General features: G+C 66.1%; 48 protein-coding genes and 3 tRNA genes (2 of these 51 only partly in view). 32 read left to right on the forward strand and 19 right to left on the reverse strand.

The features are described 5' to 3' along the window. The 4 genes from ABMQ42_RS03010 to ABMQ42_RS03025 all read left to right on the forward strand — a co-directional run. Positions 1-710, forward strand: partial view of a right-handed parallel beta-helix repeat-containing protein gene (locus ABMQ42_RS03010; RefSeq protein WP_349721288.1) — the 3' end only. 841 nt of this gene lie to the left of the window's left edge; only the last 710 of its 1,551 coding nucleotides appear in the window; its start codon lies off the left edge, out of view; the stop codon is at positions 708-710. 144 nt (positions 711-854) lie between these two features. After that, entirely contained in the window at positions 855-1,784 is a 930-nt protein-coding gene (locus tag ABMQ42_RS03015; RefSeq protein WP_349721290.1) for a glycosyltransferase family protein, read from the forward strand. Between the two features lie 1,217 nt (positions 1,785-3,001). Then, positions 3,002-3,388, forward strand: a complete 387-nt coding sequence (locus tag ABMQ42_RS03020; RefSeq protein WP_349721292.1) for a DUF4352 domain-containing protein — start codon at positions 3,002-3,004, stop codon at positions 3,386-3,388. 59 nt (positions 3,389-3,447) lie between these two features. After that, entirely contained in the window at positions 3,448-8,310 is a 4,863-nt protein-coding gene (locus ABMQ42_RS03025) for a PKD domain-containing protein (RefSeq protein WP_349721294.1), read from the forward strand. 36 nt (positions 8,311-8,346) lie between these two features. On the opposite strand, the gene ABMQ42_RS03030 is transcribed toward ABMQ42_RS03025, so the two are convergent. From ABMQ42_RS03030 to ABMQ42_RS03045, 5 genes are all read right to left on the reverse strand, one after another. Next, positions 8,347-9,240: a DUF6492 family protein gene (locus tag ABMQ42_RS03030; RefSeq protein ID WP_349721296.1), complete on the reverse strand. Its 894-nt coding sequence runs from the start codon at positions 9,238-9,240 to the stop codon at positions 8,347-8,349. A gap of 45 nt (positions 9,241-9,285) precedes the next feature. Next, on the reverse strand, positions 9,286-10,755 hold the full coding sequence (locus tag ABMQ42_RS03035; protein ID WP_349721298.1) for a lipopolysaccharide biosynthesis protein: 1,470 nt from the start codon (positions 10,753-10,755) through the stop codon (positions 9,286-9,288). Further along, entirely contained in the window at positions 10,752-11,960 is a 1,209-nt protein-coding gene (locus tag ABMQ42_RS18175; protein WP_502884583.1) for a Coenzyme F420 hydrogenase/dehydrogenase, beta subunit C-terminal domain, read from the reverse strand. The genes ABMQ42_RS03035 and ABMQ42_RS18175 overlap by 4 nt, the downstream gene beginning before the upstream one ends. Then, on the reverse strand, positions 11,957-13,024 hold the full coding sequence (locus ABMQ42_RS03040) for a polysaccharide pyruvyl transferase family protein (protein ID WP_349721512.1): 1,068 nt from the start codon (positions 13,022-13,024) through the stop codon (positions 11,957-11,959). The genes ABMQ42_RS18175 and ABMQ42_RS03040 overlap by 4 nt, the downstream gene beginning before the upstream one ends. Before the next feature lie 91 nt (positions 13,025-13,115). Beyond that, the gene (locus tag ABMQ42_RS03045) at positions 13,116-14,186 is read right to left on the reverse strand and encodes an acyltransferase family protein (RefSeq protein WP_349721300.1); all 1,071 of its coding nucleotides are present in this window, start codon (positions 14,184-14,186) and stop codon (positions 13,116-13,118) included. A gap of 160 nt (positions 14,187-14,346) precedes the next feature. Here ABMQ42_RS03045 and ABMQ42_RS03050 point away from each other — a divergent pair, with 160 nt between their 5' ends. Next, positions 14,347-15,627 (forward strand): hypothetical protein, encoded by a 1,281-nt coding sequence (locus ABMQ42_RS03050; RefSeq protein ID WP_349721302.1) that lies wholly within the window; start codon positions 14,347-14,349, stop codon positions 15,625-15,627. A 54-nt stretch (positions 15,628-15,681) separates the two neighbouring features. After that, positions 15,682-17,118: a tyrosine-protein kinase domain-containing protein gene (locus ABMQ42_RS03055; RefSeq protein ID WP_349721304.1), complete on the forward strand. Its 1,437-nt coding sequence runs from the start codon at positions 15,682-15,684 to the stop codon at positions 17,116-17,118. Between the two features lie 38 nt (positions 17,119-17,156). Here the strand turns inward: ABMQ42_RS03055 and ABMQ42_RS03060 are convergent, their stop codons facing one another. Beyond that, positions 17,157-18,311 (reverse strand): glycosyltransferase, encoded by a 1,155-nt coding sequence (locus ABMQ42_RS03060; RefSeq protein WP_349721306.1) that lies wholly within the window; start codon positions 18,309-18,311, stop codon positions 17,157-17,159. A 129-nt stretch (positions 18,312-18,440) separates the two neighbouring features. Here ABMQ42_RS03060 and ABMQ42_RS03065 point away from each other — a divergent pair, with 129 nt between their 5' ends. Continuing rightward, positions 18,441-19,055, forward strand: a complete 615-nt coding sequence (locus ABMQ42_RS03065) for an arsenate reductase/protein-tyrosine-phosphatase family protein (RefSeq protein WP_349721308.1) — start codon at positions 18,441-18,443, stop codon at positions 19,053-19,055. Here ABMQ42_RS03065 and ABMQ42_RS03070 read toward each other — a convergent pair whose 3' ends face one another. The 3 genes from ABMQ42_RS03070 to ABMQ42_RS03080 all read right to left on the reverse strand — a co-directional run bounded on the left by ABMQ42_RS03070 (position 19,056) and on the right by ABMQ42_RS03080 (position 23,887). Further along, on the reverse strand, positions 19,056-20,222 hold the full coding sequence (locus ABMQ42_RS03070) for a DUF1972 domain-containing protein (RefSeq protein WP_502884584.1): 1,167 nt from the start codon (positions 20,220-20,222) through the stop codon (positions 19,056-19,058). It lies immediately after the preceding gene. Between the two features lie 78 nt (positions 20,223-20,300). Continuing rightward, positions 20,301-21,914: a sugar transferase gene (locus ABMQ42_RS03075; protein ID WP_349721312.1), complete on the reverse strand. Its 1,614-nt coding sequence runs from the start codon at positions 21,912-21,914 to the stop codon at positions 20,301-20,303. Positions 21,915-22,126: 212 nt separating this feature from the next. Then, a complete protein-coding gene (locus tag ABMQ42_RS03080) occupies positions 22,127-23,887 on the reverse strand; it encodes a DUF4012 domain-containing protein (protein ID WP_349721314.1) in 1,761 nt (586 codons plus the stop codon). 1,043 nt (positions 23,888-24,930) lie between these two features. Here ABMQ42_RS03080 and ABMQ42_RS03085 point away from each other — a divergent pair. After that, positions 24,931-25,908, forward strand: coding sequence for a DUF2690 domain-containing protein (locus ABMQ42_RS03085; protein ID WP_349721316.1), 978 nt, complete (start codon positions 24,931-24,933; stop codon positions 25,906-25,908). 4 nt (positions 25,909-25,912) lie between these two features. Here ABMQ42_RS03085 and ABMQ42_RS03090 read toward each other — a convergent pair whose 3' ends face one another. The 4 genes from ABMQ42_RS03090 to ABMQ42_RS03105 form a co-directional block, all read right to left on the reverse strand. Continuing rightward, positions 25,913-26,431, reverse strand: a complete 519-nt coding sequence (locus ABMQ42_RS03090; RefSeq protein ID WP_349721318.1) for an AAA family ATPase — start codon at positions 26,429-26,431, stop codon at positions 25,913-25,915. A 386-nt stretch (positions 26,432-26,817) separates the two neighbouring features. After that, a tRNA-Phe gene (locus ABMQ42_RS03095) sits at positions 26,818-26,890 on the reverse strand. A 60-nt stretch (positions 26,891-26,950) separates the two neighbouring features. Continuing rightward, positions 26,951-27,024, reverse strand: a tRNA-Asp gene (locus tag ABMQ42_RS03100). A gap of 26 nt (positions 27,025-27,050) precedes the next feature. After that, a tRNA-Glu gene (locus ABMQ42_RS03105) sits at positions 27,051-27,123 on the reverse strand. 848 nt (positions 27,124-27,971) lie between these two features. Between ABMQ42_RS03105 and ABMQ42_RS03110 the strand changes: the two genes are divergently transcribed. Then, entirely contained in the window at positions 27,972-29,270 is a 1,299-nt protein-coding gene (locus tag ABMQ42_RS03110) for a peptidoglycan DD-metalloendopeptidase family protein (RefSeq protein WP_502884587.1), read from the forward strand. Positions 29,271-29,331: 61 nt separating this feature from the next. Here ABMQ42_RS03110 and ABMQ42_RS03115 read toward each other — a convergent pair whose 3' ends face one another. Next, positions 29,332-29,817, reverse strand: coding sequence for an inorganic diphosphatase (locus ABMQ42_RS03115; protein WP_349721322.1), 486 nt, complete (start codon positions 29,815-29,817; stop codon positions 29,332-29,334). A 135-nt stretch (positions 29,818-29,952) separates the two neighbouring features. Here ABMQ42_RS03115 and tilS point away from each other — a divergent pair, with 135 nt between their 5' ends. The 16 genes from tilS (at position 29,953) to ABMQ42_RS03195 (ending at position 45,884) form a co-directional block, all read left to right on the forward strand. Then, complete coding sequence (gene tilS / locus ABMQ42_RS03120) at positions 29,953-30,942, forward strand: tRNA lysidine(34) synthetase TilS (protein WP_349721324.1); 990 nt, start codon at positions 29,953-29,955, stop codon at positions 30,940-30,942. Positions 30,943-30,965: 23 nt separating this feature from the next. Next, on the forward strand, positions 30,966-31,517 hold the full coding sequence (hpt, locus tag ABMQ42_RS03125; protein ID WP_349721326.1) for a hypoxanthine phosphoribosyltransferase: 552 nt from the start codon (positions 30,966-30,968) through the stop codon (positions 31,515-31,517). Positions 31,518-31,963: 446 nt separating this feature from the next. Further along, on the forward strand, positions 31,964-33,961 hold the full coding sequence (ftsH, locus tag ABMQ42_RS03130; protein ID WP_349721328.1) for an ATP-dependent zinc metalloprotease FtsH: 1,998 nt from the start codon (positions 31,964-31,966) through the stop codon (positions 33,959-33,961). 10 nt (positions 33,962-33,971) lie between these two features. Beyond that, on the forward strand, positions 33,972-34,562 hold the full coding sequence (folE, locus tag ABMQ42_RS03135; protein WP_349721329.1) for a GTP cyclohydrolase I: 591 nt from the start codon (positions 33,972-33,974) through the stop codon (positions 34,560-34,562). Then, the gene (folP, locus tag ABMQ42_RS03140) at positions 34,559-35,362 is read left to right on the forward strand and encodes a dihydropteroate synthase (RefSeq protein ID WP_349721330.1); all 804 of its coding nucleotides are present in this window, start codon (positions 34,559-34,561) and stop codon (positions 35,360-35,362) included. The genes folE and folP overlap by 4 nt, the downstream gene beginning before the upstream one ends. Then, the gene (gene folB / locus ABMQ42_RS03145; protein ID WP_349721332.1) at positions 35,362-35,733 is read left to right on the forward strand and encodes a dihydroneopterin aldolase; all 372 of its coding nucleotides are present in this window, start codon (positions 35,362-35,364) and stop codon (positions 35,731-35,733) included. Before folP ends, folB begins: the two co-directional genes overlap by 1 nt. Further along, positions 35,730-36,242 carry a 2-amino-4-hydroxy-6-hydroxymethyldihydropteridine diphosphokinase gene (gene folK / locus ABMQ42_RS03150; RefSeq protein WP_349721334.1) on the forward strand — a complete coding sequence of 171 codons (513 nt, stop codon included), beginning with the start codon at positions 35,730-35,732 and terminating at the stop codon, positions 36,240-36,242. The genes folB and folK overlap by 4 nt, the downstream gene beginning before the upstream one ends. Then, on the forward strand, positions 36,239-36,766 hold the full coding sequence (locus ABMQ42_RS03155) for a DUF3180 domain-containing protein (RefSeq protein WP_349721335.1): 528 nt from the start codon (positions 36,239-36,241) through the stop codon (positions 36,764-36,766). Before folK ends, ABMQ42_RS03155 begins: the two co-directional genes overlap by 4 nt. Positions 36,767-36,971: 205 nt before the next feature. Beyond that, positions 36,972-37,472, forward strand: coding sequence for a PH domain-containing protein (locus ABMQ42_RS03160; RefSeq protein WP_349721514.1), 501 nt, complete (start codon positions 36,972-36,974; stop codon positions 37,470-37,472). Beyond that, positions 37,469-39,424: a PH domain-containing protein gene (locus tag ABMQ42_RS03165; RefSeq protein WP_349721336.1), complete on the forward strand. Its 1,956-nt coding sequence runs from the start codon at positions 37,469-37,471 to the stop codon at positions 39,422-39,424. The genes ABMQ42_RS03160 and ABMQ42_RS03165 overlap by 4 nt, the downstream gene beginning before the upstream one ends. After that, a complete protein-coding gene (locus ABMQ42_RS03170) occupies positions 39,421-40,119 on the forward strand; it encodes a DUF2520 domain-containing protein (RefSeq protein ID WP_349721337.1) in 699 nt (232 codons plus the stop codon). Before ABMQ42_RS03165 ends, ABMQ42_RS03170 begins: the two co-directional genes overlap by 4 nt. Before the next feature lie 220 nt (positions 40,120-40,339). After that, a complete protein-coding gene (locus tag ABMQ42_RS03175; protein ID WP_349721339.1) occupies positions 40,340-40,783 on the forward strand; it encodes a hypothetical protein in 444 nt (147 codons plus the stop codon). Positions 40,784-41,102: 319 nt separating this feature from the next. Beyond that, positions 41,103-42,626, forward strand: a complete 1,524-nt coding sequence (lysS, locus tag ABMQ42_RS03180) for a lysine--tRNA ligase (RefSeq protein ID WP_349721340.1) — start codon at positions 41,103-41,105, stop codon at positions 42,624-42,626. Between the two features lie 87 nt (positions 42,627-42,713). Continuing rightward, positions 42,714-42,902 carry a hypothetical protein gene (locus ABMQ42_RS03185; protein WP_349721342.1) on the forward strand — a complete coding sequence of 63 codons (189 nt, stop codon included), beginning with the start codon at positions 42,714-42,716 and terminating at the stop codon, positions 42,900-42,902. Between the two features lie 84 nt (positions 42,903-42,986). Further along, positions 42,987-44,444, forward strand: coding sequence for a cardiolipin synthase (gene cls, locus ABMQ42_RS03190; RefSeq protein ID WP_349721343.1), 1,458 nt, complete (start codon positions 42,987-42,989; stop codon positions 44,442-44,444). A gap of 582 nt (positions 44,445-45,026) precedes the next feature. Next, positions 45,027-45,884, forward strand: a complete 858-nt coding sequence (locus tag ABMQ42_RS03195) for an endonuclease domain-containing protein (protein WP_349721344.1) — start codon at positions 45,027-45,029, stop codon at positions 45,882-45,884. Positions 45,885-45,887: 3 nt separating this feature from the next. On the opposite strand, the gene ABMQ42_RS03200 is transcribed toward ABMQ42_RS03195, so the two are convergent. The 3 genes from ABMQ42_RS03200 to ABMQ42_RS03210 form a co-directional block, all read right to left on the reverse strand. Further along, positions 45,888-46,367 carry a hypothetical protein gene (locus ABMQ42_RS03200; RefSeq protein WP_349721346.1) on the reverse strand — a complete coding sequence of 160 codons (480 nt, stop codon included), beginning with the start codon at positions 46,365-46,367 and terminating at the stop codon, positions 45,888-45,890. 287 nt (positions 46,368-46,654) lie between these two features. Next, entirely contained in the window at positions 46,655-46,885 is a 231-nt protein-coding gene (locus ABMQ42_RS03205) for a helix-turn-helix domain-containing protein (protein ID WP_349721347.1), read from the reverse strand. Next, positions 46,882-47,622: a hypothetical protein gene (locus ABMQ42_RS03210; RefSeq protein WP_349721349.1), complete on the reverse strand. Its 741-nt coding sequence runs from the start codon at positions 47,620-47,622 to the stop codon at positions 46,882-46,884. The genes ABMQ42_RS03205 and ABMQ42_RS03210 overlap by 4 nt, the downstream gene beginning before the upstream one ends. 477 nt (positions 47,623-48,099) lie before the next feature. Between ABMQ42_RS03210 and ABMQ42_RS03215 the strand changes: the two genes are divergently transcribed. The 6 genes from ABMQ42_RS03215 to ABMQ42_RS03240 all read left to right on the forward strand — a co-directional run bounded on the left by ABMQ42_RS03215 (position 48,100) and on the right by ABMQ42_RS03240 (position 54,826). Further along, positions 48,100-50,622, forward strand: a complete 2,523-nt coding sequence (locus ABMQ42_RS03215; RefSeq protein WP_349721350.1) for an ATP-dependent Clp protease ATP-binding subunit — start codon at positions 48,100-48,102, stop codon at positions 50,620-50,622. Positions 50,623-50,688: 66 nt separating this feature from the next. Continuing rightward, a complete protein-coding gene (locus ABMQ42_RS03220) occupies positions 50,689-51,276 on the forward strand; it encodes a hypothetical protein (protein ID WP_349721352.1) in 588 nt (195 codons plus the stop codon). A gap of 114 nt (positions 51,277-51,390) precedes the next feature. Then, positions 51,391-52,767 carry an NADP-dependent succinic semialdehyde dehydrogenase gene (locus ABMQ42_RS03225; protein ID WP_349721354.1) on the forward strand — a complete coding sequence of 459 codons (1,377 nt, stop codon included), beginning with the start codon at positions 51,391-51,393 and terminating at the stop codon, positions 52,765-52,767. 75 nt (positions 52,768-52,842) lie between these two features. Next, complete coding sequence (locus tag ABMQ42_RS03230; RefSeq protein ID WP_502884600.1) at positions 52,843-53,349, forward strand: amino-acid N-acetyltransferase; 507 nt, start codon at positions 52,843-52,845, stop codon at positions 53,347-53,349. A 61-nt stretch (positions 53,350-53,410) separates the two neighbouring features. Next, a complete protein-coding gene (locus ABMQ42_RS03235) occupies positions 53,411-54,160 on the forward strand; it encodes a hypothetical protein (RefSeq protein ID WP_349721357.1) in 750 nt (249 codons plus the stop codon). Between the two features lie 258 nt (positions 54,161-54,418). Then, positions 54,419-54,826 carry a dehydrogenase gene (locus tag ABMQ42_RS03240; RefSeq protein WP_349721358.1) on the forward strand — a complete coding sequence of 136 codons (408 nt, stop codon included), beginning with the start codon at positions 54,419-54,421 and terminating at the stop codon, positions 54,824-54,826. Between the two features lie 48 nt (positions 54,827-54,874). On the opposite strand, the gene radA is transcribed toward ABMQ42_RS03240, so the two are convergent. Beyond that, positions 54,875-56,236: a DNA repair protein RadA gene (radA, locus tag ABMQ42_RS03245; protein ID WP_349721360.1), complete on the reverse strand. Its 1,362-nt coding sequence runs from the start codon at positions 56,234-56,236 to the stop codon at positions 54,875-54,877. Positions 56,237-56,398: 162 nt separating this feature from the next. Beyond that, entirely contained in the window at positions 56,399-57,349 is a 951-nt protein-coding gene (locus ABMQ42_RS03250) for an L-lactate dehydrogenase (RefSeq protein WP_349721361.1), read from the reverse strand. A 97-nt stretch (positions 57,350-57,446) separates the two neighbouring features. Between ABMQ42_RS03250 and ABMQ42_RS03255 the strand changes: the two genes are divergently transcribed. After that, on the forward strand, positions 57,447-57,671 hold the 5' portion of the coding sequence (locus tag ABMQ42_RS03255) for a hypothetical protein (RefSeq protein WP_349721363.1). The gene runs 825 nt beyond the window's last position; the window shows 225 of its 1,050 coding nt (coding positions 1-225); the start codon lies at positions 57,447-57,449; the stop codon falls past the right edge of the window.

The following is a 57,671-nucleotide window of genomic DNA, read 5'->3' on the forward strand; positions in this document are numbered from 1 at the left end:
TCATCACCAAGCCCAACACAGTGATCAGTGGGCTTGAGGTGCATGGCACCATCACTGTCAAAGCATCAGGCGCCGTCATCAAGAACAGCAAGATCGTCGGAGGCAAGACTCCGTCTCACATTGGACTGATCAATAACGTCGCCACGGGTTCCTCGTTCAGCGTGATCGACTCCGAACTGGTCGCAGCCTATCCCGACTCCTGGTGGAACGGGATCTATGGCAGCAACTTTGTTGTGGACGGCGTCAACGTGCACGGCGTCGTGGACGCGGTTCGTGTTATTGGCTCGAATGTGACCGTCCGGAATTCCTGGTTGCATGGAAATCTGCACTACGAGGCAGATCCGCTCCGCAACGGGACCCCGTCGCACGATGACTCCATCCAGATTCAGGCAGGCTCGAACATTGTCATCAACGGCAATCGCCTTGAGGATGCGCACAACGCTGCGGTGCAGATCACGCAGGACACGTCGAAGACCGCCCTTGGGAGCATCCAAATCACCAACAACTTCCTGCAGGGCGGGGGATGCACGGTGAACATCGCTCGTACCCCGACTGCTGTGCACCCCGCCGTCTCAGGGAATACTTTCGGCCCAGAGCGTGTCTTCTCAGGGTGTGCGGTGATCGCTCCGGTCGCGAACAAGCCTGGTCTCAGCGGAAACACTTGGAGTGCGACCCAGCAATCGATGGCAACGTACACGGTTCTCGAATGACACCACTTGGTTCGTGAGAATCGAGGGTCGATTCTCCGGCATACTGCTGTCAGCGCGGAACGTCTGCGCTGACAGCAGCATGCCGCAATAGGCCGTGAGTCCAGAGAGTGCTCACTGCCCTTGTGGCGGGAGGAGCTGACATCCATGCCTGATGCGCCCCCCGCACTCCTCATCGTCAATTACGGTTCTCACCACCTCATCGAGGAGAACCTCGCGCGCACGCGACTTCCGTCCGGCACGACTGTTGTCATTGTTGACAACTTCACAACGCACGATGAACGTCTCGCAATGAGGAGGGCGTGTGTTGCAAATGGCTGGGAGATGTTGACTCCGCCGGGAAATCTCGGCTTTGGAGCGGGGATGAACGTCGCCGCGCGCGCTGCTCGAGACCTGGGCGCTGACGTGTTCATCCTTCTGAATCCAGACGCGTACATCGAGGGCGACGGCGTTGTAGCACTCGCAGAAGACGTCGCGGCTGACCATTCGGTCATGGTGTCACCCCTCGTCAACCGTCCAGACGGTGGCCATTTCTCCTCTGCCATGGAGCTCGACATGGCGACGGGTGCCGTTCGCCGTTTGGACCCACGGAATCGCTTTGACGAGTCCTCCGAATGGCTGAGTGGGGCGTGCCTGGCCGTTCACGCCGATCTGTGGGCGCGAGTCGGAGGCTTTGATGACGACTACTTCCTCTACTGGGAGGACATCGATCTCTCCGTTCGTGTAGTAGCCAGCGGTGGCCGGCTTCACGTGAATGACAGCGTCTCGGCTGTGCACAGTGCGGGCGGTACACAGATTCGGTCCCGTCGGGGGCAGACGAAATCTCCGGAGTACTACTTCTATAACGTGAGAAATCGACTTGTCTTCGCGGCGCAGCATCTTGACCGAGGACGTCAGAACCAATGGCTGAGGCAGACCGCTCCCATTGCATGGAGTGTCTTGATGCGAGGTGGAAAGCGCCAGCTCATCAACCCTCTCCGGACGTTTTGGCCAATCGTGCGCGGCACGGTTTCCGGATGGCGCTATATGAAGCGTCACCGCCGAGCGGCAAGGGGTACGTATCGTGTTTCGCGGTGAGCATGTCGTCGCAGTGATCGGCAAGTATCACGGTCTGGGAAACCGGCTACGTGTCACTCTCGGTGCCCAATCACTTGCGGACTGGGCCGGTCGACGCTTTCACTACACGTGGCCGACGGGTTCTCAGTTCGGATCCCGGTTGACTGACCTGTGGGAGTTTGACGCCGACCGGTTACCCGGTGGAGTGGCGCAAGCGCTTCGTGTGCGATACCCATATCAGCGAGAGCCAGACCTTACCTGGCTGTCGGCGGCTGCCGACAAGCGGGTGTGGCAGATTCGCACACCCCATGCGCTTCGCCTGCCGGCGGGTGCGGTCCCGTGGGGAGAACGACTTCAGCAGCTGGGGCTCACGCCACCACTTGCTGAACGCGTCACGTCCTTCTACTCGCGGCATCTCGCGGGTGAGCCGTATATCGGGGTCATGGTTCGCGCGCACGTCATCTCGAACTCCAAGACACTGGAGCGGTCGCCGATCGATTGGTACCTCGAGCGCATGCGTCGGATACGTGAAGAACGGCCAGGGATCCGTTTCTTCGTATCTGCAGATACTCCCCAAGCCCAGCTGACCGTCCTTGATGCGATCCCTGGTTCGGTAGCGCTCGATGACAAAGGCGGGTACAACACTGGCCCCGGATTGAGATCATCCGTTGTCGACTTGTATCTGCTTGCGTCGGCAGGGCACTTGATCGGCCCGTATTTCTCCAGCTTTCCGGAAGTCGCGCAGGCTCTGGCGGGTCCTCGGCTGCGACTGGAGACTTCGGGCTCGTCGGATGATCAGATCCTTTCGCCGGGCGAAATCCTCCATGTAACGCGTGACCCGCTCCGCCCAAAGAGGTAGGCGACCAGGGTGGAACCCGAACGAAGGACGTCGACTTGACCGAATGCGGCGTGGTACGATCTGCGAAAGTCCCAGCGTGCCGCTGTGGGAGCGGCTCGGTGTCGTAGACGCGGGACAAACGGGGACTGCCGCTGGCGCGGCAAATGATCTGGGGAGACAGGCCGTGGGTGGACGGTCGGCGAAAGTCGTGATTGCTCGCGCAACATGGCCGCTGGGAACACTTGTGGTTTTGGCTGGGTTGCTCACGGGATGCTCCGTCACGCATACAGAAGCGGATGTAGGTGGGCAGAACACAGGGCCACTTCCGACTGCCACCATTCCTGCTCCCGGCGGCGGATCTGTCGACGAGACGATTGCGCCCGCAGACCCTGCTCCGACAGTGAAGGCCTCGCTCAGGGAATCGGCAGATGTCGGCGACGGAGTGGCGGTTGCCGTGGCAAAGGTCCGCGATCTGACGGTCAAAGCGACGACGCCGGGGGAGATCGCGGGGCCGGCAGTCGCGATTACGTTGAGAGTTACCAACGGTGGGGCGAAGGGCATTAACCTGAGTGCCGCCATGATCAGTGTGACTGGCTCGCATGGGGCATATGGACAGCCCACCACGTCGGACCCCTACGACCCTTTCTCCGGCTCTCTGGCCGCTGGTGATTCCGCGACCGGCACGTACGTTTTTCGGCTACCCGCGGAGCAGCGGAAGAGCCTTTCCGTGACAGTCGAGTATGTCGCAGGAGCGCCGGTTGCGCTCTTCGTCGACAAGAACAAGTAGGAGTCATTGTGAGCGCAGGAATTCTTCGTCGCACAATTGCGATGCTTGGGACTGCCGCAGTGGTCACCGTGGGCATCGTTGTGGGAACGGCGCTGCCCTCGGCTGCTGCTGGTGGTCCTGCTCCCATCGAGCAGCGCAATGACAAGACGGTGACAGCAGATCCCATCCCGACTGTGCAGATTGACTCCGGCATTGTTTGGGCGCAGGTTATCAACGGCGACACTGTGTACGCTGGCGGCAGCTTCTCCAATGCACGACCGGCTGGGGCCGCCGCGGGGACGGATCTTATGCCGCGGAGCAATCTGCTCGCGTACAACATCGATACCGGTGTCGCAACGTCGTTTGCCCCGACGATCAACGGCACGGTCAAGGCTCTCGCGCTTTCACCGGATGGCAGTCGGCTCTATGTCGGTGGCTCGTTCACCTCTGTGGATGGGCAGGTTAGGTACAACCTGGCAGCGTTTGATACCACTACGGGCGCACTGCTTAACGACTTCAAGCCCGCTATCGGCGGTTCCTACGTGAACGCGATCGTGGCGACGGGAGACACGGTGTACGTCGGCGGGCTTATCGGAGCAGCGAAGGGTGTGCTTCGAAACAACCTGGCAGCTGTGACGTCGTCCGGGGCCCTCCTTGGCTGGGCGCCAACGACGGACCTCCAAGTGGATGCCATGGTATTGAATCCACAAGGGGACAAGATCATCATTGGTGGGCGGTTCTCAACAGTGAATGGCGCTACTCAGCGCGGGCTTGCCGCCTTAGACATGACAACGGGCAGCGTATTGCCCTGGGCCGTCACTGCGACAGTCAAGAACGGATGGGGAACAGGCAGCGGAAAGGGCAAAGCCGGGATCTTTGGACTCACCACTGACTCGACGGGTGCCGTCTTTGGAACGGGGTGGGTGTACGCCACCGTGACTGAGGGAAACCTCGAGGGGCTGTTTGCCGCCGAGGGGGAAGATGGCGCGATCCGCTGGATCGCTGACTGCCACGGAGATCATTACGGGGTCTACTCGGACGGCACCAACGTGTACAGCACCGGACATGAGCATGAATGCACGACGGCGGGCGGTTTGGCGCAGGGGACTGGCACGATGCGCAACGCCACCGTCTACACATCCGCTGCGAAGGGCACACTCACTCGATCGCCGTATGTGAGTTCGATCTACGCAGATTGGAGCGGATACCCTGCGCCAGCGGCCGTCAACTGGTATCCGGACTGGACGACCGGGACCGCCTCCGGGTCGGGACAAGCGGGTTGGGACGTCACCGGTAACGGCAAGTATGTAGTCATTGGAGGGGAATTCCCCTATGTCAACGGTCAGCGCAGCCAGGGCATCGCACGATTCGCAGTGAATCCTCCAGGAGGGCCGAAGCAGGCGCCACGTGTGTCCGGAGACGACTGGGTGCCCACGGCGAGATCGGTCAGCGCTGGGACAGCCCGCATCCAGATTCCCGCGAACTGGGATCGCGACGATCTCAACCTCACTTATGAACTGTGGGAGCAGGGAGCCAGCAAGGCGTCTGCAACTGAGACGTCGCAGGCGACATTTTGGAACAGGCCTACCCAAACCCTGACTGCGAAGGGACTCACGCCGGGCTCTTCCCACACCTTCTATGTGATTGCGAAGGATGGTGACGGCAACACCGCAAAGAGCGCCAGTGTGACGGTGACAGTCAGCAGTGCGGCCGCCTCCGCATACGCGGATGAGGTCTTGGGTGACGGGGCGTCGCTGTATTGGCGGCTCGGTGGCGATGCCTCGATCGGTGGCAGTGACTGGGCCGGCACAAATGACGCGACGTGGGCAGCTGGAGTGAGCGACAGCGCGGATGCTGCGCTCCTCGGTGAGACGGATGCATCGGCGAAGTTCAGCGGTCAAACAACTGGCTATGGAAGCACCACAAGCACAGCTAGTGTCGGCAGCAGCTTTGCCGTGGAACTGTGGTTCAAGACGACAACGACGTCAGGCGGCAAACTGGTGGGCTACGGCAGCTCATCGACCGGGACATCTTCAAGCTACGACCGGCACGTGTACATGACGAATGATGGTCGTTTGGTGTTCGGTGTGTATCCAGGGTCGGTCAAGACGGTGCAAAGCTCCGCTGCATACAACGACGGATCGTGGCACTACGTCGTCGCGGAGCAGAGCGCCACAGACGGAATGCAACTCTATGTGGACGGCCAGCTCGTCGCCTCAGATGCAAGTGTGACCACTGCGCAGAGCTACACCGGATACTGGCGGCTCGGTGGTGACAACTTGAGCGGCTGGACGAATGTGCCCTCGTCGTATTGGTTCAACGGAACTCTCGACGAGTTTGCCGTGTATCCCTCCGTGCTGACCGCGGATCAGGTGTCGTCGCATTACGCTGTGGCGAAAGACGTGGGGAGCCCGACTGCGGACTTCACTGTGGACGGCTCGGATTTGGCCTGGAGCGTGGATGGGTCCGGGTCCACGGCGCCGGCCGGACGAACGATAACCAACTACGCCTGGAACTTCGGCGATGGTGCGACGGCCACAGCGGAGACGGCTTCACACACATATAGTGCTGCGGGGACGTACACAGTGACCCTGACGATTACCGACAGCTTGGGACTCGTGAGTTCGACTACTCACACTGTTACCGCGACCGAGCCACATGTGGCTCCAGTGGCCTCGTTCACTGCTGATGTGTCGGGCCTGTCGGTGGCGGTCGACGCGTCCGCTTCGGCAGCGTCGGACGGGGCGACGGTCACCGGATACAGCTGGGACTTTGGGGATGGGGAGCAATCGACCGAATCGTCGTCGACGCATGCCTACTCGAACGCCGGAAAATACACCATAACGCTTACGGTCACGGACAGTGACGGTGCGAGTAGTGCTGCGGTGACGAAGGATGTGACGGTCAGTCATTCGGATCCTGAGGCGTCTTTCTCAGCGGCACCGGGGGCGTTGTCTGTGCAGGTGGACGCGTCGTCGTCTAAGGCTTCGGATGGTGCGGACCTGGCTTATGCATGGGATTGGGGCGACGGGTCGGACGTGGGGACGGGGAAGACTGCCTCGCACACGTACGCTTCGGCGGGGACGTACACGATCACGTTGACGTTGACGGATAGTCTCAATGCTACGGCGACGGTGTCTCATGACGTCGCTATCGCAGACAAGGCGTTCGCGGTTCGTGATGACTTCGACCGGACCGTGACGTCTGGGTGGGGCACGGCGACCGTTGGTGGCGATTGGAGCTCGGCGAACGGGCTGTCTGTTGCTGACGGCGTCGGGAAGATTTCGTTGGGTTCAGGAAAGACGATCTCAACCTCCTTGTCGACGGTTTCTGTTCAGGATGTTGATGCGACAGCGCAGGTGAGCTTTGCGGCGGTGCCGGATGCGGGCAGTCTCCACTTCAACCTCGATGTGCATAAGTCCGGCGACAACGAGTACAGGTTGAAGGCGCGTGTGACGTCGACGGGAACTGTCGCTGTGAGTGTCGCAAAGGTTGTCAGCAACACTGAGACGTTGCTGTCCACTGCGAATATCTCCAAGTTCACGTTGACAGCAGGTGGGACGCTGGATCTCCACTTGGTCACGTCGACGGCTGGTGGAAGTACGACCCTCAAGGCAAATGTCTGGCCCTCGGGCACGGATGAGCCGTCGGGATGGCTCGTCAGCGCGACAGACGCGACAACGACTCTCCAGTCTGCGGGGGCTGTCGGGGTACTGACCTATCTCTCGAGCAGCGCCAGCAACGGCCCCATCGTCATCTCACTCGACAACCTCGCCGTGACCGATGTGGATTCGAGTCCTCATAGTGCGCCGATTGCAAACATTGCTGCGAGCGCTTCAGGCCTAACTGTGCAATTCGACGCCTCCGGGTCGCAGACGTCGGACGGCGCGACCCTGGCGGGGTACGCATGGGACTTCGGTGATGGAGATACCTCGACGAAGGCTGCGCCATCGCACACCTACGCGGTTGCGGGCAAGAGGACCGTCACCCTCGTCGTGACTGATTCTCGAGGTGCGAGTAGTGCTGCGGTGACGAAGGATGTGACGGTCAGTCATTCGGATCCTGAGGCGTCTTTCTCAGCGGCACCGGGGGCGTTGTCTGTGCAGGTGGACGCGTCGTCGTCTAAGGCTTCGGATGGTGCGGACCTGGCTTATGCATGGGATTGGGGCGACGGGTCGGACGTGGGGACGGGGAAGACTGCCTCGCACACGTACGCTTCGGCGGGGACGTACACGATCACGTTGACGTTGACGGATAGTCTCAATGCTACGGCGACGGTGTCTCATGACGTCGCTATCGCAGACAAGGCGTTCGCGGTTCGTGATGACTTCGACCGGACCGTGACGTCTGGGTGGGGCACGGCGACCGTTGGTGGCGATTGGAGCTCGGCGAACGGGCTGTCTGTTGCTGACGGCGTCGGGAAGATTTCGTTGGGTTCAGGAAAGACGATCTCAACCTCCTTGTCGACGGTTTCTGTTCAGGATGTTGATGCGACAGCGCAGGTGAGCTTTGCGGCGGTGCCGGATGCGGGCAGTCTCCACTTCAACCTCGATGTGCATAAGTCCGGCGACAACGAGTACAGGTTGAAGGCGCGTGTGACGTCGACGGGAACTGTCGCTGTGAGTGTCGCAAAGGTTGTCAGCAACACTGAGACGTTGCTGTCCACTGCGAATATCTCCAAGTTCACGTTGACAGCAGGTGGGACGCTGGATCTCCACTTGGTCACGTCGACGGCTGGTGGAAGTACGACCCTCAAGGCAAATGTCTGGCCCTCGGGCACGGATGAGCCGTCGGGATGGCTCGTCAGCGCGACAGACGCGACAACGACTCTCCAGTCTGCGGGGGCTGTCGGGGTACTGACCTATCTCTCGAGCAGCGCCAGCAACGGCCCCATCGTCATCTCACTCGACAACCTCGCCGTCATCGACCCAACTGAAGGCTGACGGAACTCGGAAGTTGGTCGGACTATCGGAGGCGCATCAGCGTCGGTAGAGCCGTCGAAGGACCAGGGACGCAGTCTGCTCGCGAAAGAATCGTAGCCTGAATTGCTGTGCCTCGTGCAAAGAGCGCATGAGGCCCCAGGAAACCCAATGCTGAGCGAGGAGCCTATAGTCAGATGGTCGAAGTCGTTGCAATGCGCGACGGTGCACGCCAAAGAAAGGGGCGTCGAAGTCTGCAGCGAGTCTGATCGCTTCCTCGACGCCACTGGCGTTCGCTGAGCCACCCCACACTACCGGGCACTGAATTGCATTTCCATCGAACACTCGCGACCAGTCGCCATCTCGTTGGAGTATCCACGCAGAATACAGAAAGAACTCAGTTAAATCGTTCTTCACGAATTGAGCTTCAAAGCCGTGCGAATTAGCGATTTCTCGCGCGATCTCGGTTTTGAAAACAAACGGAGTTGAGGTGGGTGGGTAGTAATCGGCCGGTGTTTCGTCTAGCCCCATGTAACGCAGGGTGGTCAGCAGTCGCGCCTTGAGCGGGTGGACCGCATAGCTCTGAAATCCACCGCGTGCCCGACCGTCGGGCGATAGAAAGTCGCTGAGCGACAACGGCCGAATGGCGTGATTCTTGGCATCTAAGACAACGTACCAGGGCGTCTTCACGTAATTGGCGATCAAGAGTTTGAGGATCTGCTGGTTCACCCAGCCGGACCCAGCCCGCGTGGAGGTGATCGATCCCGAATGGATGACGGTGACCCGGCTTCGTAGCCAGTCGTATACGTTGAGAAGGTCAGTGAGGCGGCGGCCAGACAGGCGCGTCTCGTCATTGTCGATAACGATCACCTGCTCGACGACTCTTGGACTCGCATAAAGAGCAAGGGATCGTGCCTGCAAACTTAGGAGGGCATCTTCGCCCCTGTACGTCACCGTAATGAGTGTTATCGGTTCCATGCTGTATCTTCCGCTATCCCGTCAAGCAGTGGATGGACTGCGCTTGAACATGAGCCGAACAAACGCGACTAGATTTCGGGAGTCGCGGCGATAGACGGGGAGGAAGAGTGCCACCGCGGCCGTCACGAGTCCGGCAGCGACGCCTACAGCAAGCATCGCCCAGGGCCCCACACTGATCACGAACTGAGAAGCTTCCCATGCCACGAGTCCAACACATGCTGTGGCGAGCAGAATCCGACCAGCTCCGGCATAGAGCTTGGCGGTCGGCATTGGCGTCACGCGAGAGAGCCAAAAGAGCGACAGTGGCCACGAGAGCGCTGGCGCTATGACGAATCCGATTGCGACGCCTACAACGCCGAAGAATGAACCGATGATGATGCAGAGAATCTTGATCGCGGTGGTGACGATCGTATAGAAGAAGAGGGATCGACCGAGGCCTCTGGAGAGGTAGACCCAGTATCCGACGAAAGCTATCGTAGTCAACAGCCCGGCGATCGAGAAGAGCGAAAGGATCGGAGCTGCTGCGAGCCAACGTGGCCCAAGCATGATCTTGACAATTGGACCAGCAAGGGCTGTAACAAGGGCCAGCGGAATTCCCAGGCTATAACCCAGCATCAACTGCGCAGATGTGACGTAGCTGTCGAAGCGCCCGCGGTCTTGTTGAACACGGGAGAGCACGGGCAACGCGACACCCTTCATAGGGCTGCGGACCTGACCCAACGGCGTCATGACGAGTTGGTAAGCGCGGTTATAGAGGCCGAGCGAGGTTGTGCCAAACTTGAGTCCAACAAGAATAGTGTCGATCTGTGATCCCGCGTAGACCAACAAGTTTGTTGCAACGATATTCCATCCAAAGTTTAACAATTCTCGAATGGAATATTGTCGCGAGTATCGGCGGGGAAACCAGTGACCCGCGATGGTCACACCGGCCAAAATGATCACGCTACTCGTGAGCTGCTGCGCCACGAGCGCCCAATAATTCGCTCCCAAGAACGCGGCTATGATCGCGACCAGCAGCGCTATCCCGGCGGCAGTGATGTCGATCACCGCGAGAGAGCGAAACTTCAGGTCTCGGGAGAGGTTGGCACGGTGCTGCGTTGCGAGCCCATTGAGGAGAAAGAGCGCGGCCAGAGCGCGTATTACGCCGGCGATTTGTGCTTCGCCCGTGAGTATTTCGATCGGACCCGCGAGAAAGAACATGGTGACCGCGAGGATCAGACCGATCCCGGTGTTCACCCAGAAGAGATTGTCTCGTTGCCCATCCGTTAACACCGGCGCCTGGATCGATGCAGACGTCAGACCGAAATCGCGGAAGAGTTCGCCGATTCCCACGACCACAAGCACAATCGCCAGGAGGCCGTAGTCGTGCGGTGTGAGCATACGTGAGAGGACGACGACGGACAGAAGCTGAAGGAGGATCTTGGCCGCCTGCGCAACGAAGGTGAAAAGTGCGCCTCGTGCGGCGGAGTGGGCCAGTGAGGAAGAGGTCACGTGTCTCTCCGGGCGGATTTCACGCGCCGATAGGTTCCGCGAGCAACCCGAGCGAACGCAACGGGACTGATGAGGGCCAGACGCACCAAGCGGAAGCAAATATACCGCGGAGGTCTTCGGCCCGCCAGCCAGGAGCCCAGCAATCTTGCGAGAAGTTGGCGCCGCCGATTGGTCTGGAGTGGTTGTGCTGCGTGCAACTGAGACATCGCGAGTGGGCGCAACGCAATCACACCCGCGGCTGCCGCGGACAAAACGGCCTCCCTGCCACGCTCAGTACGCGCTATCACTGCGCTCACGCCGTCTTGGTCGTCAAAGGCTGGATACCCGTGCGCATCTGTTGTCCATGAATCGGCAGCGACGACGTCTGCTGACTGACCCACGGCGTCAACGCAGATCTTGCAGCGCCATTGCGTCCTAGGCCCAAGAATCTCTCCCCATGACTCCTCGTAGGGGACCTCAACCGAGTCGTGCCCACTCCGTGCGGTGAACTTCCCCGGCCAGCCGCGACCTCGATACCAGAGGTCATCAATCCGTCGCCCGGGGTCTAGTCCGTGAGTCTCGAGCAGCGTTTGTGTCGCATGCTGGCTTGGTGTCCCTGCGCAGAAGAACGACAAGAGAATTGGCGGTTCGAGGTCGAGATCGCATGAGGCGGCTCGGAGCGCTGCGACTTCGCAAGGCTTGCCGGTGACGGCTGTTTGAGTGTTCAACACATCGGGGTTGTCCAACGCCGCGACCGGTGCATATCGCGAACCCGTCGATCGGATCGCCTCTTCACGTGTTGTCATTGTCACTGGAACGCTTCGGCGCGGATCCTCGTGGGAGGCAGCGACACCTGTCACGCGGGAGGCTCGACCACTTTCAAGGAGCCATGCGTTCAACGCTGTCAAGACGCCGCCGCTACTACCGGCATACCGCACACTAGGGTCGATCGCCCAAGCCTCCCATGCCTCAACGTAGTCGCCAAGGAGGTGATCGCGGGTGCCTCCGGGGACCCGCGGGGCGCGTACCTGTACGCCGGGGCATGCCCGACGAAACACGGTAGCTGCCCCAGTGATCTCTTTCGGTGGGCCTGAACTCTCGGGTCTCATGTACCCGTTGTCATCCAGACGCATGCGTATACCCCTATCAAGGAGTGCGCACAGTCCGCACCCGGAACATGCGTCTCTGCGAAGGACGTCTTCAACGAGGCCGCGGAGCTCGGTCATAGTGCGCCGCCCAGGAGCTGGGGAATGCCTGCAAGCAACTCGCTCGCACGCGAGCGAGTGATTTGCGCGCGTGACTTAAGGTCGTGGCAGTTTCGGATGATCTGCAGCACGTCGGCGCCGGGGTCCTCAGCCTCCGTCACAGAGATGACATGGGGCCAGTCGATGGCTTTCATCAGTGGTTCGAATTTGCGCGAGTAAGCCATGGCGATCGCTGGCGTGCTTGTGGACAGCGCGTTGAGACATGCGTGCATTCGCGCGCCGATCACAACGTTCGCGCCGGCGACGGCGTCACGAACGTCTTCCAAGCCTTTGGGTACTAGGACACCGACGGCACCGTCGAACTCTCGCTCAAGTTCCCGGCACGTGGGTACATCGTTGTCCGGGTCAAGGGAATCGAGGACGTGAGGGAGGAGGGTGACATCCCTACCGTCGGAGAGCAACCCGGCGATGATTGACCGGACGCTCTCACGGTATTTAGTGAGGTCGACGTGATCGTTTGCGCGCCAGAGGAGGCCAGAGACGTTCACGAGAACATCGCGCTCACATGGCGCAGTTGGCTGATGGATCCCGAAGACGAGATCGGTCGCCATCCGGTCCACCTTGCGGCCTAGCCGAGCGGAAGCCTTGGCGCTGACGGGATCACGGGCAAAGACGAGTCGTGAGCGACGCAGATTTCGTTTCGCGAGCACCCTCGCTGTCGTGTGCTGGAACGGCCCGATCGTCTGCGGTGCGAGGACTGCAGTGACCCCTGCCTCGGTCGCAAACTCATGGAGGAGGGACATTTTGGCGTGACGGTTGGTGCCATAGATGTCGGCAAAGCTATCACCTGACCGTGTATCCCACAGCAGATCGAACTGCTTGAGCCAGTCCATCATGCCGCCGCGTGCCATCACGCGTGCTTTGAGAAGCGACCGAGGGTGTCCAAGCGGGACCTGAGCCGGCTTGTTTCCGAAGTCGAGGAAATCGAATGTGGCATCGGGCCACACTGACTTCAGGAGATCCACAGACCCCCTACCAAGGGCACGCACCCCGAGATTCGGTGACAAATCGCTCGCCCAAGCCACAAGTATGCGCAAGGCTCCCCCTTCCGGGCGTCCCCAGCCCTCAGACGATCCTATTCGGTGCGGTCGCGAACTGGGCTAACCGGGGCGCGCGTCAGGCCGGCTGTCGACGACGGCCGATACCGAGGAGTGCTGCAATCGCTTTCGAAAGGGTATCGGGTGCTTGAAAGAACCACTTAATCGGTACCTGGTGCTTGAGGAGTGCAAGCACCGTTCCTATGGCCACCGCAGCCACCAGGTTAGCTAGCGTGACCAAGACCGGGCTGAAATCAGCGAGAGGGGTCCGCGAGATGAGGGTCATCAGTGGGAAATGGCTGACGTAGAAGATCAACGATGATCGACCGAGAAATTGCATTGTGCGCATGAATTTGCCGCCCTGGCTCAACTTGCTGTAGAGCGACATGAGCGCGAGCCCGCCGGCGATGCTGAGAGGTGCACCCCACACCAGGAATTGAAGTTGCGCGGTCCACAGTGCTGCAGCAACGCCAAAGAGAACTGCGACGAAACCGAATGTGAAAGCTAAGCGTCGAGTGGTCAGCTTGCGCAATACTTCAGGGTAGCGAGAGAGGGCGCTGCCTGCGAAGAAGAAGATCGCGTAGTATCCCATGCGCTGCTCGACGGATCCATACGGTAACAGAACGCCAATGGCACCGGCAAGACCAATAGGGATCCAGGATGGGAGATGTTTGAAAAGGGGAGCGAAGAAGTAGTAGACCCCGATAAAGAAGAGAAACCAAAGATAGGACGTGGCGTACCAAGCACGCCAGTGCCACCAGGGCATCCCTTCGATGTTGAGGAAGACTCCCTTCGCGATGAGGACCCAGACGAGGTAAGGCCAAAGAATCATCGCGAATTTACCTGCATAGTACTTTGGCAGAGGCTTATCAAGTGACCTTGTGAGCAGCATCCCGGACAGAAGCATGAGCGTTGGCATGCGGTAGGGGAGAAAGAAGGCATTGATCGTACGGAGATAGTCGGGGATCTGCACCCCATACATCTCAGGGACAGCGCTCGAGTGCCACAAGAGCAACAAGAGGATGGCGGTGCCCCGCACGCCATCCATCCACTGCATTCGCGTGCCTGCGGCCTGAGGAAGCATTGACATCTGCGGCCTCTCAGCAAGGGGAGGCGAGTTCAGGTGAAGTGTGCGTGATCGACATGACATCCATCATGAGGATTCCCCCAGATCCGGGAGCCCCATCTCCCTCCGGGGAAGTCTACTCCAATGGCGTGTTTGTCGAGAAACGCCGTTGGCGAGGTGGCCGCGCGAGGCTCTTGCTGCGGGTCGTTCCGATTAGGATCGAGGTGCCAACGAGAGGATCGGCGTGGGCTCGAACCCTGTGCAGACAGTAGCCATCGTTGCTGCGGCGATGTCGCTTGCGGTGGCGCTGGTTCTGGTGCTCCGTGCCAGGCCAAGAGCCGGAGTGTTGGTCTGGACGATTGCCATGTTCTTCGTGCCGATCTGGGTTCAGGTGAATGCGTTCGGCGTGACTGTCTCGGCCATAACTGCGGTGACGGCGCTTGCCGTCGTCGCGGGAGGGTGGAGAGACGCTCGGTGGACGAGCATCGATACCGTAATCGTGGTCTTCGTTGCTACCTTGCTGCTCGCGCGCGTGCTGGGCCACTCAGAGAGTGGTCATCTTCGACAGATCTTGTTCATGTGGATTATTCCCTATATCTGGGGGCGAGTGATACTCCAACGGGTTCCGGAATCGTGGATCGCGGCATGCATAAGCGCGGCAGCGTTGATCGTGGCGGTCTTGGCAATCGGAGAATTCGTGACTGGGGTTAACTTGTTCTTGTCGATACCCGGGGCGCAGTCGTCAGTATGGGGCGGGCTAAGAGAGCGCGCAGGGCTCATGCGTGTGGAGGCCGGTTTTGGTAACTCGATTGCGCTTGGCGGTGCGCTTGCGATATCGACCAGCTTTGTGGTCATCACAAAGTGGCCAACTTGGTTGCGCGCCGTCGTGCTTGTGGTGATCGGGTCGGCGACCGTCTTGACGTTCAGCAGGTTGGGAATTCTTGGATACGCACTCACACTCGTGCTGGCAGTCTTTCTGCTTCGCAAGCAGGCTGGCTCGGCTCTGCGATGGATCGTTGTCGGTGTTCTCGTGGTTGCCCTCGCAGGAATCTTTCCGGTGTTGCTCCGGATCTTCGGTGAGGCGGGCGCCGAAGCGGAGGGAAGCGCCGACTACCGTGTAGATCTCGTCTCCTTGTTGAACTCCATGGTGTTCGTCGGTATATCACCCGACCACCAGGTGTTGGCGACCGGTGTCGAGTATTGGGGGCAGTTCCGGTCCATTGACAGCGCGCTGATCCTCTTAGGTCTCCAGTTTGGACTCGTACCGCTCGCTGTCACGATCGTCTTGATCATTTCATTGGTAGTGGGAGTCTGCCGAGCTCCCTCGGCCGCAAACGTTGCACTCCTAGCACAGATTCCCGCGTTCGCAACGGTCGCGCTCATCACGCAGTACGCCGCGTTTGTGTGGTTTGTTGCAGGTCTCGCAGTAGCGACTTATGCTCTCGAGCGGCGTCGTCCTGCGACAGCTGGGGCGGACACGGCGTCGATCGCCCACCGGTCGTTGGAAGGTTCTTCGCTATTCTGAGTGGACGGTCAGTCGAATGGCGGCGCTGGAAGCTCTTGGGGGTTGGTTAAGTCCATGGATGTGAAGCCGCAGGTCGCTCCTTCTCGAATCATTGGGCGTCTCATCCGCGGGTGGTGGATTCTCTTGGCGACCGCATTCGTCGGCGCCGTACTGTCGTTCGGATACTCAAGTCTTCAGACGCCAATCTTCGAGTCGACCGCCTCCTCCTACTTCTCCATGCGATCGGCCACGAGTGGCTCCGACATTAACCAGGGCTCCGCCTATACCCAGAACCAAATGCTGTCGTTCGCCCAGTTAGCGATGTCATCGATGGTGCTCGACGAAGTGCGAGAACAACTCGATGTGAACTTGACGAATTCTCAGATCCGCAGCATGACGTCGGTAGCCATACCGCAGGACACCGTGACGCTCGATGTGACCGCGGCGTCCAGCGATCGTCAGTTTGCCGCGGATATGGCTAATAGTATCTCGAAAAGTCTTTCCAAGGCGGTCGACGTAGTCGCGCCAAAGGACGACGCTGGGAACGCAACCGTCGTGGCGCGCGTAATACAGCCTGCGGAGCCCGCCATATACCAATCCTCTCCGAACAAGCAACGAGATGCTCTTCTTGGAGCCTTCGCGGGCTTGCTCATTGCGGGACTAGCAATAACAGCATGGGCGCTGCTCGACACCCGGGTCCGAAATGAAGAAGTCCTCCGGCGGGTTACGGACCTACCCGTCCTCGGGTCTGTTCCAACATCAAAGAGCCGTGGCGGCGTGCCGACGATGGTCGCCGAGACTAACGGTCCGAATGCGGAGGCGTATCGCAGCGTGAGATCAAGTCTCGTGTTCGCCGCTGTAGGACACGATATCAACGCTATTGCTGTGACTTCCTCAATTCCGGGTGAAGGTAAGACGACGACAGCCGTGAATCTTGCACTAACCTACGCGGAAGCGGGTGCGAGCGTTCTCCTGGTCGATGCCGACCTCAGACGGCCCATGGTGGCCAGTTCTCTTGGGCTCGAGAACGCTGTGGGCCTTACAACGATGCTCGTGGGCGCTGCAAACTTCGAGGAGGCTCGATTGCAATGGGGCGACTCACGGGTGTTTGTCTTGCCTGCGGGAGAGATTCCACCGAATCCCGCTGAGCTACTGGCTTCAAGAAAGATGCGGGAGCTACTGACGGAACTGCGGAGCGAATACGACATCATGATCGTCGACACTGCGCCCCTCATGTCTGTGTCAGACGCGACCATCATCACGCCATTGATGGACACGACAGTCATCGTTGCGGAAGCATATCGGGTCCAAGAGGCCCAATTGGCTCGCTCGCTGTCGGCCCTTGCCGCGGTGCGGGCTCAAGTCGCTGGGGTGCTCCTCAACAAGATCCGACGCCCGCGCCGCAGCTACTCCAACTACTACTACGCGCCGAATCGCGACGGAGAGCGTGAGAGCCGCGAAGCGATGCGCAAGCATCGTCGCGGATACGCTGGAGATCGTCGCCGCGGCTGAGTCCATTAATGTCGTGGGATCTCGCATGACACCTGGCGTCATTGCATGTGCCAGTGGCTATCGTTAAACACCAGCCGTGTGAGAGTTTCCTGATAGCGGCTGGTGGAGTGGCGTTGCGCCATCGTGTTGCGAGTTGCTGATACACCTTCGCGCATCTCATGCCACCGGGCTGAGATGGCTTCCACCGCGTCGGCGAGGGCGGCAGCTGAATTCGGCGCCACGCGATATACGGTTCCGACTCCCGCAGTCGCTTCCCTAAGTCCAGAAGTGTCACTCACGATCACAGGACGCTCGCCGAGCGCTCCCTCGATGGCAGTATTGCCGAATGGCTCGTCATATCTGGATGGAACGACAAAGATGTCGCAACTCTCAACGAAGCTCCACACGTCGGCGCGGAAGCCGTACATTTTGACACGACGCTCTAGGCCGGCCCGAGCGATGGCCTCATGGAGACTTTCCTCGAACCATTCATACCCTTCGAACGTCGAACCCACGATTGCGAGAGATGCGGCAACCCCCCGGGAGTCGAGGATCCGCAATGCATCGATGACGAGATCAGGGCCCTTGCGAGGGGATAGCCGGCCCACGTAAAGGAGTCTAGGTCCAGGTATGAGTTGCTCGCGAAGTGGCGTGACAACGGTGGGCCCCGACACCGCATTAAGAAGGACGACAGAGCGCGAAGTCAGTCGCTTGTACGTCGAAGCCATAACTTCTCGGCTGAACGCGCTGTTGACGATCACTTGGTGGGCGAATAATGCGGGCGTGTACAGAGCCTTTTTGATAATCCTGGACGCAGATGCTTCACCTTCATGCACGTGGAGCACAACGCGAGCGCCCCGCAATCGGGCGAGAACGGGCCACAGCGGAAGGGTGATTGTACTGACGTAGACGACGGCGGGGTTCTCCTGACGGAGTAGCCGCCAGCTAGCTCGGAAGCCTTTCCATGCCGTGAGAAAGAACTCCGGCCAAGCTCGCGGCTTGATGAGACGCTTGCGTAGCACGAACTGGGGAGCGATTGTGACTTCTGCTCCAGCGGCGCGTAATCGCTCGGCCAGAGGACCCTCTGCTGGTGCTGATACGATGACGCGTCGGCCATCGTCCAGGAACGCGATGACGCTGTCCAGCAGTACGCGGTCTGAACCGTACAATTCCATCCCGGGGTGGGCGACGACCACGGTGCGAGATGTGACCACGAACGACGCTCCTTTCGGCGATCCGCCTGTTGCGCTGATGGGCGGGCCCTGTCTCAAGTGTGCCAGAAAAGCCGCCAGCGCCCGGGCTGGACTAACCTCTCTTTAGGGAAGGATTCCGAGGGATCGCGTGTGAGCTATCGTCTGCTATTTGTCTGCACCGCCAATGTATGCCGTTCGCCGCTGATGGAGTTCACGTTCTCAAGCTGCCTCGATGATGTCGATCGTTGGTCGATTGATAGCCGCGGGACGAACGTCACACGACAGAGTTCAATGTGTTCGCGGGGGCGGTCCCTGATCACGGTGCCGCGAGTGTCTCATCTTGCCGACCGCCATCTGTCTGCCGCCGTGACTGCAGCAGATCTGAAGGCCGCTGATCTCGTGGTCACTGCATCGAGGGAAGAGCGTTCCAATCTTGCCCGTGTGCTGCCGTCATCGCGGCCGTACACCTTTACCTTGAGAGAAGCGCTAGCTCTTGGCGAGGCTAATTCTCGCGTTGAGTCTTCGCAGAAGATTGACGTTGCCTCTCTGCTGGCAGGTTACGCCGCGATCCTGAATTCCCGTAGAGGCTCCGTCGTGCCGCCTCGGTCGCCGCGATTCCTGTGGGGTGAGAGGGTGAACCCGATGGATACTCCTGACGTTCACCATTCTCGACCTTATCGGCACAGCGCCGTACTCGAACGGGTGCGGGATGACACTCAGATGTTGCAGCAGCGGATCGCAACTTTCATCAGACAACGAAGCTGATCAAGAGTCTGAAACGTGGTGAGGAGTGCCCTTGAACTCCGCATCAGTTCGTCGTGCCTTTCGTCCATATTGGTGGGTCGATGCTCCCTGGCGCAACGACAAAGCCAAGCGCTCGTAGTCGGCGGCCACGTCGTCCCAGCGGAATGCAGCAACCGCACGTTCGCGCAACGCCCTTCCGACGCTGGCGATGTTGGCTGAATCTGCTTCGGCCGAGTGGAACGCAGCTGGAAGGTCCGCAGACTTCTTAAAGAACCAACCGTGTCCCGCTAGCACCTCACGGTTAAAGTGCACGTCGTAGGCGATCACGGCCGTGCCAGCACCCATGGCGCGAAGCAGCGAGGGATTCGTGCCCCCGACCGAGTGACCGTGGACATAAGTGAGAGCGTGGGCGTAGAAGGCATCGAGGAGGTCTTGGTCGTACACCCCGCCGAGGAGGTGAATGCGCGGGTCAGCCGCCGCTAGACGTGTGATGCGCTTCGTATAGTCGGCGCTGTACGGAGCTGAACCGATTACGACGAGAGGCAGCTTCGCATCGCCGCCCGTATATCCCTCGACGATCTCCAGCACGTGGTTCTCCGGCTCGAACCGGGCCACGACGAGGTGATACCCCCAGGGCTCGAACCCGTACTCACGGATGCCGGTAGCGTCGGCATCGCGAAGCACCGGGGCGCCGTAGCGAATGAGCGAGGTGGGCATGCCGAACTGGTGCTGGTAGTACTCAGCGATCCCGGGTGCGTCAGCGATGAGGGCGTCCGCTGCACGGACACCGAACTGCTCGGCCCAGCGATAGTACGCGCGGCCGCGCGGGCCCCACTTTGAGCGCTTCCACTCCAGCCCGTCCATGTGCAGCGCAACGGGAATGCCACGAGCGCGCAGCAACGGAAGGAATGGAGCGTTCGCGGCGTTGAAGACGAACGCGACGTCAGGCCGTGCCTTGACGACCGCATGTGCCGTTGACAGTGCCGTGTGGGTCAGCGTCTCGAGCTGCTTGATCGGGAGGGCCGGGAGGTGGACCGTTCGCATTCCCAAGTAAAAAGGCGCCTTCACTTCGGCGCCCCGGGTATAGACCACGAGCCTGTGACCACGCGCCACCAGACGTCGCCCGACTTCTTCAATAGCGGTCTCGAATCCACCATATGCGGCAGGCACGCCGCGGGTGCCGATCATCGCAATCCGCAGAGGTATGCGGGTCTGCGCAGCGGGGTTCTCCTCCCGAGAGGGTACTGGTACGGGCGTCATCGCGCCTTAGTATGCCCCATTCGGCGCCACCATGGCTCTCGCGGTGCGCCACATTATCATCAGGTCGGTCATCACGGACCAGTTCTCCACATACCGCAAGTCAAGACGAATGCTCTCTTCCCAGGACAGATCACTCCGTCCGCTGACCTGCCAAAGACCAGTGATCCCGGGCTTGATGAACAGTCGGCGCGAGACGTCGCGGTCGTACTCCTCTACTTCGGTCGGCAGAGGCGGTCGCGGTCCCACCACGCTCATGTCGCCGGTGAGGACGTTCCAGAATTGCGGCAGCTCGTCGAGCGAGAACTTGCGGAGCACCGCGCCGATACGCGTGACGCGGGGGTCGCGCTTCAGCTTGAACAGCGGCCCAGAACCCTCGTTCGCAGACTGTAGCTCGGCGAGCCGTGCTTCGGCGTCGACGACCATGGTGCGGAACTTGAGGATCTTGAACTCTGTGCCGTCGCGGCCGATCCGCGTCTGGCGGAAGAAGATCGGGCCCCGGTCCTCAAGCTTGATCAGCAGCGCCAGCGGCAGGCCGACGATCACGATCGGGATAAGTGCGAGGGTCGCCACTGCGAGGTCCATCATTCTCTTGAGTGCATGGCGTGCGCCCTCGAATTCGGGAATCTTCACCTGGATGAGTGGAACACCATCGACTGGACGCAGCGAGATACGCGGCCCGGCGACGTCGGCCAGCCGGCTGGACAGGATCAGCTCGGATGCCGTGCCCTCCAACTCCCACGAGAGGCGCTTGATGAACTGTGGGTCGCCGTCCGGCTGGCTGGCCACGACGACGGAATCGGCCTCGAGATCGCGCGCCCGACGAGCGACTGTCACTGTGGTTCCTACAACGGGGAATGAACGTCCGTCGACAACAAGGGACTCGGCGGAGCCATCTGCGAGAGCGGCGCCGACAATCGAAAACGCGCGGCATGGGTCGTGCAAGAGCTGGCGAATCACGTATTCAACGTCGTCACGCGAACCTGTCACCAGGGTACGCGCCGCATAGTTTCCGTGTGCGCGGCGACGGATCAACCAGCGCCGCCACATCCAGCGCCCGGCCAGCGCCACCACTAGCCCCAAGGGAAGCGCCACCAGTAACTGCATGCGTACGCCGTGCCACTGGAAGATCACGAAGCTCATCGCGACGATGCCGAATGCAAGCCCGGTCGCATGTGCCACCCGCTTATATTCTGTTGCACCCGAGCCGAGTACCCCTGAGGAGCGGGTTCCAAAGAGCGAGAGGACCGCAAACCAAATAGACGCGGTCATCGCGCCGACTCCCGCGAGCGCACTCAGAGTCGCAGTCTGAGGGTCGAACCAATTGCTGGCGAGAGTGGCGAACGAGGTCACCAGGGCGACGATCGCGGCATCGGTGATCGTCAAACGGCGGCGCAGGCGACGTTCCCACAGACGTCGGCGTTCGAGCGACGGCTGCAGGCGGGGAGCCGCCGCCTGCGCGGCCTGCTCGTGAAGTGAGGTGGTCGCCAGTGGGAACGGCGTGATGCGCGCTCGCCCGCCCTGTGGCTTCGATTCGAACAAGGTGACGGACGACACCCCGAACGCCGCGTGTGTCGTCGCCTTCTCGATGGCCGTAACGGATTGCACGTCGACGGCAGTCACTTTGCGCACCCCCAGATGCGCACGCGCTTGCGCGCGTCCCCAATAGACATTCGCTCCCCAGTAATGCCTGAGTGACCGCGGTCACCCGATTTCCCCAGTTATGACCTGCGTCCCAACGCAGATCGTGTTGCAGCATCCCACTGCCGCAATATGTTTGCCACCCTACACTCTGCTGGGCATACAGCCAAGGGGTTATCGGCAGCGGAGATCGGTCACTGACACTTCGGTGAGTCCCTGGCGATCTCGGGGCTCTGCATCATCGGTGTGTGGACGATCACGGGCCTGACGTCTCCGGTCGCACCGGCGATGAAACGGAACTCCACCGACTTCGCCTCGCCGGGCTTGAGGAGTACCGTCGCGGTCGTCGTGGGGAAACCCGCCTCGACAACGGCGGGGGCATGGATCGTCTTTCCGTCTGCGGTTACCGCGGCGACTGAGCCGTTTGCCGGGGCGGAAACTACGACTATCGTCCGGATCTGACCGGGCGGTGTTCCATGGACGCCACCGCCCGTCACCCATCCGGAGTATCGGGTCGCGGCGTCTGCGGGCGCGTTGTTCTTGAGAGTGACGGTGATTGTGACGTCTTGGTGGCCATCGGATCGGCATAGGACGCTGCCGGTCGTGATCGTGGTCGCGAGGAATCGGTCCATCTTGCTGCCGGTCGCATCACTGAGATATACCGCGTACGCATGCTTGCCGGCCGCCCGGTGTCGTGCGGCTGGGCCGCCGAGCATGCCGGCTCCTAGAACCGCCTCCTCATCTTGTGCCCTGCTCCACGCGGAGATCCGGCCCTGAGCGAGCGGTGTCTGCAGAGCCGTGACGAACGCAGCAGGATTCTCAGCGGCGCCTGTCGCCTTGGCGAAGACGGCCTTGGCGATCTTCGTGAAGTAGGCGTCCTGTTGTTCAGCGTCCAGTGTGAGGTAGGGGGTGACCAAGATGTTCTTGACCGCGTTGTCGGCGGTGAGGGTGATGTTGCCGGCATCAATCGGGCCGGTGGCCTTGATAATCGCCCGCAGTACAAATGCGTCGATTGAAACGACGAGGTCGGGCTTTGTGCCGGCGTACTTGTGCCACCAAGCGGACACGAGCTCGGCAGTCACCGTGAAGTCGGCGGGGCTCGTCGTGTTCTGGATGTAGCGACCTACGACGTCTCCATAGAGAGTCGTGGTCGACTCGGGGACGTCGGCTATCGGCGTCTTCGTGGGCGGGAATGTGACATCGCTCGCGACTCTGTTCAGAGTGACACGACCGCTATCTGCTGTCAGATCGAGAAGCGAACCGTTGATGCCGCCCCCGGTGCGCAGCTCGGCGTTGTTCTGCACGATCATGAGAATGTGCCGCTTCTTGTCGGCGCCGAGCAGCCCCGGAGCGATCTTCGCGAACGGTGCGGTGTCGTGCACGATCGTCGCGGCCTGATCGTTGATCTTCTGCAGCTGCCGGGCGCCGTCGCCGACCGCGGGGATCGTCTCGTCGAGGTCGAGGGCGGCGAACTCGCGCGTGCCGGCCTGCAGCGCGGCATCCACCCCCTGCAGCGTCTTCGCGACCTTCTGCAGCGTGGCGACGTCGATTCCGCCCTTGCCGTCACCCAGGTGCGGCAGTTCGCTCATCAGGGGCAGCGCGAGGTCGTTGACCAGCACGTCGAGCTGCGACGACGAGACGCGCGCCGCGGCGAGGTTCGGGCCGAGCACGGGCACGACCTCGGTCGCGCGCCAGATCGGGTCGCCGGTCAGGGCATCGGCCCGCTGCACGTGCGGGGCCACCTCGTCGGCGACCTTGGCGAGCGTGCCGAGATCGCCGTCGCCGACGGCCTGCCGCAGCTCGTCGATGTGGGCGGTGACCTGGTCGATCTCGCTCTTGGCCATCAGGGCTCGCACGCCGACCCAGGCGAGGGCGGCGAGCACGACGACTATGGCCGCCGCCAGGCCGAGAACGAGCCAACGCGCGCGCACGCCACGGACCACCGGACTCCCCATTCCCACTCCCGGCGCGACCCCACTCGCTCTGCGGAAGTGAGTTCGAAGTCTATCGGCGCACTCGACCGGAGGCCACTCTGCGAAGGCGGCAGAGTGCGTTCGCTGAGTGTTTACCCAGCATCTTGGCTTGTCCCCCAAATGGGGGACAAGCTTCACGCTAGAGTGACAGCGGCAGTGACTGGGGATCTGCCGCAGAAGACGCCTGGAACGGGTTCGACTGGGGAGTCCGGTTCACGGCGTCTTCAACACGTCCGCTTGAATCCCGATCGAGTGCGAAGGCGTGGGTGCCGCGGAGACTGCTTCGCACAGAGGGCGCGGCACCCACTCGTCACGAGACGTTACGCGCGGGGCCGTCTGGGGAACGGCACACAGACCGAGCTGGGGACTCGATGCGCGACGACTTGCGACTGTATACAGGTTAGTTGCACAAGGCTTGCGCGGTGTGGCCATCGGCGCGCGTGTGCCGTGCTCATATGAGGCGTGTGGGCGCCGAGTCCTTTCTCGGCTACAGTGATGGAGCACACGTACTGGGGACGTGCAGCGAAGGATCTGCGACGAAGAGCAACTGGGGAGTTGGGCTGTCGCACCTTCACCGATCGACCCGAGGCGACGCGATGTCGCGGGTGCCGCGGAAGCTCGATCGAACAGCCGATGCGGTGCCCGCGCGGCATCGCCGTCGATGTGTGCGACGCGTCGTCCCTCCCGGATGCGCCGCGGTGCACGGCTTCGGTCGTGCACCCGGCGCAGACAGGGGCCCGGCCCGGCGATCGCCGCGGCCCGGGCCCCTCCCCCCCCGGAGTCAGGAACGGCCCGCCCCGCCCCAGCCGGGTGCGACCGTCCCACAGGACATCGAAGCAGCAGAGTGCGACATTCGCGGTCCGGAAACATCCGGACGGGAATCTCCGGAAAACTCGTACCGGTCCTCACGGGGTGGGGATGCCGCGGGGCGATGTTGTGGTGCTGTGGTATGAATTGACCGCGCTCGAGGATGAGCGCGTTCTCATGATCTCAGGCAGGTTCTTTCCGACAGGAGCCCCGCAACGATGGCACGTGACGTGGACACCGACTCGCCCTCTGACTCGATCGGGCGGTTCGCCGCCGATCTGCGTGCGTTGCGGTTGGATGCCGAGAGCCCGACCCTCGCACGGCTGCAGAACGATGCGGGCATCTCCAAGAGCGTGCTGTCAGAGGCCTTCGCGGGGCGGCAGCTGCCGTCGGCCCGCACGGTCGACCGCCTCGTGCGGGCGCTCGGCGCGGACGCGCCCGCGTGGGTGCGGCGGCGGGATGAGCTTGCCCGCGCGGGAGCTGCTGCTGCGGGTGCTGAGGGTGCTGTCGGTTCGGGGAGCGCGGGTTCTGCGGGTGCGGGTTCGGGCGGCGCGGGGACTGCGGGCGCAGGGGACGGGGCGGATGCGGCATCCCTCGTTCTCAACGGACAAGATGCGGTCGCGGCATCCACCCCCACTTTCGTCGCGCCGGTCGGCACGATGCGCCGGCGGACGGCCTTTCTGCTGATTGCGGCGGCGTTCGTGGTGGGCATCCTGGTCGCGGGCGGTGTCAGTCTGGGCGTCAGTGCGACGGCGGTGTCGCAGGCGCGCGCCGACGGGGCCGCGGCCGCACGGCACGAGCTCACCGATTCGCCGGTCAACCCGCGCGCGCAGATCAACGTGCACAACGGCGTCGACCCTGCGATGACGCCGTGTGTGAACGACGCCGAGGTCGCGACGTCGGCGTCGCGCGCGCACAACACGCTGATCGAGATCATCTGGTCGAACAAGTGCTACGCAGGCTGGGCGCGCATCACGCGTTACGACGAGAAGTTCTCGGGCAACTCGATGACGGTCGCGATCTATCCGGAGACGGCGGCGCAGGGCCCTGACCGGCAGAGCGCGACCGAGCCGAACGTCGAGAGCGCGTACACGACGCTCGTGGTGCGCCCGACGCCGCAGACGCGGCTGTGTGCGGTCGGCGTGATCACCCTCGACGGCGAGAGCATCGACCTGGGCGAGCCGCTCTGCACCTGATGTTTCACGCCCCGAGGTCGCGCAGGATCATCGCGACGAGCTCGTCGGTCGTGACATCAGCGGTGACGCGCGTCTCGGCGAGGCGGGGGAGCGGCTGCCATCCGTCGTACCAGTCGCGCAGCTCGTCTTCGCCGAACTCGGCGCGCAGCGGTCGCGCCGCGTGCCGCCGGATCGTCTCGTCGAGCGGGACGTCGAACGCGTAGACGCGGTTGATGCCGGCATGGTCGCTCGCAAGGTCTTCTAGCGCGTCGGCGTAGTCGCGCAGGGTGAAGATCCCGTCGAGGATGACGTCGTACCCGCGACCGAGCGCCTGGCGGGCGGTCGCGATGATGATCGCCGCCGCATCGGCTGAGCGCTCGATCTTGTCGTCGCCGTGCAACAGCTCGCGGCGGAAGTAATCCTGGTGGATCAGCGCCGTCTTCGGCCCGAGCAGGGGCCGCAGGGCGAGTGCGGCGGTCGTCTTGCCCGACGCCGACGGCCCGCGCAGAACGATGAGACGAGTGGATGCTGCGCCGGTGGGCATCTGCCCATCTTGGCGCGGTGGGGCGCTCCGTGTCGGAGTGTGTCGTGGCGGGCGGGGCGTGGGCAGGGGCGGCGCGTCTATTCGCCCGCGATGCTTCGGTCGTCACGGATTGCCGTTTTTCGCGGATGAGTTGGTCATCTGCGAGGACTGAAGACCACGCCCGCTCGTTCGGTCGTCACGGATTACCGCTTTTCGTCGGTGAAGCCGTCATCTGTGACGACCGAACGGGCCGCGGCATCCATCGTCCGATTCAGCGTCGGCGTAGCGGCGAGTGCCGCCACGCCGATACGGTCGTAGCATCGTTCGCCGGCGAGAGGGCAAAGCAAAACCCCCGCCATGTAGAAGCTAGGCGAGGGTTTCTGGGGCCATTGTAATGATGGTCCGTGTGGCTCCGACGGGCGTCGATCCCGTGACCTCACGATTTTCAGTCGTGCGCTCTACCAACTGAGCTACAGAGCCGTGCGGCATACCTGCCGCATCTAAACGAAAGGCCCTTCGAAAAGGGCCCGTCGCTCGGAGCGACCCTGACGGGACTTGAACCCGCGACCTCCGCCGTGACAGGGCGGCACGCTAACCAGCTGCGCTACAGGGCCATACTTGTGAAATTGTATCGGAAGAGTGACCCCAACGGGATTCGAACCCGTGCTACCGCCGTGAAAGGGCGGCGTCCTAGGCCGCTAAACGATGGGGCCGGATGAATCCTCGCCCTCGCAGGCTTGGTCTCACGCTTGCCGACGCTCAAGCATAAGAGATTCCCGCGCGAATCGCCAATCCGACCGGGGAGTTCACGCGTCCCGGGCGTGTCCGGGCTATGGCGCCCGCGCGTGCGCTGGTTCAGCAGGCAGTTTCTGCGGGTGCGCGGCGTGCAGACCCGCAGAACGTGACGGCCGAAATCGGGGGCGTCGGTTCGGCAGTCAGCATCTGCAGCCCGAGCAAGGCGGGCCCCGCAGAAAGCGACTGCCGAACAGGAAGAGAGCGACGGCCGAACCGAAGGGGACGAGGGATGCCGCAGCCCGCGCCGCGGCGAAGCGTGGCGCGCAGCATCCTGAGCCGCGCCATCCCGAGCCGTGACCCAGCCCGCGACCCGCGGCATCCCGAACCGCGTCCGCCCGCCGACTCCGCATCCGCACCTAACCCACACGCCGCGACGGCCGATGGTGTGAAGCAGCCACCGAATAGGGGGGTGGTCGAACCCGGTGTGCTGCGGCATGCCATGCGCGTCGGCCGGCTGCGGTATCCCGAACCGCACCGGCCGATGCGATCACACAACGGGATCAAACGACCCGCGCCGTGCCTCCTTCTCTACGGGGAGGAACGCGCGCATGATGGGGTGTATCCGCGGTCGGCGTTAACACCCGAAGCTGTGAATGCTGTTGCAAATGTGAAAACTGTTGCTACCGTGGAAACGACTGTGCCGTAGCCCGACGCGCGCACAGGGGAGGGAAGCCGGGTGATCGACGACCGATCGACAGACTCCGAAGAGTGCGGGTGCGCACCTTCGGAGCGCGAACGTCGGGCGCTATGGCCTGACCTGAAGACCGTGACGCGGCGCAGTGCGCTGGCGATCGGCATCCTCGGCGTCGCCGCGGCCGGCGTGGTCGCAGCACCCCGCCTTCCGGCGGCGTTCGCCGCCGACTACCCCTCGTGGGACGACGTGCAGCGCGCCAAGGGCAACGAATCGGCGAAGTCGGCCGAGATCAGCAAGATCGAGACCCTGATCGCCAATCTGAAGGCGGCGGCAGCGGCTGCGCAGCAGAAGGCCGAAGCCGCCGGTGACGCGTACTTCCAGGCGCAGCAGGACTACCTCGACGCCGCGCGCCGCGCCGACGAGCTGCAGTCGCAGGCCGACAAACAGGCGAAGAAGGCCGACGAGGCCGCAGACAAGGCCGGTCAGGTCGCCGCCCAGCTCTACCGCTCCGGCGGCGACAACGCGTCGCTCGAGCTCTTCCTCTCCGGCTCGGCGAAGGGCGCCGACGACCTGCTCGCGCGCCTGGGCACGATGGACAAGCTGCTCGACGCCAACCAGAGCGTGTACGCCGAGGCCGTCTCGGCGCGCGACTCGGCACAGAGCCTCAGCGACCAGGCCAAGGCGCAGCGCGAAGAGCGTGACAAGCTGCAGAAGATCGCCGAGCAGAAGATGGTCGAGGCGCAGGATGCCGCGCAGGCCGCCCAGTCGGCGGTCGAGACGCAGGACGCCCACCTCGAAGACCTCGAGGCGCAGCTGGCCGCGCTCCACGACAAGACGAGCAAGACGGTCGCCGACTACAAGAAGGGCGTCGAGGTCCGTCGCCAGCAAGAGATCGCCCGCAAGAAGCGCGAGGCCGAGGCACGCCGCAAGGCGGCGGCGGCAGCGGCCGCGGCGGCCAAGCGGAACAACAGCTCATCCGGCGGGGGCTCCTCGAGCGGCGGCGGCGGGGGCGGCTCCGGCTGGGTGCGCCCCAACCACGGCTGGCAGAGCTCAGGCTACGGCTACCGCTCGGTGCAGTGCACGAGCGGCTACTGCTCGAGCAGCTTCCACGAGGGCGTCGACCTCGCCGACAGCTGCAGCAGTAACATCTACGCCGCGCACTCGGGCACCGTCGTGTATGCCGGCTACAACGGCGGCTACGGAAACTACGTGCGTATCGACCACGGCGGCGGCATCGCCACCGGCTACGGGCACATCCGCAACGGCGGCATCTTCGTCAACTACGGGCAGCACGTCAGCGCCGGTCAGGTGATCGCCAGCGAGGGCAACACCGGCAACTCCTTCGGCTGCCACCTGCACTTCGAGGTGTACGTGAACGGCCGCATCGTGAACCCGATTCCGTTCATGGCCGCGCGCGGAATCTCGGTCTGACTTCTTCCGCAACGAAACAGGGGGTGGATGCCGCGGCATCCACCCCCTGTTTCGTTCGGTGTCAGTGGCTCTCGAAGCGCGCGGCGGCCTCGTCGACCAGGCGCTCGGCCTCGGCCGCGCTCGCCCACTCGTCGACCTTGACCCACTTGCCCTCTTCGAGGTCCTTGTAGTGCTCGAAGAAGTGCGAGATCTCCTTCTTCGTGTGCTCGGGGATGTCGTCGACGTCCTGGATGTGGGCCCAGCGCGGGTCCTTCGCCAAAACCGCGACGACCTTGTCGTCGCCGCCGGCCTCATCGGTCATGTGCAGCACGCCGACCGGGCGCACGGTGACGTGCACGCCGGGGAACAGCGTCTGGTCGAGGAGGACCAGCACGTCGAGCGGGTCGCCGTCTTCGCCCAGCGTCTTGTCGAAGAAGCCGTAGTCGGCGGGGTAGCCGAACGACGTGAACAGGATGCGGTCGAGGTGGACGTTGCCGGTCTCGTGGTCGACCTCGTACTTCACGCGGCTGCCGCGCGGGATCTCGATGACGGCGTCGTACGCGCCCATGCTTGTGCTCCTTCGGTGACGGGAATTCCGCGGACCAGCCTAGTCGGGTGGCGTCCGCCCCGCGGCCGGTCGCTGTGCGAGCGCAGCGAGGCCGCTCAGGGACCAGTGTTCCGCGAACCCGGCTACGGTGAGACGGTGGAGCATCGCCCGAGCCTCGACCCCTCCGTCGCGCAGACGCGCTCGGCCGTACGGCAGGCGCTCGCCGAGATCCGGCCCGGCGCGGTCGTCGTCGCCCTCTCGGGCGGCGCCGATTCGCTCACCCTGGCCGCCGCGACCGCGTTCGAGGCGCCCAAGCGCGGCATGACGCTGATCAGCGCGACCGTCGACCACGGCCTGCAGGCAGGATCCGCCGAGGTCGCCGAGACCGCGGCCCGCCAGGCCGAAGAGCTCGGCTTCGACGCCCGCATCGAACGCGTCGATGTCGGCACGGACGGCGGGCCCGAGGCCGCGGCCCGCACGGCGCGCTACGCGGCGCTCGCGCGCGTGGCCCGCGAGGTCGACGCCGCGGCGGTGCTGGTCGCGCACACCCTCGACGACCAGGCCGAGACCGTGCTGCTGGGCCTTGCCCGCGGATCGGGTGCCGGCAGCCTGCAGGGGATGGCCGCGGCATCCACTCTCCAGGGTGTTCCGCTGCTGCGGCCGTTGCTCGCGCTGCGGCGCGAGACCACCCGCGCGGCCTGCGCGGCCCAGGGGCTCGAGCCGTGGGACGACCCGCAGAACGCCGACTCCTCTTATATGCGCGTGCGCGTGCGCGAGCGCGTGCTGCCGGTGCTCGAGGCCGAGCTCGGGCCGGGCATCGCCGAGGCGCTGGCCCGCACGGCGGAACAGGCGCGCGAAGACGCCGAGGCGTTCGCGGCGATGGTCGACGAGACGATCGAAGACATCGTGGAGCACGCCGAGGCCGGCATCTCGGTGTCGGTGCCGGCGCTGGCGGCGAATCCGGCGGCGCTGCGGCACCGGATCATCCGGCACGTGGTGGCCAGCGAGTTCGGGCAGAGCCTGACCCGCGCGCAGACGCTCGAGGTGGCCCGGCTCGTGACCGACTGGGCGGGACAGGGTCCTCTCGACCTGCCGGGATGCACGGCGCGCCGGGTCGGGACGCGGATCGTCTTCACCGCGCGCTGAGGCGCGATGCGTACACTCGACGTATGCGTGCGACGGACATCTCCGACCAGATCACGACCACCCTCGTCACCGAAGAGCAGATCCAGGAGAAGCTGCGCGAGATCGCAGCCCAGGTCGCTGCGGACTACGAAGGCAAAGACCTGCTGCTGGTGGGCGTTCTGAAGGGTGCCGTCATGGTGATGGCCGACTTCGCCCGGGCCCTGCCGTACGTCGTGCCGATGGACTGGATGGCCGTCTCGTCCTACGGCAGCGGCACGAAGTCGAGCGGTGTCGTGCAGATCCGCAAGGACCTCGACACCGACCTGCACGACCGGCACGTGCTCATCGTCGAGGACATCATCGACTCCGGACTGACGCTGAGCTGGCTGCTCGAGAACTTCGAGTCGCGCGGAGCGGCCTCGGTCGAGGTCTTCGCCCTGCTGCGCAAGCCCGACGCCGCGAAGGTCCACGTCGACTGCAGGTACATCGGCTTCGACATCCCGAACGAGTTCGTCATCGGATACGGGCTCGACTACGACGAGCGCTACCGCAACGTGCGCGACGTCGCCGTGCTCGCGCCGCACGTCTACAGCTGAGGTGGCTTCCGCGCCCGGGACGGCGGGTGCGCCCGGTGAGCCGCCGGTTCGCGCGGCAGTCGCGGGCCGCAGCATCCACTCGTCTTGTTCAACAGTCAGTTCTGACGTGTGCCGCGCTCGCGCGGTTGCAAATAGCGACTGCCGAACACGACGCGCGCCGCGCTCCCTGTGTTCGGCAGTCAGCTCTTACCGGTCGGATGCGCCGACGGTTGCAGAAGGTGACTGCTGAACACGAGGAGGCCACGCGGGATGCCGCGGGCCGGCGCCGGCGCCGCCGCCCAGTCCGTGCCCCGACGCCGGGCCGCTGGTGCCTCGTCGGCCCGCCGCGCCCGCGCTGTACGCCGTGGGCGAATGCACAGACCCGGCAAAGCCGTGCGCGATACCCTGAAGCGACAGTCCGCGAGAGGCGGACAGCGACGAAAGGGCTCGGAGGCCGTCTCCGCACCATGGACTTCAAGAAGATCACCCGCAACCCGCTGCTGTATGTCCTGCTGATCGGGGTTCTGCTGATCGTGGGCTTCTCGCTCATCTCCAGCCTCAGCGGCGCGAAGCAGATCACCACCCAGCAGGGCCTGACGCTGCTCAAGGGCGACACCGTCACCAAGGTCGTCAACACCGACGGCGACCAGCGCGTGGACATGACGCTGTCCGAGGCCTTCGAGGGCTCGACCGAGGTGCAGTTCTACTACGTCGAGGCGCGCGCCGACCAGGTCGTGCAGGCGATCGACTCCGCGACGCCCAAGGACGGGTTCAACGACGCCGTGCCGCAGACGACGTGGTTCGACAGCTTCCTCTCGCTGATGCTGCCCATGCTGCTGCTGGGCGTGCTGTTCTGGATCCTGCTGGCATCCGCCAACGGTGGCGGCGGCAAGGTCATGCAGTTCGGCAAGTCGCGCGCGAAACTCGTGTCGAAGGAATCGCCCACCGTCACGTTCGCCGATGTCGCCGGCGCCGACGAGGCGATCGAAGAGCTGCATGAGATCAAGGACTTCTTGAAGGACCCGGCCAAGTTCCAGGCCGTAGGCGCCCGCATTCCGAAGGGCGTGCTGCTGTACGGCCCTCCCGGAACCGGCAAGACCCTGCTCGCGCGCGCCGTCGCCGGCGAGGCGGGCGTGCCGTTCTACTCGATCTCGGGTTCGGACTTCGTCGAGATGTTCGTCGGCGTCGGCGCGAGCCGTGTGCGCGACCTGTTCAACCAGGCAAAGGAGAACTCGCCGTCGATCATCTTCATCGATGAGATCGATGCCGTCGGCCGCCACCGCGGCGCCGGCATGGGCGGCGGGCACGACGAGCGCGAGCAGACGCTGAACCAGATGCTCGTCGAGATGGACGGTTTCGACCCCAAGGTCAACGTCATCGTCATCGCGGCGACCAACCGCCCCGACATCCTCGACCCGGCGCTGCTGCGCCCGGGCCGCTTCGACCGCCAGATCGGCGTGGACGCCCCCGACATGCAGGGTCGCCTGAAGATCCTGCAGGTGCACGGCCGCGGCAAGCCGCTCGCCGACGGCGTCGACCTCGAGGTCGTCGCCCGCAAGACGCCCGGCTTCACCGGCGCCGACCTGGCCAACGTCCTGAACGAGGCGGCCCTGCTGACCGCCCGCTCGAACGCGCAGCTGATCGACAACCGTGCGCTCGACGAGGCCATCGACCGCGTGATCGCGGGCCCTCAGCGCCGCACCCGCGTGATGAAGGACAAGGAGAAGCTCATCACCGCGTACCACGAGGGCGGCCACGCCCTCACCGCCGCGGCGCTGAACCACTCCGACCCGGTCACGAAGATCACGATCCTGCCCCGCGGCAAGGCCCTCGGCTACACGATGGTGATGCCGCTCGAAGACAAGTACTCGATCACCCGCAACGAGTTGCAGGACCAGCTCGCCTGGGCGATGGGCGGCCGCGTCGCCGAGGAGATCGTGTTCCACGACCCCACCAGCGGCGCCGCGAACGACATCGAGAAGGCCACCGACATCGCCCGCAAGATGGTCACCGAGTACGGCATGACCAGCGCGATCGGCCCGGTCAAGCTCGGCCAGTCGTCGGGCGAGGTGTTCATGGGCCGCGACATGGGTCACGGCCGCGACTTCTCCGACTCGCTCGCCGAGGCCGTCGACGAGCAGATGCGCGATCTGCTCGAGCAGGCGCACAACGAGGCCTACGAGGTGCTCAACGCCAACCGCGACATCCTCGACAAGCTGGCCCTCGCGCTGCTCGAGAAGGAGACGCTCGACCACACCGAGATCGCCGAGATCTTCACCGACGTGAAGAAGCTGCCCGAGCGCCCGCAGTGGCTCTCCAGCGATGAGCGCCCGGTGTCGGCGCTGCCTCCGGTCGAGATGCCGCGCCGCGGTGATGTCGGGGTCGCGGCATCCGTCGAGTCCGAGACCGCCGAGAAGGCGCACCGCCGCCGCCCGAGCCTGCCGCCCCGCCCCGCGACGGCCTAGGAGCGCGTCCATGGCCGTGGACCGTGAGCGCGTCCGCACGCTCGTGCGGGAGCTTCTCGTCGCCATCGGCGAAGAGCCCGAACGGCCGGGTCTGCGGCAGACGCCGCAGCGGGTGGCCGACGCGTACGCCGACTTCTTCTCGGGAGTGGGGGAGGATGCCGCAGCCCCCCTCGCACGCACGATCTCGGTGTCACACGGGCCGGCGCCCGACACCGTACCTTCCGGCGCGGTGATGCTGCGCGACATCCGCTTCCGCTCCATGTGCGAGCACCACCTGCTGCCGTTCGCGGGCCGTGCGCACATCGCGTACCTGCCCGGCGAGCAGGTGGTCGGGCTGGGCGCGCTGCCGAAGGTCGTCGACGTGCTCGCTGCACGCCCGCAGGTGCAGGAGCGGCTGGGCGAGCAGATCGCCGACACCATCGCCGGCGCGCTCGACTGCCGCGGCGTTCTGGTCGTGCTCGACGCCATGCACCAGTGCGTGACGATGCGCGGCGGCAAGCAGACCGACGCGTCGACCGTCACGATCGCCGCGCGCGGCGAATACACCGAGCCGGCCGCCCGCGCCGAGATCATCGCCCTGATCGGCAAGGAGAGCGCATGACCGTCATCATGGGTGCTGTGAACGTCACGCCCGACTCGTTCAGCGACGGCGGACGCTACCTGCAGACCGACGCGGCCATCGAGCACGGGCTGGCACTGCGTGCCGACGGCGCCGACATCCTCGACATCGGCGGAGAGTCCACGCGCCCCGGCGCCGCCCGCATCGACCCGTCCGAAGAGCAGCGGCGCGTGCTGCCGGTGATCCGCGAGCTGGCCGCCGCAGGCGCCGTGATCAGCGTCGACACCATGCACGCCTCCACGGCCGCCGCATCGGTCGAAGCCGGGGCATCCATCATCAACGACGTCGCCGGCGGACTCGCCGACCCCGACATGCTGCGGGTCGCGGCCGACCTCGAGGCCGAGATCATCATCAGCCACTGGCGCGGGCACTCCGACGACATGTATGCGCAGGCGGTGTACGACGACGTGGCGAAGGATGTCGCGAGCGAGCTCGTCGACCGGATCGACGCGGCGGCCGCCGCGGGCATCCCACCGGCGCGGATCATCCTCGACCCGGGCATCGGCTTCGCCAAGCGCGGGGCGCAGAACTGGGAGATGCTGCGCGGCCTGGACGCCCTGGTCGGCCTCGGTCCGCGCGTGCTGATCGGCACGAGCCGCAAGCGATTCCTCGCCGACCTGCTCGAGGAGGGTGACGCCGGCGAAGCGACCGAGCGCCGCCGCGACCTGGCGACCGCGGTGGCCAGCGTGCTCGGCGCGCAGGCCGGGGTCTGGGGCGTGCGCGTGCACGATGTGGCGGCGACCCGCGACGCGCTGCGGGTGTGGGAGGCCTGGAGGGGTTGATGACCGACGCACTCGACGAGATCACGCTGCACGGGCTGCGGGCCTTCGGGTATCACGGGGTCTTTCCGCACGAGCGGCGTGAGGGGCAGATCTTCGTGGTCGACGTGACGCTGCGCACCGATACGCGGGCGGCCGCGGCATCCGACGATCTTCTCGACACCGTGCACTACGGGGAGGTCGCCGAAGCGGTCACCTCTCTCGTCACGGGCGAACCCGTCGACCTCATCGAGACGCTCGCCGCACGCATCGCCGACGCACTGCTGGGCTTCGCCGGCGTGCACGAGGTCGTCGTCACCGTGCACAAGCCCGACGCCCCGATCACCGTGCCGTTCGACGACGTGACGCTGACCATCACCCGGAGGCGCGCATGAACCGCCGCCTCGCCCAGGGGTTCACGCCGCATCCGATCGGGACGCCGGTGGTGATCGCGCTGGGTGCGAACCTCGGTGACCGCGAGGCCACGTTGCGGGCGGCCGTCGACGAGCTGCGCGCGCTGCCGCTCACCGCCGACGTGCGTGTGGCCGCGCCGATCGAGTCGATCGCAGTCAAGCCGGAGGGGGTGGATGCCGCGGCCCCCCGCTATCTCAACACGGTGGCCACGCTCACGACCCGTCTCGCGCCCCGTGTGCTGCTGGACGCCCTGCACGACATCGAGAACCGGCACGGACGCGTGCGCACCGAGCGCTGGGGCGACCGCACGCTCGACCTCGACATCATCGCCTACGGGGACGTGCGCAGCGCCGACCCCGATCTGACCCTGCCGCACCCGCGGGCGGCCGAACGCGCCTTCGTGCTCGACCCCTGGCTCGCGCTCGATCCCGACGCCGAACTGCCGGGGCTCGGCCCCGTGTCGGTGCTGCGCGAGAGGCTGGGTGCATGAAGCGCACGGGGCCTGCATCGCTCATCGTCGCCGCCGTCCTCGGCGCGGGCGCCGGCTACCTGTTCGACCAGCTGCTGACCTCGGCGGGGCGGCCGACGTTCACCCCGCAGCTGTCGCTGCCGGTGCTGCTGCTGGCGCTCGGCGTGATCGTCGTGCTGCTGGCGTTGCCGATCCGCCGGGCGACGCAGGGCACGGCCGACGCGCCGGTCAACCCGTTCCATGCCGTGCGCATCGCGATGCTCGCGAAGGCGTCGAGCCTGGTGGGCGCCGTTTTCACCGGGGTCTCGGTGGGGCTCATCCTGTTTCTTCTGACCCGTCCCGCTGAGCCCTCGGTAGGCTCGTTGAGCGCGCTGATCGGCACCGCGGTCTGTGCGGTGCTGCTGCTGGTGGGCGGCCTGATCGCCGAGCATCTGTGCACGATCCGGAAGGACGACGATGACAAGCATCCCGGAGCCGGGAACGGGGCCGGAGGAGCCGGCGACGCCGACGCCGACGACGCCGACGGGCACTACGCCGCCCACTGAGGGGGTCGGCGCGCCCGCGGGGGCCGCGGCCGAGCCCGCCGTTGGCGGGGGCGGCGCTGCGGGCGCCGAGCCGGGAGCCGCCGAGGCAGCCGAGCCGGGAGCCGAGGCCGCCGAGCCGGGAGCCGAGGCCGCCGAGTCGGGAGCCGAGGCCGCCGAGTCGGAGGACGCGGAACGCGCCGTCCTCGACGCGAAGACGTTCGACCACGTGCTCGAGCCGCGCAGCGAGAACCGCCTGCCGCTCGGCGACGGCACCTGGCATCAGCTCGCGCGCGCCTATGTGTGGGTGCGGCTCATCTCGCTGACCGCCCTGTTCGTCGTGGTGCTGGCCGCCGCGGCGATCATCACGGCGCTCAGCGGCGAGACCTGGCTGTGGATCCCTGCGGGTCTGGTCGCGCTGGGCGCTGCGTGGACGGCCGCCATCACGCCCCGGCAGGCGCGCTCGTTCGGCTACCAGCTGCGCGCCGACGACCTCGTGTTCCGCCGCGGGATCCTCTGGCAGCGGACGGTCGCGGTGCCCTACGGGCGCATGCAGCTCGTCGACATCACGCACGGGCCGCTCGACCGGGCGTTCGGCATCGCCCAACTGAAGCTCGTGACGGCCGCGGCATCCACCGGCGTCTCCATCCCCGGACTCACCCAGGAGGCGGCCGAGAGTCTGCGCGACACCCTCGTGACCGTCGCCGAGAGCCGCAGGACGGGGCTGTGACCGACCCCGTCGTGCCGCCGCAACCGCCCGGCGAACCGGCGTCGGTCGGCCACACGCCGCCAGTCGGACCGACCCCGCCGGCCGGTGCGACGTCGCCCGCCGGTGCGCTGCCGCCAGCCGGCCAGACGTCGCCCGCCGGTGCCGGGGTGCCGCGCCCCGACACGCGCTCGCCGCTGTCGGACGGCGAATGGCACCGGATGCATCCGCTGACGCCGCTGTTCCGCGGCGGGCTCGCCCTGGTGATCGTCGCGGGTCTGGTCATCTCGAACCTGCGCGAGCGCATCATCGACTTCTTCCTGCGGGCGGCGGTGCCCGAGGGGCCCGAGTTCGAGGGCGACACCGGCGACCCGGTCGACTTCGTGCTGCGCCACGGGCTCGTGCCGCTCGCGCTGCTGGCCGTGCTCGTCGTCGTGATCGTGCTCGTCGGCCTGTTCTATCTGGCGTGGCGGTTCCATTCGTTCCGCATCACCGGTGAGGACGTCGAGGTGCGGCAGGGCGTGCTGTTCCGCAGCCACCGGCGCTCGCCGATCGACCGCGTGCAGGGCGTCAACCTCACCCGCCCGATGCTCGCGCGACTGTGCGGCATGGCGAAGCTCGAGGTCGTGGGCGCCGGCACCGACGCCAACGTCAAGCTCGAGTACCTGTCGACGTCGAACGCCGAGGCCGTGCGCGCCGACATCCTGCGGCTCGCATCCGGGCGGCGCCTGGCCGAGCAGCAGGCACGCGGAGTCGCACCTGCATCGAAGACCCAGGCTGCGGCATCCATCGTCACCGACGCACTCACCGGACTCGTCCTGGGTGCCGAAGAACCCGTCGCCGAGCCGGCGTCGGTCGTGCACATCCCCGCGGTGCGGCTGATCCTGTCGCGGATCTTCAGCGGCCGGCTGATCACCCTGCTGGTGCTCGTGGCGGCCGCGATCGTCGGTGCGATCGTCGGCACGCCGTGGATCCTGTTCACGATCGTGCCGATCTTCCTCGGCTTCGGGGCGGTGTTCGTGCGGTCGCTGACGAAGTCGCTGCGCTATGCGATCGCGCCCACACCCGACGGCGTGCGCATCACGTACGGGCTGTTCACGACCGTGACCGAGACGCTGCCGCCCGGGCGCATCCACGCGATCGAGGTGCGCCAGCCGCTGATGTGGCGTCCGGCCGGCTGGTGGTCGATCACCGTGAACCGCATGACCGGCAAGCGGGCCGACCAGAACGGCAACGATCAGTTCGCCGAGGTGCTGCCGGTCGGCGACCGGCGCGACGTCGAGCGCGTGCTGCGGCTGCTCATGCCCGGGATGCCCGAGGCCGAGTGGCCGCTCGTGTTCGAGCACGGCATCCTCGGCCCGCAGCCCGACGACCCGTACACGAACACGCCCCGGCGCGCGCGGATCCTGCATCTGCTCTCATGGCGGCGCAACGGGTTCGAGCTGACGCCGGCGGCGCTGTTCTTCCGCCGCGGGGTGATCCGGCGCACGCTCGGGATCTTCCCGCTCGCGCGCCTGCAGAGCGTGGGCATGCACCAGGGGCCGCTCGCCCGTGCGCTCGGCGTCGCGTCGGTGCATGCGCACACGATCCCGGGACGCGTGTCGGGCGAGCTTCACGGCGTGGATCGGGATGCCGCGGTGCGCCTGTTCGCGGACGCCGAGGCCGCCGCGGTCGTGGCCGGTACGAGCGATCACAGCCACCGCTGGGGCGTCGAGGTCGTCGACGTGGCCGAGCCGGGGCCGGATGCTGCGGCCGAAGCTCGCGAGGTCGCGCCGGATCTCGCGAGGTCGCACGATTTCTCGCGAGGTCGCACGGAATCTCGCGAGGTCGCGCCGGACGCAGAGGGCACCGCGGTGGATGCCGCAGACGATGCCGCACGCGCCGAGCCCGAGACCGGGGTGGATGCTGCGTCCGAAGCTCCGCGCGAAGCGCCCGGGCCGGCGGCATCCCGCACCGACGACGGGGAGGACGCATGAGCCGCGACGGACGCCTGGGCGTCGGCGTCATCGGTGCCGGACGCGTCGGGCCCGTGATCGGTGCCGCGCTCGCCGGTGCCGGGCACGCGGTGGTCGGGATCACCCACGGATCCGACGACGACCGCGTCGAGTCGGTGCTGCCGGGGGCGCCGTTCCTCGACCCGCCCGAGGTCGTGCGCCGCGCCGAGCTCGTCGTCCTCGCGGTTCCGCACGACGAGCTGCCGGGACTCGTGGCCGGGCTCGCCGAGGTGGGCGCGTGGCAGATGGGGCAGCTCGTGGTGCACACCGACCCGGGGTACGGGCTCGAGGTGCTGGTGCCGGCTGCGGGGCGCGGAGCGATTCCGCTGGCGATCCATCCCGCGATCACGTTCACCGGAACCTCGATGGACCTGCGCCGTCTCACCGACGCGTACGCCGCCGTCACGGCGCCGGCCGCAGTGCTGCCGATCGCGCAGGCGCTGGCCGTCGAGCTCGGCTGCGAGCCCGTCGTCGTCGATGACGCCGACCGTCCCGCCTATGCGGAAGGCATCGCCACGGCGACGGAGTTCTCGCGCTCGATCGTGCGGCAGGCGTCCGGGCTGCTCGCGGCGGCCGGAGTGGAGAATCCGCGGGCTTTCCTCTCGGTGATCGTGCACTCGGCCGTCGACGAGGCGCTCGCCGACCCGGGCGAGCCGGCGGACTCGTCAGGCCCCTGAGCGTCTCGCCGCGTTCGTTCAGCGTCCTGGCGGATGCCGCGGCCCGCGGCATCCGCCCCGTCCGTTCGGCAGTCGGTATCTGCAAGCGCTCGCGCCGATCGCCTGCAGATGCTGACTGCTGAACAGGTGGGGAGAGCCACCGGTCGAATGACGGCGTGCCGAGTGGATGCCGCAGACCGCCCGCCCGGTACCGTGTGCAGGTATCCACGAGGAGGCGCCGATGGCCTGGGGCAAGACGGAAGAGCAGAAGGAAGCCGAACGGCTGCAGCGCGAGGCCGCGCAGCGGCAGGCGGCGGCCGAGCAGGCGGCGGCCCAAGAGCAGCAGCGTCGCGCGGCGTATCTGGCGAGCCCGCTCGGACGCGCCGAGACGGCGTACGCCAACGGCGACGGCTTCTTCCAGTTCACGGACGTGACGGCCGCGCTCAACGGGCAGCCGTCGGGCTTCGGGTCGTCGAGCAACTCGATGCGGCACGGCGACGGCGGCGTCAGCCAGCTCGCCGCGATCGAGGCCGTCGGCTGGCACCTCGAGCACGTCGACCACGTGTTCGTCGAGACCGGGGCGACCTCGACGAACCGCGTGCTGGCGACCGGACAGGGAACGGTCACCGAGGGCGCGATCCACGCGTTCTACCTCTTCCGCCGCGCGGTGCCCGCGGGCGCGTAGCGCGGCGACCGGCCCTTCGTTTCGCTGCGCGCGCTCTGGGCCTAGTGAACGCAGCGGCCCGCGGCATCCACCCCGCCCCGTTCGGCAGTCAGCTTTTGCACGTCCTCGTGCCGATCGCCCGCAGAACGCGACTGCTGAACCGAGAGCTCGAGTTTCGGCAGTCAACTTCTGCAGGCCGTCGCACCGATCGCCTGCAGAAGGCGACTGCTGAACACACGGGAGCGCCCGGCCCACGACCCCCACCCCTCGCCACCCGCGCAGGGACCCCCGAGGGCGCGCCGATAGACTGGACGGCGACTTTCCGAGGAGCCCCGCCGTCATGACCGACACCCCTGTCACCACGCCTGCCACAGACACCGCCGAAGACGATGTCATCGAGCAGAAGGCGGTGCGACTGGCCAAGCGCGAGCGGCTGATCGCCGAGCGGGTGGATGCCGCGGGCGGCGCGTATCCGGTCACGGTTCCGGTCACCGACACCATCGGTTCCCTGCGCGAGCGCTTCGGCGACCTCGAGGCGGGCGCCGAGACCGGCGTCGTCGCCGCCGTCGCGGGGCGCATCGTGTTCAGCCGCAACACCGGCAAGCTGTGCTTCGCCTCGCTGCAGGCGGGGGACGGCAGCCGCATCCAGGCCATGGTCTCGCTCGCCGCCGTCGGCGAGGAGTCGCTCGCCCGCTGGAAGGAGCTCGTCGACCTCGGCGACCACGTGTACGTGCGCGGCCAGGTCATCTCGAGCCGCCGCGGCGAGCTGTCGATCATGGTCGACGACTGGGCGATCGCGTCGAAGGCGCTGCTGCCGCTGCCGAACCTGTACACCGAGCTCTCCGAAGAGAGCCGCGTGCGCTCGCGGTTCCTCGACTTGATCGTGCGCGACCAGGCCCGCCAGACCGTGCGCGCCCGTGCGAAGGTCAACGCGAGCCTGCGCCAGACGTTCACCGACCACGACTTCATCGAGGTCGAGACGCCGATGCTGCAGATCCAGCACGGCGGAGCCGCGGCCCGCCCGTTCGTCACGCACTCCAACGCGTTCGACGCCGACCTCTACCTGCGCATCGCGCCCGAGCTGTACCTGAAGCGCGCGGCCGTCGGCGGCATCGACCGTGTGTTCGAGATCAACCGCAACTTCCGCAACGAGGGCGCCGACTCGACGCACAGCCCCGAATTCGCGATGCTCGAGGCCTACCAGGCGTACAGCGACTACAACGGCATCGCCGACCTCACGCAGGAGCTCGTGCAGAACGCCGCGATCGCCGTCGCGGGGTCGACCACGGTGACCTGGGCCGACGGCACCGAGTACGACCTCGGCGGACAGTGGGACCGCATCTCGATGTACGGCTCGCTCTCCGAGGCGGCCGGCGTCGAGGTCACCCCGCAGACCAGCCTCGCCGAGCTCGAGGCGCTCGCCGCCGCGAACGGCGTCGATACCCCGCCGCACCCCACCCACGGCAAGTGGGTCGAAGAGCTGTGGGAGCACTTCGTCAAGCCGAGCCTGACCCGCCCCACCTTCGTCATGGACTTCCCCGTCGACACGAGCCCGCTCGTGCGCGACCACCGCTCCATCGCGGGCGTCGTCGAGAAGTGGGACCTCTACGTGCGCGGGTTCGAGCTGGCCACCGGATACTCCGAGCTCGTCGACCCGGTCATCCAGCGCGAGCGCTTCGTCGCACAGGCCAAGCTCGCCGCCGCCGGCGACGACGAGGCCATGCGCATCGACGAGGAGTTCCTGCGCGCCATGGAGCACGGCATGCCCCCGATGGGCGGCATGGGCATGGGCATCGACCGCCTGCTGATGGCGATCACGGGCCTGGGCATCCGCGAGACGATCCTCTTCCCGCTCGTGAAGTGACGGTTCGGGATGCCGCGGCCCGCGGCATCCACTCCGCCGTCTCACACCGCGGGTCGACCCCTGATTCCACGCGGGTACGATAGGTGCATGGACAACTTCTGGGTCGCCGCCGCTTGGTCGCTCATCCCGACCATCGTCGTGCTCGGGTTGCTCATCTTCATGCTGCGCGGCATCGTCCACATGGACCGCAACGAGCGCCGCATGTACGACCAGGTCGAGGCCGAGGAGCGCGCCAAGCGCGGACTGCCGCCGAAACCGCCGGTCGCCTCGCACTGAGGCATCCCGACCATCACGCCCGCCGTCCCAGACGGCGGGCGCTTTGCGGATACGCTGAACCGAAGAGAGGGCGGGGGAGGGCGGATGGCGCAGATCGTCGAGTGGTGGCCGATCGTCGTTCTGGTCTTCGACATCATCATCCGCGTCGCGGCGATCATCATCGTTCCCCGCAACCGGCGCCCGACCGCCGCAATGGCGTGGCTGCTGGCCATCTACTTCATCCCCGTCATCGGCGTGGTGCTGTTCCTGCTGATCGGCACGCCGCACCTGCCGCGCAAGCGGCGCCGCAAGCAGGATGACATCAACGAGTTCATCCGCGACGCCAGCAACCAGCTCGACCTGGGGTCGCTGCGCCCGCGCGCGCCCGAGTGGTTCACGTCGCTGGTGACGATGAACCATCGGCTGGGTGCCATGCCGCTGGCCGGCGACAATGAGGCGCACCTCATCTCGGACTATCAGGGCAGCATCGATGCGATGGCCGGGGCCATCCGCGGGGCGCAGAAGTACGTGCACGTCGAGTTCTACATCCTGCAGACGGATGCCTCGACCGACGTGTTCTTCGCGGCGCTCGAAGACGCGTGCGCCCGCGGCATCCCGGTCCGTGTGCTGCTGGATCATTGGGCCAACTGGCGCAAGCCGTTCTACAAGCAGACGCTGAAGCGCTTGACGGCGATGGGTGCGCGGTGGCAGCTCATGCTGCCCGTGCAGCCGCTGAAGGGCAAGTACCAGCGGCCCGATCTGCGCAACCACCGCAAGCTGCTCGTGGTCGACGGCGACGTGGCGTTCATGGGATCGCAGAACATCACCGACTCGACCTACAACCTGCGCAAGAACATCAAGCGCGGGCTGCACTGGGTCGACCTCATGGTGCAGCTGCGCGGGCCCATCGTCGGGTCGGTGAACGCGGTGTTCCTGTCGGACTGGTACAGCGAGACCGACGAGGCGCTGCAGACCGAGGACGAGATGTTCGCGATCGGCGAGAGCGGCGGCGACCTCGACTGCCAGATCGTGCCGAGCGGGCCCGGCTTCCGGTTCGAGAACAACCTGCGGCTGTTCCTCGGGCTGATGTACTCGGCGCAGCGCAAGCTCATCATCGTGAGCCCGTACTTCGTGCCCGACGAGGCGCTGCTGCTCGCGATCACCACGGCGTGCCACCGCGGGCTGCAGGTGGAGCTGTTCGTCTCCGAGATCGGCGACCAGGCGCTGGTGTACCACGCGCAGCGCAGCTACTACGAGGCGCTGCTGCGCGCGGGCGTGCGCATCTGGCTGTATCGCGAGCCGTACATCCTCCACTCGAAGTCGATGACGATCGACGACGAGGTCGCGATCATCGGGTCGAGCAACATGGACATGCGCTCGTTCGGTCTGAACCTCGAGATCTCGATGCTCGTGCGCGGCGAGGAGTTCGTCGCCGAGATGCGCGATGTCGAGCAGCAGTATCGCGACCTGTCGCGCGAGCTCACGCTCGAGGAGTGGATGAAGCAGCCGCTGCGCTCGACGGTGCTCGACAACCTCGCGCGGCTGACGTCGGCGCTGCAGTAGGGGTCTCGCGGGTCTCGCGGGTCGAGGGTTGCGGGGTTGCGGGGGTTGAACGGCCGCCAAGATGTTCAGCAGTCGATAACTGCGGGCGCGGGAGCTGAGCGCCTGCAGAACGTGACTGTTGAAGTTCGGGATGCCGCGGCCCGCGGCATCCATCGTCTTCGGGCGGCGGCCGGCCTGCGGCATCCACCTCGCGTCCCGTGTTCGGCAGTCAGCATCTGCAGCCGATTCGCGGGCGAGCTTGCAGAAGCTGACTGTTGAACGGCCTGCCGGGGTGTTCGGCAGTCGATTACTGCGGGCGCGGGCGTGTGGAGCTTGCAGAACGTGACCGTTGAAGTTCGGGATGCCGCGGGCCCGCCGCCCACGCCCACGCATCGGTTCCTCCCCAGGCCGGGGTTACGACTGACTTATCCACAGATCTTGCACCGCGGCATCCATCGCCGTCGCCGCCCCAGCACGCTGGAGGGCATGCTCGCAGATCTTCCTGAAGGAATCGGACCGACGTTCTCCGTCGCCGACGCGATGCGCGCCGGAGTGCCGGCGTCGCGCTTGCGGCGCGTTGATCTTCGAAGACCGTTCCGCGGGATGCGCGCGGTCGGCGCGGCCGAAGACGACGATCCCGATGAATCGGGATCGGTCTTCGATCGCGCGCGGGATGCCGTGGTCGAACGCGCCCTGCACTTGTCGGTGGTCATGCCTGCGAACGGGTTCTTCTCGCACGTGACTGCGGCGATCCTCTGGGGGCTCTGGCTGCCGGTTCCGCTCGTGCGCGATCACGGCGCGTTCGATGTGGCCGTGTGCGCGCCGGCGCGGCATCCACGGCGCGATGGGGTGCGCGGCCATCAGACGCCCCTGCGCTTTGTGAAGACGGTGACCCATCCGGTGTTCGGCGTGCGGCTCGCCGATCCCTCGACCACGTGGGCCCAGCTGGCCGCGGTGCTGCGCGACCCGTATGACCTCGTCGCCGCGGGTGATGCCGCAATCCGCGAGCAGATGTTCAAGGACGACCCGCCGGCACTCGCGACGATGACGCAACTCACCGATGCCGTGGCGGTGGGACGTCGCGCGGGCGTCAACGCTCTGCGCGCGGCACTGCCGCAGGTGCGGTCGCGCTCGGCGTCAAGGCCGGAGACACGATGTCGGCTCCTGATCGTCGATGCCGGGATGCCGGAACCCGAGTTGAACTGGACGGTCAACGACGAATACGGCTCGTTCGTCGCGTGCGTCGACCTGGCGTACCCCGCGCTGAAGATCGCGATCGAGTACGAGGGGGAACACCATCTCAAAGACCCTGCCCAGTGGGCGAAGGACATCGAGCGCTATGAGCGCCTCGCGCGTCTGGGCTGGCACGTTGTCCGCGTGACGAAGGCTGCACTGTTCGGCGACCCGCAGTCGGTCGTGCGCCGGGTGCGTTCCGCGGTCGCGGAGCGCGCGGCGCGCTGACGCTCAGCCCGCGGAGCGCCCGCGCCCGGTCGTGATGACCGGGCCCATGCCGCCGTCCTGCGGCGGTTTGGTCGCCACCGCCGGCCGCGACGCGTCGCCGAACGCCGAGACGAGGATGTCGCGCACGCTGTCGAAGCGCCGCGCGAAGACGAGCAGGTCGTCGAGGCGCATGGGCTCGTCGCCGTGCTGCAGCCGCGAGACGCGGTCGAGCGTGAGCTCGGGCGACGTGGTCTGAAGCGTCGGCAGCAGCGTCGCGAGGTTCGTGCGGAGCATCAGGACTTCCTCACGCATCGCGTTGGCGACCCAGTGCTGCAGGTTCGCGGAGATGAACCGTGCGTCGGTCGGGTCGATGCCGTCCGCGGCGCGCATGGGCTTGCCCCAGCGGCCGAACATGTCCGGGCGGTCGACGAGATCGCGCGGGCGTGCGGCGCCGGCCGCGGAGTCGGGGGTGTCGCGCCGCGGATTGAACACGAACTCGGTCACCCTTCGATGCTAAGCGGCGGGGAAAGGGGTGGGATGCCGCGGACCGCCGGCATCGGCGGATGGAGCTTTCTCGACGCGGCCGTCGGAGGCGCGGCATCCACCGCCCTTCATTCAGCAGTCAGTTCCTGCAACGTGCCCGCCCGTCGGCTGCAGAAACAGACTGCCGAAGTTCGCGGCACATGTTCAGCAGTCGCTTTCGGCGACAGATGCGCCAGGCAGGTTGTAGAAGCTGACTGCTGAACAGGAGGCGGAGTTCGCGTGGGATGCCGCGGCTCGACGGCCGCGGCTCAGTCCGCCCGCACGAGCAGCTCACCGACCTCGCAGTCGAGCGCGCGGCAGATGGCCGAGAGCGTCGAGTAGCGGATCGCCCGCGCGCGGTCGTTCTTGAGCACCGACAGATTCACGATCGAGACGCCGACGAGCTCGCTGAGCCGGGTCAGCGTCATCCCGCGCTCGGCGAGCAGCTCGTCGAGTCGGCAATGGATGCCGGTGAGCTCATCCTCATCGGGCGGTGTCACACCAGCCCCTCCGTGTCGCGCTGCAGCACGGCGCCGTACTTGAGCACCGCGGCCAGTGCGGCGAAGCCGAGCCCGACGCCGATCGGCCAGAGCGGAATCGTCACCGACGTCATCGGCTGCGGCAGGAGAGAGTCGAGGTCCTGTTGCTCGGTGAGTCCTGTCGCCGCGGTCACCGACAGCAGCTCGTGCGAGACGATGCTGCCGCCGATCTGGCTGAGAACGTCGGCCGCGACCCCGCCGACGAGCACGACCACGGCGGTGATGAGGGCGGCGCGCACCACGATCCGCGCGAACGGCACGCCGCGCAGCAGCTGGAAGCACGTGATCGCGATGAGCGCGGCCACGGCCGTCGGCACGAGATAGCCGATGCCCTGACCGAGCGCCCAGAACACGCGCGCGGCGGGGCTCGCCCCGGTGACCCAGACGTCTGCCGTGGTGAAACCACCGCTCTCCAGGTGCGCGGACGTCGTGACGGTCACGCCGTCGGGCAGCTGCGGCCAGTACTCGTTCACGGGAATCGTGAACTGCACCGAGTCCGCCGTGAGCGCGATGAGCACGGCTCCGACACCGAACAGCAGTGAGAACGCGGCCACGATCGCGGCGCCCGACAGGGTCACCCCGACGGTGGCGTCGATGCCGCGCCGCCGCCAGCCGCGCAACGCGAGCGCGACGACCAGCACGATGATCGCGACGACGGCGAGAAGCACCAGCAGGTGCACCCACGAGAATGAGCCCACAACGTCCCCTTATCGATAGTCGTTGTTATCGACAAACGATAAGGGAAGTGGATGCCGGGGGTCAAGGGGGCGCCGCGGCCCGCGGCATCCACGCCCGCGGTATCGGCAGTCAGGAACTGCGAGCCGCGCCGCGCACGACCTGCAGAAAGTGACTGCTGAACAGGAGGGGCGGAAGGATGTCGGACCCGGGCCGTGTTCAGCAGTCAGGAACGGCAAGCCGCGGTCGGAGGCGGCTGCAGAAAGTGACTGCTGAACAGGAGGGGGCGGAAGGATGTCGGACCCGGGCCGTGTTCGGCAGTCAGGAACGGCAAGCGGCGCCGCCCACGACCTGCAGAAAGTGACTGCCGAACGCGACGCGAGCCGCGACGCCGCACCCCGTCACACCGCTATGCCGACGGCGAACAGCGCGACGCGGCCCGCGTGCTCTCGTTACGCTCGAAGCAAGGCGCCAGAAGTGTGTGCCCGGAGGAGTCAGAGATGTTCGAGAGATTCACCGATCGAGCCCGTCGCGTGGTTGTGCTCGCCCAGGAAGAGGCGAAGATGCTCAACCACAACTACATCGGGACGGAGCACATCCTCCTGGGCCTGATCCACGAGGGGGAGGGCGTCGCCGCGAAGGCGCTCGAATCGCTCGGGATCTCGCTCGACGCGGTGCGCGAGCAGGTGCAGGACATCATCGGCCAGGGGCAGCAGCAGCCGACGGGGCACATCCCGTTCACGCCGCGCGCCAAGAAGGTGCTCGAGCTGAGCCTGCGCGAGGCGCTGCAGCTCGGCCACAACTACATCGGGACCGAGCACATCCTGCTCGGGCTCATCCGCGAGGGCGAGGGCGTCGCCGCCCAGGTGCTCGTCAAGCTCGGCGCCGACCTGAACAAGGTGCGCCAGCAGGTCATCCAGCTGCTGAGCGGCTACCAGGGCAAGGAGCCCGCCGCCGTCTCGGGCGCCGCGCACGAGTCTGCGCAGGGCGCGCAGGGCGGGTCGCAGGTGCTCGACCAGTTCGGCCGCAACCTCACCCAGGCCGCCCGCGACAACAAGCTCGACCCGGTGATCGGGCGCGAGAAAGAGGCGGAGCGGGTCATGCAGATCCTCTCCCGCCGCTCGAAGAACAACCCTGTCCTCATCGGCGAGCCCGGCGTCGGCAAGACCGCGGTCGTCGAGGGCCTGGCCCAGGCGATCGTGAAGGGCGATGTGCCCGAGACGCTGAAGGACAAGCAGCTCTACTCCCTCGACCTCGGCTCGCTCATCGCCGGTTCCCGCTACCGCGGCGACTTCGAAGAGCGCCTGAAGAAGGTCACCAAGGAGATCCGCACCCGCGGCGACATCATCGTGTTCATCGACGAGATCCACACCCTGGTGGGTGCGGGTGCCGCCGAGGGCGCGATCGACGCGGCATCCATTCTGAAGCCGCTCCTCGCGCGCGGCGAGCTGCAGACGATCGGTGCCACCACGCTCGACGAGTACCGGAAGCACTTCGAGAAGGATGCTGCGCTGGAGCGCCGCTTCCAGCCGGTTCAGGTCAACGAGCCGACGCTGCCGCACGCGATCAACATCCTGAAGGGTCTGCGCGACCGGTACGAGGCGCACCACAAGGTGCAGATCACCGACGGCGCGATCGTCGCCGCCGCGAACCTGTCGGATCGCTACATCTCCGATCGCTTCCTGCCTGACAAGGCCATCGACCTGATCGACGAGGCCGGCGCCCGCCTGCGCCTGTCGATCCTGTCAAGCCCGCCCGAGCTGCGCGAGCTCGACGACAAGATCGCCGACGTGCGCACCAAGAAGGAGCAGGCCAGCGAGGAGCAGGACTTCGAGAAGGCCGCGTCGCTGCGCGACGAGGAGAAGTCGCTGCTCGCCGAGCGTCTGCGCCTGGAGAAGCAGTGGCGCTCGGGTGACGTCGCGACCACCGCGGTCGTGGACGAGGGACTCATCGCCGAGGTGCTGGCGCAGGCCACCGGCATCCCCGTCTTCAAGCTCACCGAGGAGGAGTCGAGCCGGCTCGTCTTCATGGAGAAGGCCCTGCACGAGCGCGTCATCGGTCAGGAAGAGGCCATCTCGGCCCTCGCCCGCACGATCCGCCGCCAGCGTGCGGGGCTGAAGGACCCGAAGCGCCCGTCGGGCTCGTTCATCTTCGCCGGCCCCACCGGCGTGGGCAAGACCGAGCTGGCCAAGGCGCTCGCCGAGTTCCTGTTCGACGACGAGGGCGCGCTCATCTCGCTCGACATGAGCGAGTTCGGCGAGAAGCACACGGTCTCGCGGCTGTTCGGTGCTCCTCCCGGGTTCGTCGGCTTCGAAGAGGGCGGCCAGCTCACCGAGAAGGTGCGCCGCAAGCCGTTCTCGGTCGTGCTCTTCGACGAGATCGAGAAGGCCCACCCCGACATCTTCAACTCGCTGCTGCAGATCCTCGAAGAGGGTCGGCTCACCGATGGTCAGGGTCGCGTCGTCGACTTCAAGAACACGGTCATCATCATGACGACGAACCTCGGCTCGTCGGCGATCGCGGGTGGCCCCGTCGGCTTCCAGGTCGAGGGCGACTCGACGACCTCGTACGAGCGGATGAAGGGCAAGGTCGACGAAGAGCTCAAGCGCCACTTCAAGCCCGAGTTCCTGAACCGCGTGGACGACATCATCGTCTTCCCGCAGCTGAACAAGGACGAGCTGCGCCAGATCGTGGGCCTGTTCACCAAGCGTCTGGGCGAGCGTCTGCTCGACCGCGACATGACCATCGAGTTGTCGGATGCCGCGAAGGACAAGCTCATCGAGATCGGCTTCGACCCGACGCTGGGCGCCCGCCCGCTGCGCCGTGCCATGCAGCGCGAGATCGAGGACCAGCTCAGTGAGCGCATCCTGCACGGCGAGCTGAACTCGGGAGACCACGTGAAGGTGGATGCCCAGAACGGCCAGTTCGTGTTCGAGCACGCGCCGCGCGGCGAGAAGGTCGCGGTCGGCGTGGGTGCGCCCGAGCAGATCGGCGCGACGCCCGACATCATCGCCGGCAGCTGAGTCAGCCGCCGGATCAAGCGGCCCCGTTTCTCGGAACGGGGCCGCTTTCTCGCGTGAGGGGGACATGTGGAATCGCACGAATGGATCGAGATCGGTGTGTCCGCGGCCGTGGGCCTGGTCGTCTTCGCGCTTCTGCTCCGGGCACGACGCCGTGCGCCGGCGGCTCACGCCCCGTCCGACTCGGTGCGTGTGCGTCTGCCGCTCATCCTGCCGGCGTTCGGCGCGGCGATCGCCGCCGGGGGCGTGGTGATGGGCATCGAGGGCGCTGTGGCGGACGGCCCCGATCTCGCCGTGCCGGACATGGTCGGCGGTGTCGTCTTCATCGTCGTCGGCATGGCGATGGTGCTCGTCTGGGTCGCCTGGTTTGCGCAGATCGACGCCGCCGCCCTCACCCGGCGTTCGTCGTTCGGACGTGTGCGAAGGATGCCGCTGGCCGACATCCGCGCGATGGAACAGACTCCGAGCGGCATGCTCGTGGTCGCCGACAGCTCCGGGTATCGCGTGAAGATCCCGGTGATGTGGATGCGCTCCATCGCGCTGCCGTTGGTCGAGCGCCTCGAGAAGGTCGACGTGTCGCCGGCCTCCGCCTACGACGGGGTGCACCGGCCCGGGATGATCCATCGGCCCGGAGACGGGCACACGATCGACTGGTGATCGCGGCGTCGCTGTGCCGCCCGTGCACGCATGCCTCCCATCAGCGCATCGGGGGGCGCCGGGCTTGCCCGAGCGCCTAGGCTTGACGCGCAGGCGTGTATTCGAAGGAGACCCATGGCCATCGCGACGATCAACCCCACGACCGGGCAGGTCGAGAAGACGTTCGAGGCGCACGACGAGGCGGAGGTCGATCGGCGCATCGCCGAGGCGCAGGCCGCGTTCGAGACGCTGAAAGACACCACGTTCGCGCAGCGCGCGGAATGGATGAACAAGGCCGCCCAGCTGCTCGAAGACGACGCCGACGAGCTCGGTCGGCTGATCACCATCGAGATGGGCCGGCCCATCGCCGCGGCCCGCGCCGAGGTGCTCAAGTGCGCGAAGGGCCTGCGCTTCTACGCGGAGAACGCCGAAGAGTTCCTCGCGCCCGAGCAGCTGTCCGACCCGAGCCGGGTCAATGCGTCGGCCGCCGGCACACGCTACGCGCCGATCGGCATCGTGCTGGCCGTCATGCCGTGGAACTACCCGCTGTGGCAGGTGCTGCGCTTCGCCGGCCCCGCGCTGATGGCGGGCAACGTCGGCCTGCTCAAGCACGCCTCGAACGTTCCGCAGGCGGCCCTCTATCTCGACACGCTGTTCGACCGCGCCGGCTTCCCGGCGGGTGCCTTCCGGACCCTCTTGATCCCGGCATCTCGCGTCGAATCCGTGCTGCGCGACCCGCGCATCAAGGCCACGACCCTGACCGGCTCGGAGCCTGCCGGCCGCTCGCTCGCGTCGATCGCCGGCTCAGAGGTGAAGCACGTGGTGCTCGAGCTCGGCGGCTCCGACCCGTTCGTGGTCATGCCGTCGGCCGACCTCGAGAAGGCGACGACCGTCGGCGTCACCGCGCGCAACCAGAACAACGGCCAGTCGTGCATCGCCGCCAAGCGCTTCATCGTGCACGCCGACGTCTACGACGAGTTCGTGCGCCTGTTCACCGAGAAGGTGGCGGCGCTGACCGTCGGCGACCCCCTCGACGAGTCGACCGACGTCGGCCCGGTCGCGACCGAGTCGGGCCGCGACGAGCTCGAGTCGCAGGTGGCGGATGCCGTGGCCAAGGGTGCGACCGTCCGCACCGGCGGCACCGTGCCCGACCGTGACGGCTGGTTCTTCGAGCCCACCGTCCTCGACGGCATCACGCCCGAGATGCGGCTGTACCTCGAGGAGGCCTTCGGACCCGTGGCATCCGTCTACCGGGTCGAGAGCCGCGAAGAAGCCGCAGCCGTCGCCAACGGCACCACCTTCGGCCTGAGCTCGTCGGTGTGGACCACCGACGAGGACGAGCAGGAGTGGTTCATCAACCGGCTCGACGCCGGCGCGGTGTTCGTCAACGGCATGACCGCGTCGTTCCCCGAACTGCCCTTCGGCGGCGTCAAGGACTCGGGCGTCGGCCGCGAGCTGGCCGCTGCGGGCATCCGCGAGTTCTGCAACCTCAAGACGGTCTGGAAGGGTTGAGCCCCTCCCGTCTGCGGCGAAGCCCCTCCGACCCGGCCGGTCGGAGAGGCTTCGCGCGTCGTGCGACGTAGGCTTTTGTGCGTGAGCGACATCGTCATCCGGCCGGCCCGCACCTCCGACGTGCCCGCGATGTTCGCGCTGCTCGAGCCGCTCGTGTCTCGGCGCATCCTGCTCGGCAAGGAGATGGTCTCGCTGTACGAGGCCGTGCAGGAGTTCGTCGTCGCCGAATCGGAGGGGCAGGTGCTGGGATGCGGCGCCCTCCACGTCATCTGGAAGGACATCGGCGAGGTCCGCACGCTGCTCGTGCGCGAGGATCGGCTGCACGAGGGCATCGGCGGGCGCATCGTCGAGGTGCTCGAAGCGCGCGCGATCGAGCTCGGGCTCGATCGCCTGTTCTGCCTCACCTTCGAGGTGTCGTTCTTCACACGCCACGGGTTCGCGCCGATCGGCGAGCACGTGGTCGACCCCGACGTCTACGCGCAGCTGCTGCGCAGCCCCGACGCCGGTGTCGCCGAGTTCCTCGATCTCGCGCACGTGAAGCCGAACACGCTCGGCAACACGCGCATGCTCAAGCACCTGTGAATCCGGTGCATCGGCGGGCGCGTCGCCGAGGACCGGCCGCCGCGCCGCTTACCCTGGCCGGGTGAGCAGTTCGTCCGGCAGAGCACGTCGTCATTCGCCCGCGGTGTACCGGCGGCGGCGACTGGTGCTGCTGCTCGTGCTCATCGCGATCGTCGCGGTCGTCTGGCTGCTGATCGCCCGCCCGTGGAGCAGCGGCGCCGCCGTCGAGCCGGCGGACGCGCAGGGACAGGATGCGCAGCCCGTCCTGCCCGTCGTGTCGACCTCGCCTCAGCCGGGCGATGCGTCGTCGGGTACGCCCTCGTCCACTCCGACCGCGACGGACGGTGCGACGGATGCGGCGACGGATGCGGCATCCACGCCCCCTTCCGATGCGACGAAGACGCCGAGTCCCGGTGCGTCGGCGGCAGCGTGCACACCCAACGATGTGACGGTGCAGGCCGTGACCGACAAGACGAGCTACGCGTCGGGACAGGATCCGAAGCTGTCGATCGAGCTGACGAACGAGAGCGACCAGCCGTGCACGCTCAATGTCGGCACCAGTGCGCAGGTGTTCACGATTACGAGCGGCAGCGACACCTGGTGGCGCTCGACCGACTGCCAGAGCGAGCCCAGCGACATGCTCGTCGTGCTGAACGCGGGGCAGAAGGTGTCGAGCTCGCAGCCGCTCGTCTGGGATCGCACCCGATCTTCGGTGGCCACCTGCCAGGCGAAGAACCGGCCGCAGGCCGCGGGCGGCGGGGCGAGCTATCATCTGTCTGTGGAGATCGGTGGAATCGATTCGATCGACGACGCGATCTTCCAGCTTTATTAGCGGATTCTCACTGCTGAACAGCCTTTGTCCCCCGAAAGGGGGACACCGCTGGGGTGGCGTGGTCCCTTAGACTGTAGGTACACGTCGAGCGCATATGCGCGGTGGAGCTGTCCCCAGCAGCGACAAGGCTCGTCCCCAGCGAACCGTCACCGCGTGCACGGCGTCCCGGACCCTCTCGAGTCGTCCAGTCCCCAATGAGCGGCTCGAGGGGGTCCCTTTCTGTCTGCGTGCAGGGGCCCGCGCGATTACGCTGGTTCCGTGGCATCCGGTAAGAAGCGCGGCAAGAAGCCCGAGGTCGAGTTCCGCAACACCCAGCTCGCCGACGCTCTGCAGACGCAAGACATGGCGGCCGTCGCGTTCGCGCTGCGGCACGGCCCGACCGTCGTGCCGCTGATGCGGCCCGGAGCCCGCGACGACCCGCGCGACTCGGGCGAAGTGTGGACGTTCCGCGACCCGAACACGGGCGACATCGCCCTGCTGCTGTTCAGCGACGCGCTGCACAAGCCCGAGGCGATGCCCAAGGCGGTCGGCCTGCACTCGCCCGAGTGGCTGCGCGCCTTCCTCGAGGTGCACGGGGACGAGATCACGACCGTGTTCTTCGACATCGCCGGCCCGCATCCGATGCAGGCCTCGCCGGCCGACCTGATCGCGGCGCTCGACGCCTGACTGCGACGCTCGACGCCTGACTGCGGCGCTCGACCGCGTCGCCCGCGCTCAGAACACCGGCACGCCGTCGTCGACGGCGACGGTCGCCGTGCCCTTGACCAGGCTCAGAGCCTGGCGGACCGAGCCCGCGTGCTCGTCGATGAGCGTGCGATAGCCGAGCCGATGCGCTTCGGTGCGCCGCTGCGCGGCCTGCGTGACCGGGCGGATCTCGCCCGACAGGCTCAGTTCGCCGATCGCGGCGACATCGTGCCGCACGGCATGGTCGCGCAGCGCGGTGGCGCACGCGATCGCGATGGCGAGGTCGGCGCCGGGCTCGATGAGCCGCACGCCGCCGACCGTCGACACGTACACGTCGTGCTTGGAGAGGTTGACGCCGGCCCGCTTCTCCAGCAGCGCGAGGATCATGGCCACGCGCGAAGCATCCACCCCGCTCACGACCCGACGGGGATTGGGGCCGGATGCCGGAACCGTGAGCGCCTGCACCTCCACCGGCATCGCCCGCCGGCCTTCGAGGGCGATCGTGATGCAGGTGCCGGCGACCGGCTTGCCGCTGCCCAGGAACAGCCGGCTCGGGTCGGGGACCTCTTCGATGCCGCTGCCGGTCATGTCGAAGCATCCCACCTCGTCGGTCGGCCCGAAGCGGTTCTTCAACGTGCGCAGGAACCGCAGCGAGGTCTGCCGGTCGCCCTCGAAGTGCGCGACGACGTCGACGAGGTGCTCGAGGATGCGAGGGCCCGCGATCGAACCGTCTTTCGTGACGTGGCCGACGATCACGACGGGCAGGGCCCGCTCCTTCGCGACCCGGATCAGCGTGGCCGCCACCTCGCGCACCTGACTGGGATGCCCCGCCATGCCGTCGGACAGCGACGACGACACCGTCTGCACCGAGTCGACGATGAGCAGCTCGGGCTCGACCTCGTCGACGTGGCCGAGGATCGTGGCCAGGTCGGTCTCGCTCGCCAGGAAGAGCTCGTCGTGCAGGGCACCGGTCCGCTCGGCCCGCAGGCGGATCTGCGCCGCCGACTCCTCACCGCTCGCGTAGAGCACGCGCTTGCCCGCGCCGGCGGACTTCGCCGCGACCTCGAGAAGCAGGGTCGACTTGCCGACGCCGGGTTCGCCCGACAGCAGGATCGCGGCCCCGGGCACGACGCCGCCGCCGAGCACACGGTCGAACTCGGCCAGGCCGCTCGTGCGCCGCGGCGTGGACGTCGTGTCGACCATGGTGATCGGCTGCGCGCTGCGCCGAGGTGCGGCGGCCGAGACCTTGCGCGCCGCGAGGCCGGTCTGCTCGGCCGCTTCGACGACCGTGCCCCACTGCTGGCACTCGCCGCAGCGGCCGACCCACTTGAGCGTCGTCCACCCGCACTCCGTGCACCGATAGGGGGAGGCGGTGGGACGCTTGGTGGCCATGCCTCCAGGCTATGCCGGGCCTGCGACATCCACCCCGCTCCCGGGGCGCGGCTCGCCGACCGTTAGACGGTGAGACTGCAACTGCTCCGTGAGGGAGAGGGAAGTACCCGCTGTCTCACCGGGCAGTTGCAGTCTCACCGCGAAATGGCCGGGTGCCGCCGATCAGCGCAGCTCGTCGGCGACGGCGCGCAGTGCGTCGGCCGAGTGGTGGAAGAGCTCGAGCTCGGAGTCGTTGAACGTCGTCTCGCGGATCGGCACCGCACCCGACGCGCTCACGATCGAGGGCACCGAGAGCGCGACGCCGCTCACGCCGTGGAAGTCGTCGAGCACGGGCGAGACCGGCATGACGGCGTGCTCGTCTCCGAGGATCGCCTCGACGATCCGCGCGCTCGACAGGCCGATCGCGTAGTTGGTCGCGCCCTTGCCCTGGATGACCTTGTACGCGGCATCGCGCACGTCCACGGCGATCTCGTCGAGCTCTTCCACCGACATCGGCGGGTGCCCGGCGGTCTGCCAGTCGAGGATCGGGACGGTGCCGATCGTCGCGTGCGACCACAGCGGGAACTCGGTGTCGCCGTGCTCGCCGACGATGTACGCGTGCACGCTCGAGGTGGACACGCCGGCGCGCTGCGCGAGCAGCCAGCGCAGACGCGAGGTGTCGAGCACGGTTCCCGAGGCGAAGATGCGCTCGGGCGGGAGCCCGGTGGCCTCCTGCGCGAGCACGGTGAGCACGTCGCACGGGTTGGTGACGATGACGTAGATGGCGTTCGGGGCGACCTCGAGCAGCTGCGGCATCATCGACTTCAGGATGTTCGCGTTGACGCCGGCGAGCTCGATGCGGGTCTGCCCGGGGTTCTGCTTGGCGCCCGCCGTGATGACCACGACGTGCGAGCCCTCGACCACCGAGAGGTCGCTGCCGCCGATGATGTCGCTCGATCCGGTGAACTGCGTGCCGTGGGCGAGGTCGAGCACCTCGGCCTCGGCCCGCTCGGTCGCGATGTCGTACAGCGCGACATGCCGTGCGGACCCGCGGATCAGTGCGGCATAGGCCGTGCTCGACCCGACGCTGCCTGCTCCGACCACGGTGAGTTTCGAGTTCTCGATGACGCTCATGCGCCCAGTCTGGCAGGGGGTGGATGCCGCGGGCCAGAGCGAACCCCGGCGAGTACCGTGGGATGCGGCATCCACCCCTCGAGAGACAGGCACGATCATGACCCAGCCCCAGGGCGCGCTGCTCGTCGGCAGCGTGAACTTCGACGACGCAGAGACCACGATCCGCCAGGCGGCCGGCATTCTCGGCGACCGGCTCAAGCGTATTCCGGATGGGGAATGTGGGCCGCGGTTCCACTGGATCATGTACCAACCGGACATCCTCGGGCAGGCCGAGGGCATCGAGCGGGTGGGCGCCGAGCGCATCCCGTTGCGCATGCTCGAT

The sequence above is a fragment of the Microbacterium sp. KR10-403 genome (assembly GCF_040196215.1).
Lineage (GTDB): Bacteria > Actinomycetota > Actinomycetes > Actinomycetales > Microbacteriaceae > Microbacterium.

Coding starts and splice junctions, on each gene's coding strand:
- ABMQ42_RS03015 (WP_349721290.1), top strand. CDS start 855: ATGCCTGATGCGCCCCCCGCACTCCTCATCGTCAATTACGGTTCTCAC.
- ABMQ42_RS18175 (WP_502884583.1), bottom strand. CDS start 11,960: ATGACCGAGCTCCGCGGCCTCGTTGAAGACGTCCTTCGCAGAGACGCA.
- ABMQ42_RS03045 (WP_349721300.1), bottom strand. CDS start 14,186: ATGTCATGTCGATCACGCACACTTCACCTGAACTCGCCTCCCCTTGCT.
- ABMQ42_RS03055 (WP_349721304.1), top strand. CDS start 15,682: ATGGATGTGAAGCCGCAGGTCGCTCCTTCTCGAATCATTGGGCGTCTC.
- ABMQ42_RS03070 (WP_502884584.1), bottom strand. CDS start 20,222: ATGATCGGCACCCGCGGCGTGCCTGCCGCATATGGTGGATTCGAGACC.
- ABMQ42_RS03080 (WP_349721314.1), bottom strand. CDS start 23,887: ATGGGGAGTCCGGTGGTCCGTGGCGTGCGCGCGCGTTGGCTCGTTCTC.
- ABMQ42_RS03085 (WP_349721316.1), top strand. CDS start 24,931: ATGGCACGTGACGTGGACACCGACTCGCCCTCTGACTCGATCGGGCGG.
- ABMQ42_RS03090 (WP_349721318.1), bottom strand. CDS start 26,431: ATGCCCACCGGCGCAGCATCCACTCGTCTCATCGTTCTGCGCGGGCCG.
- ABMQ42_RS03115 (WP_349721322.1), bottom strand. CDS start 29,817: ATGGGCGCGTACGACGCCGTCATCGAGATCCCGCGCGGCAGCCGCGTG.
- hpt (WP_349721326.1), top strand. CDS start 30,966: ATGCGTGCGACGGACATCTCCGACCAGATCACGACCACCCTCGTCACC.
- ftsH (WP_349721328.1), top strand. CDS start 31,964: ATGGACTTCAAGAAGATCACCCGCAACCCGCTGCTGTATGTCCTGCTG.
- folE (WP_349721329.1), top strand. CDS start 33,972: ATGGCCGTGGACCGTGAGCGCGTCCGCACGCTCGTGCGGGAGCTTCTC.
- folP (WP_349721330.1), top strand. CDS start 34,559: ATGACCGTCATCATGGGTGCTGTGAACGTCACGCCCGACTCGTTCAGC.
- folB (WP_349721332.1), top strand. CDS start 35,362: ATGACCGACGCACTCGACGAGATCACGCTGCACGGGCTGCGGGCCTTC.
- folK (WP_349721334.1), top strand. CDS start 35,730: ATGAACCGCCGCCTCGCCCAGGGGTTCACGCCGCATCCGATCGGGACG.
- ABMQ42_RS03155 (WP_349721335.1), top strand. CDS start 36,239: ATGAAGCGCACGGGGCCTGCATCGCTCATCGTCGCCGCCGTCCTCGGC.
- ABMQ42_RS03170 (WP_349721337.1), top strand. CDS start 39,421: ATGAGCCGCGACGGACGCCTGGGCGTCGGCGTCATCGGTGCCGGACGC.
- ABMQ42_RS03175 (WP_349721339.1), top strand. CDS start 40,340: ATGGCCTGGGGCAAGACGGAAGAGCAGAAGGAAGCCGAACGGCTGCAG.
- lysS (WP_349721340.1), top strand. CDS start 41,103: ATGACCGACACCCCTGTCACCACGCCTGCCACAGACACCGCCGAAGAC.
- ABMQ42_RS03185 (WP_349721342.1), top strand. CDS start 42,714: ATGGACAACTTCTGGGTCGCCGCCGCTTGGTCGCTCATCCCGACCATC.
- cls (WP_349721343.1), top strand. CDS start 42,987: ATGGCGCAGATCGTCGAGTGGTGGCCGATCGTCGTTCTGGTCTTCGAC.
- ABMQ42_RS03195 (WP_349721344.1), top strand. CDS start 45,027: ATGCGCGCGGTCGGCGCGGCCGAAGACGACGATCCCGATGAATCGGGA.
- ABMQ42_RS03215 (WP_349721350.1), top strand. CDS start 48,100: ATGTTCGAGAGATTCACCGATCGAGCCCGTCGCGTGGTTGTGCTCGCC.
- ABMQ42_RS03225 (WP_349721354.1), top strand. CDS start 51,391: ATGGCCATCGCGACGATCAACCCCACGACCGGGCAGGTCGAGAAGACG.
- radA (WP_349721360.1), bottom strand. CDS start 56,236: ATGGCCACCAAGCGTCCCACCGCCTCCCCCTATCGGTGCACGGAGTGC.
- ABMQ42_RS03250 (WP_349721361.1), bottom strand. CDS start 57,349: ATGAGCGTCATCGAGAACTCGAAACTCACCGTGGTCGGAGCAGGCAGC.